The sequence below is a fragment of the Alkalinema pantanalense CENA528 genome (genome assembly GCF_050753345.1).
GTDB classification, from domain to species: Bacteria; Cyanobacteriota; Cyanobacteriia; order Leptolyngbyales; family Leptolyngbyaceae; genus Alkalinema; species Alkalinema pantanalense.
In genome coordinates this window covers 1-57,671 of sequence record NZ_JBLZFX010000016.1, presented here as the reverse complement: position 1 = coordinate 57,671, position 57,671 = coordinate 1, and the positions used below count along the sequence as shown (strand labels likewise).

The 57,671-nt window shown below is 48.8% G+C and carries 37 protein-coding genes (1 of these 37 running past the window's edge); 18 read left to right on the top strand and 19 right to left on the bottom strand.

All coding sequences use genetic code 11. The features are described 5' to 3' along the window. Window positions 1-1,292 carry the 5' portion of an NAD(P)H-quinone oxidoreductase subunit F gene (locus ACN4EG_RS07655; RefSeq protein WP_431628744.1) on the bottom strand. The gene continues 574 nt to the left of window position 1, outside the view, so the window shows 1,292 of its 1,866 coding nt (coding positions 1-1,292); the start codon lies at window positions 1,290-1,292; its stop codon lies off the left edge, out of view. 810 nt (window positions 1,293-2,102) lie between these two features. On the opposite strand from ACN4EG_RS07655, the gene ACN4EG_RS07650 reads away from it, so the two are divergent. The 6 genes from ACN4EG_RS07650 to ACN4EG_RS07625 all read left to right on the top strand — a co-directional run bounded on the left by ACN4EG_RS07650 (window position 2,103) and on the right by ACN4EG_RS07625 (window position 8,882). After that, window positions 2,103-2,444, top strand: coding sequence for a carbon dioxide-concentrating mechanism protein CcmK (locus tag ACN4EG_RS07650; RefSeq protein WP_017290237.1), 342 nt, complete (start codon window positions 2,103-2,105; stop codon window positions 2,442-2,444). A 7-nt stretch (window positions 2,445-2,451) separates the two neighbouring features. Further along, window positions 2,452-2,751, top strand: coding sequence for a EutN/CcmL family microcompartment protein (locus ACN4EG_RS07645; RefSeq protein WP_431628743.1), 300 nt, complete (start codon window positions 2,452-2,454; stop codon window positions 2,749-2,751). A gap of 102 nt (window positions 2,752-2,853) precedes the next feature. Then, window positions 2,854-4,815, top strand: coding sequence for a ribulose bisphosphate carboxylase small subunit (locus tag ACN4EG_RS07640; protein WP_431628742.1), 1,962 nt, complete (start codon window positions 2,854-2,856; stop codon window positions 4,813-4,815). Between the two features lie 45 nt (window positions 4,816-4,860). Further along, window positions 4,861-6,249, top strand: coding sequence for an LbetaH domain-containing protein (locus tag ACN4EG_RS07635; protein ID WP_431628741.1), 1,389 nt, complete (start codon window positions 4,861-4,863; stop codon window positions 6,247-6,249). 372 nt (window positions 6,250-6,621) lie between these two features. Then, a complete protein-coding gene (locus ACN4EG_RS07630; protein ID WP_431628740.1) occupies window positions 6,622-7,095 on the top strand; it encodes an NUDIX hydrolase in 474 nt (157 codons plus the stop codon). A 158-nt stretch (window positions 7,096-7,253) separates the two neighbouring features. Further along, complete coding sequence (locus ACN4EG_RS07625) at window positions 7,254-8,882, top strand: carbon dioxide-concentrating mechanism protein CcmK (RefSeq protein ID WP_431628739.1); 1,629 nt, start codon at window positions 7,254-7,256, stop codon at window positions 8,880-8,882. 137 nt (window positions 8,883-9,019) lie between these two features. On the opposite strand, the gene ribH is transcribed toward ACN4EG_RS07625, so the two are convergent. Together ribH and psbZ are read right to left on the bottom strand one after the other, a co-directional pair. After that, window positions 9,020-9,580 carry a 6,7-dimethyl-8-ribityllumazine synthase gene (gene ribH, locus ACN4EG_RS07620; RefSeq protein ID WP_431628738.1) on the bottom strand — a complete coding sequence of 187 codons (561 nt, stop codon included), beginning with the start codon at window positions 9,578-9,580 and terminating at the stop codon, window positions 9,020-9,022. Between the two features lie 278 nt (window positions 9,581-9,858). Continuing rightward, window positions 9,859-10,047 carry a photosystem II reaction center protein PsbZ gene (psbZ, locus tag ACN4EG_RS07615; RefSeq protein WP_431628737.1) on the bottom strand — a complete coding sequence of 63 codons (189 nt, stop codon included), beginning with the start codon at window positions 10,045-10,047 and terminating at the stop codon, window positions 9,859-9,861. 114 nt (window positions 10,048-10,161) lie between these two features. On the opposite strand from psbZ, the gene ACN4EG_RS07610 reads away from it, so the two are divergent. Together ACN4EG_RS07610 and ACN4EG_RS07605 are read left to right on the top strand one after the other, a co-directional pair. Further along, window positions 10,162-13,035, top strand: coding sequence for a CBS domain-containing protein (locus tag ACN4EG_RS07610; protein ID WP_431628736.1), 2,874 nt, complete (start codon window positions 10,162-10,164; stop codon window positions 13,033-13,035). Window positions 13,036-13,471: 436 nt separating this feature from the next. Then, window positions 13,472-14,404: an NmrA family NAD(P)-binding protein gene (locus ACN4EG_RS07605; protein WP_431628735.1), complete on the top strand. Its 933-nt coding sequence runs from the start codon at window positions 13,472-13,474 to the stop codon at window positions 14,402-14,404. 167 nt (window positions 14,405-14,571) lie between these two features. On the opposite strand, the gene ACN4EG_RS07600 is transcribed toward ACN4EG_RS07605, so the two are convergent. From ACN4EG_RS07600 to ACN4EG_RS07585, 4 genes are all read right to left on the bottom strand, one after another. Continuing rightward, complete coding sequence (locus ACN4EG_RS07600) at window positions 14,572-20,037, bottom strand: trifunctional serine/threonine-protein kinase/ATP-binding protein/sensor histidine kinase (protein WP_431628734.1); 5,466 nt, start codon at window positions 20,035-20,037, stop codon at window positions 14,572-14,574. A gap of 339 nt (window positions 20,038-20,376) precedes the next feature. Beyond that, window positions 20,377-21,855 carry a glycoside hydrolase 100 family protein gene (locus tag ACN4EG_RS07595; protein WP_431628733.1) on the bottom strand — a complete coding sequence of 493 codons (1,479 nt, stop codon included), beginning with the start codon at window positions 21,853-21,855 and terminating at the stop codon, window positions 20,377-20,379. A 306-nt stretch (window positions 21,856-22,161) separates the two neighbouring features. Then, window positions 22,162-23,670 carry an IctB family putative bicarbonate transporter gene (locus ACN4EG_RS07590; protein WP_431628732.1) on the bottom strand — a complete coding sequence of 503 codons (1,509 nt, stop codon included), beginning with the start codon at window positions 23,668-23,670 and terminating at the stop codon, window positions 22,162-22,164. A gap of 264 nt (window positions 23,671-23,934) precedes the next feature. Beyond that, a complete protein-coding gene (locus ACN4EG_RS07585; RefSeq protein ID WP_431628731.1) occupies window positions 23,935-24,288 on the bottom strand; it encodes a recombinase family protein in 354 nt (117 codons plus the stop codon). Window positions 24,289-24,661: 373 nt separating this feature from the next. On the opposite strand from ACN4EG_RS07585, the gene ACN4EG_RS07580 reads away from it, so the two are divergent. From ACN4EG_RS07580 to ACN4EG_RS07560, 5 genes are all read left to right on the top strand, one after another. Continuing rightward, on the top strand, window positions 24,662-26,092 hold the full coding sequence (locus tag ACN4EG_RS07580) for a hypothetical protein (protein ID WP_431628730.1): 1,431 nt from the start codon (window positions 24,662-24,664) through the stop codon (window positions 26,090-26,092). A gap of 154 nt (window positions 26,093-26,246) precedes the next feature. After that, complete coding sequence (locus tag ACN4EG_RS07575; RefSeq protein ID WP_431628729.1) at window positions 26,247-27,416, top strand: DUF1822 family protein; 1,170 nt, start codon at window positions 26,247-26,249, stop codon at window positions 27,414-27,416. 78 nt (window positions 27,417-27,494) lie between these two features. Next, window positions 27,495-29,906: a CHASE2 domain-containing protein gene (locus ACN4EG_RS07570; protein ID WP_431628728.1), complete on the top strand. Its 2,412-nt coding sequence runs from the start codon at window positions 27,495-27,497 to the stop codon at window positions 29,904-29,906. A 43-nt stretch (window positions 29,907-29,949) separates the two neighbouring features. After that, window positions 29,950-30,591, top strand: a complete 642-nt coding sequence (locus ACN4EG_RS07565) for a hypothetical protein (RefSeq protein WP_431628727.1) — start codon at window positions 29,950-29,952, stop codon at window positions 30,589-30,591. Window positions 30,592-30,675: 84 nt separating this feature from the next. After that, a complete protein-coding gene (locus ACN4EG_RS07560; RefSeq protein WP_431628726.1) occupies window positions 30,676-32,847 on the top strand; it encodes a caspase family protein in 2,172 nt (723 codons plus the stop codon). A gap of 7 nt (window positions 32,848-32,854) precedes the next feature. Here the strand turns inward: ACN4EG_RS07560 and ACN4EG_RS07555 are convergent, their stop codons facing one another. Both ACN4EG_RS07555 and ACN4EG_RS07550 read right to left on the bottom strand, forming a co-directional pair. After that, window positions 32,855-33,142 carry a cupin domain-containing protein gene (locus ACN4EG_RS07555; RefSeq protein WP_431628725.1) on the bottom strand — a complete coding sequence of 96 codons (288 nt, stop codon included), beginning with the start codon at window positions 33,140-33,142 and terminating at the stop codon, window positions 32,855-32,857. A gap of 68 nt (window positions 33,143-33,210) precedes the next feature. Then, window positions 33,211-34,002: a hypothetical protein gene (locus tag ACN4EG_RS07550; protein ID WP_431628724.1), complete on the bottom strand. Its 792-nt coding sequence runs from the start codon at window positions 34,000-34,002 to the stop codon at window positions 33,211-33,213. Window positions 34,003-34,228: 226 nt separating this feature from the next. Between ACN4EG_RS07550 and ACN4EG_RS07545 the strand changes: the two genes are divergently transcribed. After that, the gene (locus ACN4EG_RS07545; protein WP_431628723.1) at window positions 34,229-36,052 is read left to right on the top strand and encodes a M48 family metalloprotease; all 1,824 of its coding nucleotides are present in this window, start codon (window positions 34,229-34,231) and stop codon (window positions 36,050-36,052) included. A gap of 396 nt (window positions 36,053-36,448) precedes the next feature. Here ACN4EG_RS07545 and ACN4EG_RS07540 read toward each other — a convergent pair whose 3' ends face one another. Continuing rightward, window positions 36,449-38,221 (bottom strand): EAL domain-containing response regulator, encoded by a 1,773-nt coding sequence (locus ACN4EG_RS07540; protein ID WP_431628722.1) that lies wholly within the window; start codon window positions 38,219-38,221, stop codon window positions 36,449-36,451. Between the two features lie 1,182 nt (window positions 38,222-39,403). Between ACN4EG_RS07540 and ACN4EG_RS07535 the strand changes: the two genes are divergently transcribed. Both ACN4EG_RS07535 and ACN4EG_RS07530 read left to right on the top strand, forming a co-directional pair. Further along, window positions 39,404-40,357 (top strand): 30S ribosomal protein S1, encoded by a 954-nt coding sequence (locus ACN4EG_RS07535; protein ID WP_431628721.1) that lies wholly within the window; start codon window positions 39,404-39,406, stop codon window positions 40,355-40,357. Window positions 40,358-40,485: 128 nt separating this feature from the next. After that, window positions 40,486-41,262: an HAD family hydrolase gene (locus tag ACN4EG_RS07530; RefSeq protein WP_431628720.1), complete on the top strand. Its 777-nt coding sequence runs from the start codon at window positions 40,486-40,488 to the stop codon at window positions 41,260-41,262. A gap of 123 nt (window positions 41,263-41,385) precedes the next feature. Here ACN4EG_RS07530 and metK read toward each other — a convergent pair whose 3' ends face one another. From metK to ACN4EG_RS07515, 3 genes are all read right to left on the bottom strand, one after another. Continuing rightward, window positions 41,386-42,618 carry a methionine adenosyltransferase gene (metK, locus tag ACN4EG_RS07525; protein WP_431628719.1) on the bottom strand — a complete coding sequence of 411 codons (1,233 nt, stop codon included), beginning with the start codon at window positions 42,616-42,618 and terminating at the stop codon, window positions 41,386-41,388. 270 nt (window positions 42,619-42,888) lie between these two features. Continuing rightward, the gene (locus ACN4EG_RS07520) at window positions 42,889-43,695 is read right to left on the bottom strand and encodes a response regulator (RefSeq protein WP_431628718.1); all 807 of its coding nucleotides are present in this window, start codon (window positions 43,693-43,695) and stop codon (window positions 42,889-42,891) included. 49 nt (window positions 43,696-43,744) lie between these two features. Next, window positions 43,745-44,983: a sensor histidine kinase gene (locus ACN4EG_RS07515; protein WP_431628717.1), complete on the bottom strand. Its 1,239-nt coding sequence runs from the start codon at window positions 44,981-44,983 to the stop codon at window positions 43,745-43,747. 265 nt (window positions 44,984-45,248) lie between these two features. Between ACN4EG_RS07515 and ACN4EG_RS07510 the strand changes: the two genes are divergently transcribed. Further along, window positions 45,249-45,737 (top strand): Spy/CpxP family protein refolding chaperone, encoded by a 489-nt coding sequence (locus ACN4EG_RS07510; RefSeq protein WP_431628716.1) that lies wholly within the window; start codon window positions 45,249-45,251, stop codon window positions 45,735-45,737. Window positions 45,738-45,901: 164 nt separating this feature from the next. On the opposite strand, the gene ACN4EG_RS07505 is transcribed toward ACN4EG_RS07510, so the two are convergent. Continuing rightward, window positions 45,902-47,362, bottom strand: a complete 1,461-nt coding sequence (locus tag ACN4EG_RS07505) for a glycosyltransferase family 2 protein (protein ID WP_431628715.1) — start codon at window positions 47,360-47,362, stop codon at window positions 45,902-45,904. Between the two features lie 592 nt (window positions 47,363-47,954). Here ACN4EG_RS07505 and ACN4EG_RS07500 point away from each other — a divergent pair. Next, complete coding sequence (locus ACN4EG_RS07500; protein WP_431628714.1) at window positions 47,955-48,803, top strand: tetratricopeptide repeat protein; 849 nt, start codon at window positions 47,955-47,957, stop codon at window positions 48,801-48,803. A gap of 56 nt (window positions 48,804-48,859) precedes the next feature. Here the strand turns inward: ACN4EG_RS07500 and ACN4EG_RS07495 are convergent, their stop codons facing one another. The 5 genes from ACN4EG_RS07495 to ACN4EG_RS07475 all read right to left on the bottom strand — a co-directional run. Next, on the bottom strand, window positions 48,860-54,799 hold the full coding sequence (locus ACN4EG_RS07495) for a trifunctional serine/threonine-protein kinase/ATP-binding protein/sensor histidine kinase (RefSeq protein ID WP_431628713.1): 5,940 nt from the start codon (window positions 54,797-54,799) through the stop codon (window positions 48,860-48,862). Between the two features lie 198 nt (window positions 54,800-54,997). Next, the gene (locus ACN4EG_RS07490) at window positions 54,998-55,579 is read right to left on the bottom strand and encodes an SMI1/KNR4 family protein (protein ID WP_431628712.1); all 582 of its coding nucleotides are present in this window, start codon (window positions 55,577-55,579) and stop codon (window positions 54,998-55,000) included. A gap of 43 nt (window positions 55,580-55,622) precedes the next feature. Continuing rightward, complete coding sequence (locus ACN4EG_RS07485) at window positions 55,623-56,555, bottom strand: tetratricopeptide repeat protein (protein WP_431628711.1); 933 nt, start codon at window positions 56,553-56,555, stop codon at window positions 55,623-55,625. Between the two features lie 118 nt (window positions 56,556-56,673). Beyond that, window positions 56,674-57,102 (bottom strand): DUF3574 domain-containing protein, encoded by a 429-nt coding sequence (locus ACN4EG_RS07480; RefSeq protein ID WP_431628710.1) that lies wholly within the window; start codon window positions 57,100-57,102, stop codon window positions 56,674-56,676. 93 nt (window positions 57,103-57,195) lie between these two features. Beyond that, window positions 57,196-57,671, bottom strand: a 476-nt coding sequence (locus tag ACN4EG_RS07475; protein WP_458575108.1) for a WD40 domain-containing protein, incomplete at its 5' end; no start/stop codon positions are given.

The window sequence follows — 57,671 nt, the reverse complement described above, 5'->3', positions numbered from 1 at the left end:
ACCAAGTTAACCGTAGTGAGCACGTTCACGGTCAAAATGACGCCCACAATCCAAACACTGTCATTCCAAAAGGTTTCAATCCCTCGCAACATGGCCCAATACGTTGCCAGCGGAAACAATCCCATCAGCCCCAGGGAACCCACCCCAAATGCAAGGGTCGTTGCGGGCATTTTACGGGCTAGTCCCCCCAGTTCAGTAATATCTTGGCAACTGGTGGTGGCAATAATGGAACCAATACTCATGAAGAGTAAAGCTTTGGCGATCGCATGGGTGAACAGCAGAATCAGTGCGAAGTCCGTCCATTGCATTCCCACTGCAATAAAGACCAAGCCTAGAAAGGCACTGGTAGAGTGGGCAACCGCCCGTTTGATGTCAATTTGCGCCAGGGCAACCAGAGAAGCCCCGATCGCGGTCATGGTTCCTAGGGTTAACAACGCAACTTGAGTCACAGGCGACATCGTGAGCACCGGTTGCAGCTTAACCAACACATAGGCTCCGCAGCCCACCACTACGGAGTTTCGTAGAATTGATGCCGGGTTAGGGCCTTCCATGGCTTCATCCAACCAGAGGTGCAGAGGGAACTGGGCACATTTCCCGGTGGGCCCTGCCATCAGAGCCAGACCTAAGGCTCCAGCGGCGATCGGAGTCAGACCTGAATTCTCAGACCAGCGATAAATATCCTCAAAGTTGAGGCTGCCAGAAAAGACCGCAAGACTGACAACGCCCATCAGCAATAAAACATCACCCACCCGCTTCGTCAAAAAGGCATCTCGAGCAGCGGTCACAACCAAGGGCTGGGCATACCAAAACCCGACCAACAGGTAGGTGGACAGCGTCAACATTTCCAACAAAGCATAGGTCAGGAAAAGCGAATCACTGATTACCAACCCACTCATGGCGGATTCGAAAAAGCCCATTAAACTGTAGAAGCGCCCCAAGGCCCAATCCTTTTCGAGGTAACCCATTCCGTAGATTTGGGCTAAAAGACTCAGCAGGGTGATAGTTTCCATCGCCCCCACACTAATGGAGTCCAAATTGATATTGAACGTTAAATTAAAATCAGCGGCCTGAAACCAGGGCAGCACCAACTGCTGAGGCGGCTGATCCCAAACAGCATTAAAGACCACTAGCCCATGAAAACAGGCAATGAGCGTTGAGACAATGTTAATGTAGGCGGCGGGTCGTTGCCCTGTAGTTCGAATAATCCCCGTAGACCAGGGCAGGGTAAGTAATGCGCCGATCAGTCCATAAATTGGAATCAGCCAGCTGGTCTCAATGAGAAATTGATGCATCTAACTGCCCTTGGCGAGTCGTTATTTCTTCAGTTGGTTAAAAAGCCCTGCCGCAAGCCTTCAAGGTAAACAATCAAGGGAAGCCATGCAGAGAGCAAAAATGAACCGTTCTAACCATTGAACTAACCAAATACGTTCAGTCGTCAGAACGTGATAGATCTAACCATCACCTTACCGCCTGCCCATGCGAAAGTAAAACGTCAAAACGGTTCAGGCAGGCTAGATAGAGGCGGAAAGTTCGCTGGAGATGGCTTTCCTGAAACTTAGACAAAAATCTTATCAAGACTATAACTTTTATTCTATTGATTTACCCCGATCGATTGCTATTTACCTAGGTCACTGAAGAGCTGTCGAGGACGGCTCCGCCATATGCCCTTGGGGAGACAATAGCAGGCTATTTCGGGCAGTTTCAGCGGCAATTAATAGGCAATTTTATAGAGGCTTTTGACAAAGGCATTATATGAAGTGACGTACAGACCTACTCGCGAAACTGGAGCGCAGATCGCTTTGGACAATTGCATGGGTACAGGTTGCTGTCTGGACTTGGGGGCTACTTAACAGATGCCTTACCGTCAACCCAGACGATCGAGTGTGATCCAAGCAAGGAAATTAATCAGCGGATTTAATGCACGAGATTTACAACTATCATCGAACTTTATATTGCCAAGGGGTTCCCACCCATCTATTCTTAATAGGAGCAAGATTGAAACTTAAGACAAAATTCAAAATCGTGGTTCTTCCCGTGGGATTTTGTCACCGCAGTAAGCACCTCGGTGCCGATTACGAACTGATTGGAAGGGAGTTATTACGATGGCTATTGCAGTTGGAATGATTGAAACCTTGGGTTTCCCCGCCGTGGTGGAAGCCGCAGACGCAATGGTGAAAGCGGCTCGCGTGACCCTGGTTGGCTATGAAAAGATTGGTTCTGGCCGTGTAACCGTGATTGTTCGCGGTGATGTCTCTGAAGTGCAAGCTTCGGTTGCTGCTGGGATTGAGAACGTCAAGCGAGTGAACGGCGGTCAAGTACTGTCTACCCACATCATCGCTCGTCCCCACGAAAACCTGGAATACGTTCTACCCATTCGCTACACCGAGGCGGTGGAACCCTTTCGTGAGAGCGTAAGTGGTATCCGTCCCCTGAACCGTCCGTAATGCCGTAATGCAAATCGCCAAAGTTCGCGGCACCGTTGTCAGTACGCAAAAAGAGCCTAACTTAGGGGGCGTTAAGTTTCTCTTAGTGCAGCTTTTAGATGAAGAAGGTAGTCCATTGCCGGTCTACGAAGTTGCGGCTGACAAAGTAGGAGCTGGGGTAGGTGAGTGGGTGCTCATTAGTCGAGGGAGTGGTTCTCGCAACGTTGAAGGTCATCGCGATCGTCCGATCGATGCCGCTGTAGTGGCCATTATTGATACCGTCACCGTTGAGAATCAACGACTCTACGACAAAGGCACCCAGTGGTAATTCACGGGTAATTCACAACGGGAATTCCTGTGTGAAATAGCGCCGGAGCTGACTTACCCTGTCCTTCCGGTGTTTTTGCATTGCAGCAGGGAGAAAAATTTTATGGTAGCCCAAGCTTCTTTTGCGGCTCCGCCGACTCCCTGGTCACGCACCCTAGCGGAACCTAAAATTCATGAATCTGCCTACGTGCATGTCTTTTCGAACTTGATTGGAGATGTACGGGTTGGGGAAAACGTGCTGATTGCACCTGGAACCTCCGTACGGGCAGATGAAGGGACGCCGTTCCACATTGGTCACAATACCAATTTGCAGGATGGGGTGGTCGTTCACGGCCTCGATCAAGGTCGTGTGATGGGAGACGACGGTGAATCCTATTCGGTTTGGATCGGGAGCAACTCATCCATCACCCATATGGCCTTGGTGCATGGACCCGCCTACATTGGCGATCACTGCTTCATTGGCTTTCGGTCTACGGTGTTTAACGCACGGGTAGGCGCGGGTTCGATCGTGATGATGCACTGCCTGATCCAAGATGTGGAGATTCCGCCAGGGAAATATGTTCCCTCTGGGTCAATCATTACCAACCAGCAGCAAGCCGATCGCCTGCCAGATGTGCAGGAGCAGGACAAGCACTTCGCTAAGCATGTGATTGGGATTAACGAAGCGCTGCGATCGGGCTATCACTGCGCCGAAGACACTGCTTGTATCCTTCCGATTAAAAACGACATGGCTACTACCTATCAGTCTAAAAGTCCAGTAGCGGAAGTGGTGGATCACGTGCGTCAACTCTTGGCGCAGGGCTACCGCATCGGCACCGAGCACGCTAACAAGCGTCAGTTCCAGAACGGTGGATGGAAAAGCTGTTCTCCCATTCAGGCGACTGCAGAATCTGCCGTGCTGGGGGAACTGCAATCCTGTTTGGCCGATCATGCCGGAGAATATGTCCGGTTGATCGGGATTGATGCCAAAGCCAAGAAACGGGTGATGGAAAAAATTATCCAACGCCCAGAAGATGCACCCTTGACCTTTAGTGGTGCAGCTTCGAGCAACGGCTATGCAGCAGCCCCTAGCTACGGTTCCAAAGCCCCCAGCTACAGTTCCAATGGTCACAAACCTGCGGCAGCAACGGTGGATGGTTCCCTTGCGGCTCAAGTCCGGCAAGTGTTGGGTCGGGGTGGCAAGTTCTCTGTGGAATACGCGAATAAGCGGCAGTTCCAAACCTCCTCTTGGCAAAGTGCTGGATTTATCCAAGCCTCTGGGGAATCCGGCGTAATGGCAGAACTCAATCGTATGCTCAGTCAGCATGCGGGCAATTATGTTCGCCTAGTTGGGGTTGATCCCGTTGCGAAGAAGCGGCTGATGGAAGCGATCGTCCAACGTCCCAACGGACAGACCACGGTGAGTCCTTCTGCATCTTCTAACGGTTTCTCTAGTGCATCTAGTCTCTCTGCTCCTGCAACCAGTGGGGACCTAACCGGCCAAATTCAGCAATTGCTGAATCAAGGTGCAGTCATTGGTTTGGAATATGCGGATCAGCGCCGCTATCGGGCTTCTTCTTGGACGACGGTTCCCCCTATCCAAGGCCGCAGTGCGGGTGAAATTGCCAATGCGGTGAGTAGCTTTATTGCGCAACACAGCAATGACTACATTCGCCTGATTGGAGTTGATACCCGTGCGAAGAAGCGCTTGGCTGAAGTGGTTGTCCATCGTCCCGGTGCAAAAGCGCCCGCAGCGACTAGCAGCGCCAGCTATGGAGCTAGCTACAGCGCTCCGGCAGCCAGCGCACCTGTTGCCGCTGGGAACTTGAGTGTCCAGGCTGTGGATCAGATTCGCCAATTGGTGCGGGCTGGTCACAAGATTACATTGGAATATGCCGACCAACGTCGTTTCCGGATCAATTCCTGGCAAACGGCAGGGGTTGTCCAAGTGAGCAACGAATCCGGTGCGATCGCGAATGTAGAAGCCTTGTTAGCTGACTATGCTGGCATGTATATCCGCATCGTGGGTACCGATGGTTCCAAGCGCCGAGTCCTGGAAGCTGTTATCCAAAAACCTGGGAAATAGTTCCTTAATCCTAGGAAGTAGTTCCTTCATTTTGAGCCTATCGCGATGTTTCCGCAGTCCCTCCACTTTGAACCGATTAATACGACGCAGTACTGCGTTAGCGGTGATGTAGTGGTTCATCCGGGGGCTGCGATCGCGCCGGGTGTTTTGTTGCAAGCTGATCCAGGGAGTCGGATTATCATCCGCTCTGGGGTTTGTATTGGTCTGGGTTCAGTTATCCATGCCTCCCATGGCACCATCACGATTAACGAAGGTGCAAATTTAGGGGCAGGGGTTTTGCTGATTGGGGACGTGTCCGTTGGGGCACGGGCTTGTCTGGGGTCTGCGGTAACGGTACTCGATTCTACGGTGAATGCAGGCGCGATTCTGGAAGCAGGGACGATCGTCGGCGATCGTAGTCGTCAAACGGATTTAGATGCCTTGCTGAATGGAATCCCCATGAATGACGCTGAGCTGGAAAGTACCTCAGCAAATGTTTACCAGCGTCCCGAAAGCCATTCTTTCAGTCAACAGGATCTCAGTAACGGGTTTTATAGCCCATCTAGTGGCGGGTCAAAATCAACTTCTACAGCATCCCAAAATTTAGACTTTTCCGATCCTTGGGGAACCCCTGAAGCTTCCGCTACACCGACCGCTTCAGCCTCTGGACAAGGTAGTTCTTTACCGCAAGATCCGATCTCCCAAAATCCTCGGGGCGTAACGGATAATTCTGGCCAGCCGTGGCAACCCTGTGACCCGAATCCCTGGGATCCGACGGATAATCCAGCGGGTGAAACCACCTGCCGGGTATCTATGCCGGATCAGAATTTTGAACCCTTTGAAACCAACCCTTGGAGCGATCGGCCCCACTCTGCGCCGTTCCCCCCCTATCCCAGTCAGCCGAATCCCTCGACGGCCAGCCCCTTTGCTGATCCAACGGCTCCTCCCTCGAGCGCTCATCCTCAGCCGAATCATCCCAATTCGACTCAGTTTTTTTCGTCCTATTCCACTCCCCCCGCCACCTCTACGGAAACGAATTCCTGGTTGAATGATGGTGATCCGTCACCGATTAGTGCCCATCCTCAGCCCACCCACGCGACAGGCCAAGTCTGGCAGAACCGTGGTTCGAACGACAATCACAACACTGGCAATTACAACACTGGCAATTACAGCACTGGCAATTACAGTGAGTCTGATCTTTCGGACACGGAAATGCAGGGGGGGTATGGGACTGGAGCTTCGATCGGAGCGCCCAATGGGTTTACACCGCCGGGTACCTATTCGGGACAGCCAAATGTTCAGCCGAATGTTCCACACAACGCCCAGCCTAACGTTCCACCAAATCCGTCCACTAATCCAGAAAATGCTACAGACGCCTTAGTCCCTAAACCCCCTAAGCAGGTTTACGGTCAAGCCTACGTGAACCAAATGCTTGGCAAAATGATGGGACGATAAGCTGATTTTTCGGATAGTCTTCAACCGAGTCTTTAGCAGTTTCCGTTTCTTTGGGTTGTCAGCAATACTCGATCGGAACTCATGGTGCCATTGCCCGAGCATACAATTCCGACTGCCTTAATCCGCCAATATTGTCAAACTGTTGCAGCTATGGAAACAGACGTGACCTCAGCAACGTCCCTTGCAGCGTGTCAGCAGTTTACAAGATCAGTAGTTTACAAGCCTTAGAAGAATTGCAAGCTCAGTTGTGAAGGTCGAGACTCATTTGATATTCGTAGCAAAAGTTGACCTATCTTCCCCAAAAACTCCGAAATTGGGTAGAACTCAACCGAAGTTAAGCAGAGTTTCTCTGAAACACTCTCTTTAAAACCTATGAGAACTTCCCGCATTCGCCCGATCGCTATCTGTCTCTTTCGCAATGGCCAGCGGATTTTAGTATCCGAAGGATTTGATCCAGTTAAACAACGTTATTTTTGCCGCCCGTTGGGGGGTGGGATTGAGTTTGGTGAATCTAGTCAAGAAGCGATCGCTCGAGAAATTTTAGAAGAAACAGGTCAAGCAATCCGGAATATTCAACTCCTAGGCGTGTTGGAAAATCGCTTTCTCTACAACGGCCAACTAGGCCATGAAATCGTATTTGTCTACGATGCAGAATTCGTCGATCGAACCCTCTATGAACAAGGCGAAGTTGCTTGGTGTGAGCATGATGGCCAAGAGACTAGCGAAACCGCGATCGCGCGCTGGAAAACCCTAGTAGAAATGCAACAACAACACATTCAACTCGTTCCAGAAGAACTACAGCAATGGCTATGCGGAACATCTGCAATAGAAGAAGATCCAAAATAGGAGAATGCAAGGTATCAACTTTCAATGTTCTAGGCTCAATTTCCTTTCTCTCCACAATGAGTTTTCCAAAACAGAAGCATTACTGGATTAAACCCTGTGAAGCGGGGTAGCTGGAACTGGAAACGATAGAATAGCAACGAACCCCATTCAAGACTTTTATGTATCGTACTCGTTCTGACGATCCCTATTCCGATCTGGCGCTTGGGCTCATTTCAGCCCAGAGCTTCCCAGCGATCGTGGGCATTGCAGACATGATGCTGAAGTCCTCTGCGGTGACGTTAGTGGGGTACGAGCAAATTGGCAGTGGCTACTGTACGGCAGTCGTACGGGGCAGAACGTCGGATATTCGCTTGGCCATTCAGACGGGGGAAGAGCTGGCGGCGCAGTTTGGCCAAAAAACATCCTCGGCAATTATTCCCCGGCCCATGCCGAATTTGGAGGAAGTCTTGCCGATCGGGAGTCGGTTGGCGGAATTGGTGGAAGGGCGGGAGAATAATCGGTTTCGCGATCAGGCCGTGGGGCTGATCGAAACGCGAGGCTTTCCGGCATTGGTGGCCGCGGCAGATGCCATGCTGAAGTCAGCGGATGTAACCTTTTCGGCCTATCACACCACCGGAGCCGGACTCTGTACCGCGATCGTTCGGGGTTCGATGTCGAATGTGGCCGCCGCGATCGAAATTGGCATGGTCGAGGCCGATCGGGTGGGTGAATTGCACGCCGTGATGGTGATTCCCCGACCGTTGGAAGATTTGGAACGCACCATGCCGATCGCGGCCTGCTGGATCGAAGAACTGCAACCGGTGCGCATGCCGATCAACATTACCGTGGAAGAGCAGGTGCGTGAATTGCAGCCGCTCCAGCCGTTGGAATTGCCACAGGAAATCCCGGCTGTTTTCAATGAGGAAGTGTTTGAGCCACAAAAATTAGAAATAGAGCAGCCGTTAGAGGAAATCCGGATGCCTGATACGGCAGCCCAGGAACCCTTGCAAGCTTTCTCGACTGAGCCATTAGACAGGGAGTTAGATGCGCCATTAGATTCCCTGGAATCCCCCATCGAGCCAACGCAAACCCAGCCCCCCTTCGCAGAACCTGTTTCTGAGTTGCACTCTGAAGCTGAAGTTGCAACTGTCGAAGTCATGCCTGTGGAATCGGCGGAGATGAATCCGGAAAGCATCAATCCGTCAATCGAACCCACAACACCCTCTAGCCCCTCTGTCTCATCCTTGCCAGCGGTAGACGCGATCGCCGTGGAGGTCAGTTCTGGGGAAGCGATCGAATCCGATTTCCCTCAGCTTGCGCCTGAAGCTGTCTCTGAAGTGCCAGTCGTAGAGTCCGTGCCCGTCGAGCTAGCCCCGATCGGAACAGACTCCAGTCCGGCTGCCCAACCCCAAGACTCCGTCGAAATCACCCTGGAAGCCACAGCTGAGACCGCTGCCGACACAACCGTTGAGGTCTTAAGCGAACCTGCAACGATCGTTGAAGTTCAGGTCACAGCGGTGGAGGCTACCGTCGAAGTTGTTGAATCTGGTGCCATCGACCCACCAGCAACTGTCATTGCCTCGATCGAAGCTCCAGTTACAGAAACCGTTTCAGAGCAGAATTCTCCGGTGATCGCAACCAATTCTGCTGAGCCGGTCAATACTGCGCCTGAAGTGACTCCTAGCCAACCCAAGAGCCAACCTGATTCTGAAGTCTCCCGCCCGGGAGAGCCTGATTCTCTCAACAACGAAAAAAGTATATCCCAGCCTGGTGAGGAATCGGCTGAGTCAGCAGAACCTCAGCCATAACAAAAGCTTAGGCTTCAACCATTGAAACGCTGAGCTAGCGCTGATCGCGAGGTATTCTCCCCCCAATCAGCGCTAGCTCAGAGCCAATATTCAAGATGACGAGACGCCATCGATCGACTCCACCATCGGCCCCACCCCTAGCTGTCTGCTACTGACACAGGCAAAGTCTGCATTGTAGGAGAACCCACGATCGCGGCACCTTGACCGTTGGTGCAACCCGCTTCCCGCAGTTGGTGCATGAGACTAGCCATCTCCAGCGCACTCATACCAAACTCCCAGCCCTTGTTGCTCTTAATCCCAGCTCTTTCTAGGGCTTGCTGCATATTATCTGTGGTCAGCACCCCAAAGATAATCGGAACACCCGTTTGGAACGCTGCCGCCGCAACGCCCTTGGACACTTCAGACGCCACGTAATCAAAGTGAGGGGTGCCGCCCCGAATCACTGCACCAATACAGACCACAGCATCATAGCGACCCGAACCTGCCACCTGACGTGCTAATAAAGGCAACTCAAAACAACCGGGAGCCCAGATGTAATCCACTTGAGTACCCTGGGGATCAACATCCACGCCGTGGCGCTTCAGGCAGTCTTGACAGCCCTCCAGCAACTTAATAGTGACTAAATCGTTAAACCGTCCAATAATGATCGCAAAGCGATAAGCCCCTGCATGGGCAAAGGTTCCTTCAAAAGTAGCCATTTGTCAATTCTACCGCGAGTAAGTGGGGAACACATTAAATCCGAACCGTAGCAAATATCTGTAGCTTCCAGCCCCATTGAAAGCTACATTTAGTGATATGGGATGACCACTGAAGTTTTCTCTATCTAAAGTCTTATCTCGATCGAGGAAACGAGGTCTGTGTAATTTTAAGGGGGAATTTCAAAAAATTAAAGGAGCGTGGATTGTGACTGTTTGAGACGATCGCCACCGAACCCAAAACGCTCCCAGAGGATCTTAAAAATTGGATGATAAAGACTTTAGGCAACCAGGAAATTGAGAACACCTACAGCGATGACCAATCCTGCCCAAGCAATAGACCCCAGGAAAATCAGCCGCTTCGACTGATCCCAGTTTTGGGGAGATGCATAGGCAACAGGAACATAAACAGCCATTGCGAAGGAAAATAGAACCAGAATGGTCAGCAGCAGTTGGAACAGAATCGTCATTTTTTTCTCCCAAGACAGCGTTGATTAAAATTTTAGATCCGTTGCGGCACGATCCCATGCACGATCGCAGGGTTGCGCTGCGCGATCTACCCATGACAGTACCGTATCAGAAAAATGGATTTGATTCTATGCCATACGACCGCAGATTTCGACACGCTGGGAGCAGCCGTTGGGTTGGCACGCCTACGACCGGGATCCCGGATTGTGCTGGCAGGGGGCGCACATCCAGCCGTACGGGACTTTTTGGCGCTCTATCGCGACGAATATCCCCTGATTGAACGGCGATCGGTACCAGCGGAGCAAATTCGATCGATCAGCATTGTGGACACCCAAAACCGCGATCGGCTCGGTAAAACGGCGGAATGGTTGGACTTGCCCGTGCCGATCGCAATCTATGACCATCACCCCGATGCGGACTGCGATATTTTTGCTCAGGAGAAATTTGTCGAGGACTTGGGCGCAACTACAACCCTGATCACGGAGCAGTTGCAGCAGGCAGGTTACGTGATCAATACCCTAGATGCCACCGTGTTGGCCCTAGGGATCCATGTTGATACCGGCTCGCTAACCTTTGACCATACCAGCCCACGGGATGCCGCAGCGCTGACCTGGCTGATGACCCAAGGCGCGAACCTATCAGTGATTAGCGAGTATTTAGAACCGGGGCTCTCTCCTCAGTTACAAATCCTTCTAGGGGAGGCACTAGAGCGATTACAGACGGAAATCATCCATGGCCATTCCCTGGCTTGGGTCGTGCTGGAGACGGCGGAATTTGTCCCTGGTCTATCTACGTTAATTTCCCATTTGGTCGATCTGACGGATGTCGATGGAATCCTACTGGCCCACCGTTATGGCTGTGGAGAGGATCCAACCGGGACATCCTGCGGCAAGATGTCCGTAATTGGTCGATCGCGGATTGCCGGAACCGATCTCAACCAGTTATTCAAACCCTGGGGCGGAGGGGGCCATGGCAAAGCAGCAGCCTTGAACCTACGGGAAGGGGACTATCCCAAAATTTTGGCGCAGTTACTGGCTGAGTTTCGGGTGCAGATTCCCCCGGCTCCGACGGCCAGGGAACTGATGTCTTCCCCAGTGCGCACGATTTTGCCAGAAACGACGATAGCTGAAGCCCAACGGATTTTGTTGCGCTATGGTCATTCCGGACTGTCGGTGATGGATGAGGCAGGGAAACTGGTGGGGGTAATTTCCCGACGCGATTTGGACATTGCCTTCCACCATGGGTTCAGCCATGCGAAGGTCAAGGGCTACATGACAACGAACCTACATACGATCGCCCCGGATACTTCCCTGCAAGATATTGAAGATCTGATGGTGACCTATGACATTGGTCGATTGCCGGTGCTGGAGGCGGGGAAACTGGTGGGCATTGTCACGCGGACAGATGTGCTAAGGCAGTTACATCGGCAGGATCATGGTCGCCAAGATCACAGTCGCCAAGATCACAGTCGTCCGGATCCGCTAGCTTCCCGATCGCAGTCTAGTAGTCCAGATCGATCGGAAATATTGCTGCCACCGCGCCATGCTGTAGTGCCCTCTTTGAATCGGTTAATTGACCCGCTCAAGGCGATTTTATCGATCGCGGCCCAGCAGGCGGAGGAACGGGGCTGGCATTTGTATCTCGTTGGTGGTGGGGTGCGGGATCTGATGCTGTCGGAAGCGGGACAGCCGGTGCTGTTGACCGATTTGGATTTAGTGGTGGATGGCTATCACCGATCGGCGGAGGCCGGGGCCGGGGTGGAGCTAGCCAAGGCGTTGCAGCAGTTGTATCCGGAAGCCAAGCTCGAAGTTCATGGCAAATTTCAGACAGCGGCTTTGACGTGGCATAAGGATCCCGTATTGGATTCCCTGTGGATTGACATTGCCACGGCCCGCACGGAGTTTTATCCCTACCCAGCGGCCAATCCCGAGGTGGAAGCCAGTTCGATTCAGCAGGATCTCTATCGCCGGGATTTTACAATGAATGCCTTGGCGTTGCGGCTAACGAATCCTCGGGCCGGGGAAATGCTCGATTTCTTTGGGGGTGTACTGGATTTGCGGGCGAAATGTGTAAGGGTGTTGCATCCCAACAGTTTTATCGAAGATCCAACACGCATCTATCGGGGAGTTCGCTTTGCAGCGCGGTTGGGATTTGAGTTTGATGCCCAAACGGAAAGGTATATTCGCCATGCGATCGCTAGCGGCATTTATGATCAGGTGCGCGAGACCCAAAACGGGAAGGTCATCGCCCCGGCCTTACAAACGCGGCTAAAAGCAGAACTCAAGTATATTCTCCAGGCTAAGTATTGGCGGTTGGCTGTCTGCAAATTAGCGGAATTGGATGCGTTACGCTGCATTTATCCAACACTAGCGTTAACATCAAATCTATGGCAACAGTTACGCTTGATGGAATGGTGGCTACAACAGTTCGATCGAGAAAGTCATCTCCAGCCGTGGCAAATGCTGTTGGAATTACTCATCGCAGCGATTGAGCCAGAGTCCACCCTTGGGGATCAAGCGATCGATGCGGTTGCCAATCCTGAAGCAACTGAGACAATCCACCTCACCACGGCTGTACGGCAGACCGTTGCACAGAACTTGCAATTGGCCATAGATTCCATCGATCGTTTAAAGCAATTGGCCGCTGTGGAAATGCAATTAACCCAACAGTTGCCCCAGTGCGATCGGGCTAGCCAAATTTACCAACGACTAAAGCCCTACGATTTACCGATGCTGTCCTTAGTGGCTGTACGAGGTTCGCGAACACTCCGCCGGACAATTTGGCATTACTTAACCCAACTAGCCGCGATCACCCCCTTCCTCACAGGGCATGATTTGAAAACCTTGGGCTATAAACCTGGAAAACTCTTTAAGGAAATTTTAGAAACGCTACAAGCAGCAACGTTGGATGGCGTGATTACAGATCGAGAGGCTGCGATCGTATATCTACAAGCCCACTACCCGTTAACAGCTTCTTCCAAAACGTCATGAAATCCTTGCAAATGCAGCAGGACTTAACCCGTTGTTGAAGAACTTCATGAAGTTCGATCGACTAATGGCAAGAAAGACTGACAGATTGCGATCCCCGAAAAATTGATTGCACGATAGTACAGGAAAGATGATTGTCCCATCGATCATTCTCACAATGACTCCATGCGAGACATCCGATACTAATCAAGGCTGGACTCATTAGGGCTCGCTTTAGATCTAGACCAGATTTCATCTAGATCAGATCCCATGCAGAGATAACCTCCTGATAGCTCACCATGGGGTGTCAGTAGTATCTTTTGACGGACAAGTCTTAATCGGAAAAGCCTTGATTAGTGTTTCTTGAATGATGGTGGAATGGACGATCGTGGGACTCTTCTATGGGATCTATTTCAATTGATTTGCTGCAATCTGTTCTGTGCAATTGAGGATTATAGCTATGGCTGCGAAGTTACCAGTCCTGTTAGTCGGTGCCACAGGCATGGTGGGCTATGAAATCGGTAAAGCCCTCGCACAAAAAGACAATTTGGCTGTCAAAGCCCTCGTTCGGGAACATACTGCCAGTAACCCCCACAGCCAAGAAAAATTGCTGCACTTACAAAAAATGGGTGTGCAGTTAGTGCATGGGGATCTGCTGGTTCCAGAAAGTTTAGCCACCGTCTGCCATGGGATTGAAACCGTGGTTTCCGTCGTCAACGGAGATGCGGATGTGGTTGTCAACGGGCAGATGAACCTGATTAAAGCCGCAGAGGCCGCAGGGGTCAAGCGATTCATTCCATCTGATTTTTCAGTGGATTATCGCAAGTTAGATTGGGGCGACAACTACAGTTTGAACTTCCGAAAAGCTATCTACCAAGCCCTCCAGGGAAATCGTAAGTTGTCCCACACGCTGATCCTAAATGGGATTCTCACAGAGTCCTTGTTTAGTCCCTTTGGGGTAGTGTTTGATTTACACAAGGGATTGTTTAAGTATTGGGGCGATGGCAACACCGCCTTTGATACGACCACCATCCATGATGTGGCTGCCTACACCGCAGAGGCCGTACTCGATGAAGACTTAGCAAATACAGCTCTGGAAGTCGCTGGTGATACAGTTACGATGAAGGCACTGAAAACGCTATTTGAAGCCAATACGATTCAAGTTTTAGCAGAGCGGAATTTGGGTAGTGTGGCAGAGTTACAACGCTGGATTGAACAGAAACGGGAAATTGCCCGATCGATGCGGGATTATCTCTCTCAACAGTCTCACTATACTTTAGTCTCCGGGAAAGGAAAGCTAGAGCATGTAATGAACGATCGCTATCCCCACATTCAGCCGCAGTCGTTGAAATCCTACATCCGAGAACATTACAACACGATGATTCTCTGGTAAGTAAGGATACAACAACAGTCTGTTAGGATTGCCATCTGAAATTGTGGATCTTGTGTAAGATTGTCTCTCGTTAGCTTGGGAACCTTTGCATAAACAGTCACCCCCTTTCCATCTGGTGAGGGGGTTGATGTTTGCATCCTTCCCACGATCGCACCATGTGCTTACCTTCACGCAATAACCGGCTGCACGCTCTGGGCGATTTCTATCTGGAATTCTGTGCCTACTTCTGGTTGCGATCTCACGGTCAACGTCCCCTGATGTTTCTGGACAATCGCATAACTGACTGAGAGTCCTAATCCTGCTCCCTGACCAATCGGCTTAGTTGTAAAAAAGGGATTAAAAATTTGAGTTTGAATCGCCTCTGGAATGAAACTATGGGTGTTGGCAATTTGAATACTAACTTGCCCAGTTTGAGTAACACGGGTACGAATTCTAATTTCGGGGATGCTATCGAGTGTGGAATTTTCTCGAATTGCATCGATCGCATTATTCAGGAGATGTAGAAACACTTGATTGAGTTGGCTGGGATAGCAGGTCACAGCCGGGAGGGTGCCATAGTCTTTGACTACTTGAATTACAGGCTCTTGGTTAGAACCCTGGCAGCGGTGCTGCACGATCAATAGTGTATTTTCAATCCCCTCGTGAAGATTCACCGTTTTGAGATCCGCTTCGTCTAATCGAGCAAAATTCCGCAGACTTAAAACAATTTGGCGGATGCGATCGCTCCCTATTTTCATCGAATCAAGAATGCTTGAGAGATCTTGCACCAGAAAATCGAGGTCAATCTCTTCGCGCTTGGCTGCGATCGCGGCGGTGGGTTGGGGATATTCCTGCTGATAGAGGTTTAGTAAACTCACTAAGTCTGCCAAATAAGATTGGGTATAGGTAATATTTCCCTTAATGAAGTTGATGGGGTTATTAATTTCATGGGCAATCCCAGCGACCATTTGACCTAAGGATGACATCTTTTCAGCATGAATGAGTTGGGCTTGCATGTGCTGGAGTTGGTGCAAGGTTTGTTCTAAGGCTTGGTTTTGTTCATGGAGTGCGTGGGTTTTGCGATCGACTTCTGCTTCCAATGTGTGAGAATGGGCAGCAACCTGTTGATAGAGTCGAGCATTTTCGAGGGAGATTGCCGCTTGGCTGGTCAAGAGTTGTAGGGTTGCAATACGATCGCGGGTAAAGACGCCACGAGTCAACTGATTCTGAAGATATAAAATGCCAGTTAAATTTCCTTGATTCAGAATTGGCAAGCACAAAATACTCTTTGGAGTATGCTGATTTAGATATTCATCAATGACTGGAAGTTTAGTTTTGCAGTCATCAATAATCACCGTTTCTTGGGTGTTTTTGACATAGTAAATCAGTTTGGTAGGGAGATCAGAATGATTCTGTAGGAGCGCATGGCAAAGCTGCGTTTCTTCCGGTGTGGCGATCGCTTGCACTTCCCACGCTCCTTCTGCATTCGGTAAGATTAAAGCACAGCGATCGGCCCCAGAATGTTGCAGAATAATCTGGCTGAGTTGATGGAGTAACTGATCCAGTTGCATCGTACCCGAAAGACTCTGGGAGGCTTTGAGAATCGTTTCAAAGTCGAGCTTGGTATTCACGCTGCTAGTGGATGAGCGACTGGCGTGCGTGGAGGTATGGATGGAGAAATCAGTTGAGGCGATTGTGGCTAAGGTTTCGATCGAGTTGAAATTCTGAGCGCTGTTGAGAATGGGATGAAGTAAGTCTGGGTAACGTTGCTCTAGATCAGCCACTTTAGCTTGGGCTCCCCAATAAGCATAGCCATAGTAGGCTTCTTGCAGATGAACTGCGGCAAATTTTGCTTTCCCCCAAGCCAGGTAGAATTTAGCCGCGAGTTCCTGAGCTAAGGCAGCTTCCTGGATATACCCATTTTCTGTGGCTCCGGCAATGGCGAGATCGTAGAGATCGATCGCTTCTAACCGCTCACCCTTTAAACCATTGTTTGTTACTCGTAGGCATTCCGCCTCAACTAATTGCCACTTGTGTAAGTAATTCATCGGGGCATGGTGCGCCCACTGCTGGAGCTGAGCTTGATTCTCTCGAACTTGTTGTAATTGCAAATCTCGCTGAGAGGGATCGGTTGAGAGATGAGCCAAAGTAATCAGCGAATCATAGAAATAAAAATTCACTTCACCGAGTGTCCCAATGCCTGCCCTGAAATAGATTCTGGCTTGGATTGCAGCTTGTTCCGCCTGAGTCGTATCTCCTAAGATGAAATTGACGAGGCACCGATCCAAATAGTATGTGTAAACCCAAAGTAAATCATTTTGAGCTTTTTTCTGCTCAATAATTTGCGCATGCTCACTCGCCAAAACCTGAGCCTCCGGCTGTCCAAGTAGGCTCAACAGCATTTCCAAGTAAACGGCACAATAGCTAGCCGTTGCGACTTGACTCAGATTGAGCAGTTGTTGGTGATAGGTGCGGATTTGTGTCTCAAGTTCAGGCAAAGGATAACCACACCACCATGCGTGCCAGCAGAATTTTTCTGCGTTGTATCCCGCATCTTCTAAGGCTCCCGTTTCGATACCAACTTGGTATCCAGTTTGGAACATGGGCAGTGTTCCCTGGATATGGGATGTACGGTGATGAATAAATAAACCGATTGGAATCAAACTGTTAGACAGAAATTTTTTCGCTTCTGGTTCTTGGGCAAGGCGATGGGCAAGGCGACCAAAGCAAGTTGCGAGTTCGATCTCCTGTGCCACCATAATGAGCAAAATACCGTAGGCAGAATAACTCATGCAGGAAAATGCCGCATTGCCAAACTCGATCGATCGCTTGACTGTCAGAGCAATCACAACTGGAAATAGGGGTGAGTTACTCATGTAACAAACTGGAATCAAGCTCGTTGCAAGGCCCAGAATGGCAATTTGATCTGCATCTTGCATTTTGGGCAAATCAAACAAGGTTTCAATGGGACGATCGCCAATCAAGGCCAGTACCGATTGAAATTCCTGCTGAATATAATCGGGAGTGGGTTGTTCGGGTAAATGGATATTGAACTGTTGTAGGGCAACTCTTCCGGTGGCGATCGCGGCGGTAAAGTTGTTTTGAGAAACAAATGCTTGGATTCTAATCCGATAAACCGTGGCTTGCTCGCGCGGGATACGGGTGTTGGTCAAAACCGCTTCGATCCATTGCTCCATCTGCCCAAATTCACCCTCTAAGTAAGCCGCTTCAGCTGCTAATTCATGGAGTGCTAAGGTTTGCTCGTGACGATATTGCCAGCGATCTTGGCCGAGCAGATTGATACCGATTTGGGCATAGCGGTGGGCCGCTTGATAGGCAGTCGCGGCTCTGGCTTTCTGTCCGGCGGCGAGATTGAGGTGAACGATCGTATCCTGCTCAGCGCAATCTCTGAGGTGCAAACTCCCGTAATTGAGGTGGTTGACCAGTTCAAAGAGGCGTTCTTCTTGCTCAGTCGGGGATAGCTGTTTTCGTAACAATTGCCCGATTTGGTAATGAGCCGTTGCCCGTTCAACTTCTGGAATAAAAGAATAGGCTGCTTGTTGGACACGATCGTGCAAAAATCGATAGCTCGGATTGGCACTGGATGTCCCCTCAGCCTGGTCTCCCTGGAAGAACTTGTAAATCTGACTGGTGGGTAGAATTAACCCCTCTTGTAGAGCCTTCCATAAGGCAGTTGCCACATCGGTTGCTGATTGTTCTGAAACGATCGCCAAGGTTTCTAAATCAAACTGGTTACCGATACAAGCAGCTAACTTCAAAACAGTCTGGGTCGATTCTGGCAATTTCTGCAATTGCAATGCCATGAAATCTACCACATCGTCGCTGAGCGATCGTGCATTCACTGCAGCAATATCGCACTTCCAATAGCGGCAATCCCGGTTAAATGTAATCAGTCCATCTTCATGTAAGGCTTTCAGAAATTGGGTGGCAAAAAAAGGATTGCCCTGGGTTTTGCGATCGATGAGTTCAGTCAAGGGTTGTGCCAGTTCCCTGGAACACTTCAAGGTATCCGCAACCAGATGGTTGGTATCCGTCACATCGAGCGGTGCCAGGGTAATCGTGTTGACAATCGCGTTGGCTTTTCTGATTTCGTCTACGGTTAAAATAAACGGATGGACGGGTGAGACTTCGTTATCTCGATAGGCTCCCAACATTAGTAAATAACGATTTTTACTCATCAATAACTTGATTAACTGCAGGGAAGCCGAATCTGTCCACTGCAAGTCATCGAGGAATACCACCAGAGGGTGTGCTGCGGTCGTAAAAACTTCAATAAATTTTTGAAATAATAGATTAAACCGATTTTGAGCAGCACTTCCTGAGAGTTCTGGGGCGATCGGTTGCTGACCAATAATCAGTTCTAATTCTGGAATCACGTCAATCAAAACCTGCCCATTTTCTCCCACAGCTTCGAGAATTTGAGCTTTCCATTGGGCTAATTGGGCATCAGATTCTGACAGTAACTGACCCATCAAATCCCGCAGGGCTTGCACAAAGGCAGAAAGAGGAATGTTGCGATTAAACTGGTCAAACTTACCTTTAATGAAATAACCGCGTTGCCGAACGATGGGTTTGTGGACTTCATTCACCACAGCGGTTTTACCAATCCCCGAAAATCCCGCCACCAGCATCAGTTCTGATGTGCCATCCGTAACTCGCTCAAAGGCTGCTAATAACTGCGCGACTTCTTGTTCTCGACCGTAGAGTTTTTCGGGAATCAAGAAGCGATCGCTTAAGTCATACTGTCCCAACTCAAATTCGACAATTTCGCCATGAGTTTGCCATTGGGTCAAACACTGTTCCAAATCATGCTTGAGACCCAAGGCACTTTGATAGCGATCTTCGGCATTTTTTGCCATGAGTTTATGCACGATCGCCGCAACCATCACAGGCACAGCGGGATTGACCTGATCCACAGGAACCGGGGTTTTAGCAATATGACAATGCATTAACGCCAACGGATCATGCGAAAAAAACGGCAACGTCCCTGTCAACAGTTGATACAGCGTTACGCCCAACGCATAGAAATCAGCCCGATAATCGATACCGCGATTCATTCGTCCAGTTTGCTCTGGAGCCAGATAAGCCAGCGTTCCTTCCAGAATATTAACGCTTTGAATTGCTTGGGTTTCCCTGGGTAGCAGAGAGGCGATGCTAAAATCAATTAACTTAATCTGTTTTGACTGCGGTTGAATCAGAATATTCGCGGGTTTGATATCTTTATGCACGACCCGATGTTGACTCAGATCATGCAGGATATCCGCCAGTCGCAGAGCGATCTCTAGCACCTCTGTCAGTTCCAACGCCTGCTGCTCAATATACTTGCCTAAAGACACGCCACCCCAATCTTCCATCACTAGTCCGTAGCCATTGCCTAGGGGTTCTAGGTTTAAGGGTTGGACAATGCCAGGGATGGGCAGGTTTTTAGCGATCGTATATTGATTGCGAAACTGCACCAACTCACCAAAACTCGGATGTTCCCGCCGCAGCACCTTAATGACCACGGGCTTCTGAGTTGCTGTTTGCACCGCTCGGTAGACTGCTGTACGGCTTCCTAAATAAAGCTGCTCGACGAGCCTGTAACCCGAAACTTTTGGGAATGAGTGGGCCGTAGTGGTGGCTGAGAGTGTCATAGTTTTGGCGGAGAGAATTGATCCGCATCAAACAGGGTTTCCCCTCATAGGGTGCCCGAAAGATGGGCAGTCTAACCACGCATTCTGCCAGTCGCACCAACCTTTGAAGCCGTAGGAAGTGGGGCATGCTTTGGAGAGCAGATGGCATCGGGTATGGAACCCAGTATGAACGTTACCCACGGGATGGAACCCCGGGGCGATATGGTGCTTATATGCTTCCCACCCATCCCTGTCAAACTAAGTTTCGATCCCCTCTCCTGATGAAAAGGAGATCGATTTTGGAATGATTCACACATCGATTGCAATTTCAGCGACTATTCCAGCTGTCATTACATGTCATTACAACTTCGTGTCGTAATGCACATCCAGCAAATGGGCATCTTGGCCGTTCACCCGCAGCAAATGGTGCATCAGTAAAAAGCCCACGATCGTCCAAGTTTGATTGATTCGAGCCTGTTGCCCGATCCAATTCCCGGTTGGGCCATCGAAGTATTCTGCCCACTTCTGTTGGGGTAACTGCCGCAGCATCAGTTGATAACTCACCTCTAATAACTGCCGCACCTCGATCGCCAAATCCTCCGGGTGGTGCCGACGCAACATCGCCATTGCCAAAAACCACATCAAACAAGGCCAATGCCCCGCATTGTGATAGCACCAAGGCAAGTTTTTGCGATCGTAGCCTGTTTTATTGCGCCAATCTTCCTCAACAAGGGGAGGATGACAAATTCGTAGGGGCATGTGGGCGACTAAATCATGTTGGTTTTGCACCACCAAGCGGAAGAGTGCCTGCTGTTGTTTGACCGAAATGACATCGAAAATTGCACCGAGACAATTTCCCAAGGTGAAAAAGCGAAAATCAGGACGCCCCGTCCGAATATTCCCAATCAAATATCCCCCCCGAGGCCCCATCCAATCCTGCAACCAGTGGGGAATCGTTTCAGTGTGAATATTATATTCATTCTGAATTTCCACCCCATATTGCTCTGTGGGTCGGCGTCTGAGAACCTGCACCGTTTTACTCGTGACCCAGTAATGCTTGAGCAGATACTGTCGTAATCGATGGGCATATTCCAAACAGTGGTGAACGGAGTGCGGCGTTTGGAATAAATAGGATTTTGATTTAGCACGCTGATTCGGATCTTGAGTACCAGAGGCTTGGGAGTGGATGGATTCTGAGCCAATTTGCATCAACCCCGCCGCACTGTGCAACGCTCCATAGAGCAACACCTGAATTTCCAAGGGTGCACCCCAAACATCCAACGGACGATCGATCATGAAGGCACCATCCGGAACATACAGCGTAGGCGCTTTGCGAAACGAAGGCCGCAAAATAAGATCCAGAAATTGCTGAATCCCGCTCTGAACACTGGCCTGACTCGCAAAATCCCGATCGCCGCTGGCTCGCACATACATGTAGGCTAAAATCACCCACCACAACGTCGCATCTACAGACACAACCCGACCGATCGCCCGCTGGCCATAATCTGCAACAACGTGGCCATCCTGTTCCAAAAAACTGGTGGGAAAAATACCACGGGTTTGAATTTCTTGGCTCTGCAAGCGCAGACAGGTCAGCAAAAAATGGCGCACCGGCTCATATTTCCCCTGAGTCAGAAAATACGCCATGACCGGCACATTGTCCCGAATAAAAATTTCTCCGTAGTTGAGTTCTGGCTGAACTGGTTGCTTACGAGATTGTTTGGGAATGGCTGCCACCGCACCAATCCATTGGCCATCCAAAGTAATCATCGCTTGCTCATAGAGCAACTTCTGGGCCATTTGGACAATGGCAGCTTCATCCAGGCGAGCACGGGACATAGATAACACCGAACGCTTTTTCCCCAGATTAAAAGATTTCACGGAGACTGGGGCGAACTGTCACTGTGAAAATATGACTAAGGTGCAACCGATATTGACGATTAACCCAACACGATGGGGATCAAAAACTAAAAAACCAGCGATCGTAGGTGTTCTAGCTAACCAAGCAATCCGGCTAACCCAGATACGACCGCTGGGATATTTATAAAGACTGTATAAATTGAATCTCAGTTGAATCCGTAGATATTCCTGGAATTCGTCAGCAAATTATGACGCAGACGGATGTTTGGGGCGATCGGGCTGAGTCTACGATCGGTCATCACCACTGGGTCCCTCGCTAGTCCCTTCAAGGGACAAGTCATCACCAAACATACTGGCCGCAAAAGCACGTTGGCCCGGTTTAATTTCATTCCAGGTTAGATCTGGGGTTGGATCTGGGGTTGAATCTGAAGTGGCGACGGACTGGGCGGTATAAAAGCTGGCAATAATGGCGACCGCCAACCACCACAGCATATTGACCTGGGGACGATACCACACCGTATCCACCAGCCCTTGCCCCAGCAGCCCCACCATGCTGCCCACGGCTCCAATCAACCAGAAGCCATCGGTATTCAAGCTATCCCGCAACCGTCGCAGTTGCACAACACCTTGGGTAAAGGTCACCGACAGAAACCACAGGAAGCTGAACAGACCAATCAAGCCCGTTTCTACGCAAATTTCTAACGGGATGGAATAGGCACTCAGCGCCGTAAACCGCGATCGAGCATAGAGGGGATAGATTTTGTTGAAGGCGTCATTTCCCGGCCCAATGCCCAAAATCGGACGAGCCTTGATCATTTCCACCACTGAAGTCCACACATTCAGCCGGAAGTTATTACTGCTATCGCCCCGACCGATGAACATGCTCATGACCCGCGATCGCACGGGCGGAACAAACAGCACACTCAGCAAAATAAAACCACCCATACCGCCCAGAACCGCAGGCAACACCCACTTTTTGCGGTAGAGATTCAGCCAAAATCCCACAAGCAAACCCATGACAATCAGGGAGAGCACTAGACCGATCCAGCCGCCTCGGCTAAAGGTAAAGACTAGGGACAGGGTATTGACGATCGCCATGACAGCGGCGAGGGCTTTGGGTAATTTACCGCGCCAGACAAAAATAGCCATGAGACTGTAGGCGACTGCTGGGATTAGATAGCTCGCCAGTAGGTTGGGATTGCCCAAAAAACTGTAGACGCGGGTAAAGTTACCCATTTCCGATTCGGGATCCGACCAAGTGGCGAGGGGCGGTGCACCAAAAATCCACTGACGAATGCCGTAGCAACTAACGAGGAGCGCTGTGTGCAGGTAAATCCCAATCAACCACGATCGCAGGCGAGGAATTCGCAGCACCCGCGCCATCACCACAAAGGTCAGTAAATAGAGTGTCAGTTTAGCTAAGCCTTCGATCGCGGCCATGCGGACGGGGGACAACCCTGTCGCAATGACGGAGATCCCCCAATACAGCAGCAACGTCAGGTGAATCGGCGTGAAGCCCCAACCCGTTTTTTCACGCGGGTCAGAAATCGTTAGCAGCGCCCAAAAGCCAATGCAGGCCACTAGGAAAACAGAAATCAGGGTGGTGGAGACATAGGGTGCAAGGCCGAAGAGGACGCCCAACAGCCCCAAGGCGATCAGATCTCCCTGCTGCAAGAGCCAACTCCCCGATCGCCAAGCTTGCAGGAGTCCCACCAGTTGGTAGAGGTAGCTAGAAGACCGCCACTGATAGAGCGGCAGGGTCTGTAGCGTAAAGGATTGCCAAAAGGTGTGCATGGCCAGTCATCCATAAAAGGCTCTGGATATTATCGGCTAAAACCGATCGACTAGACTCGATCGACTGATGCCTACACCTCCGATCACCATCCCCCGTTAGAAATCCTGGATCCTCTAAAACTGTGATTACTCGATCGAGGTCAGTAGTACTTTTATTCTGTAAATGTATGTTCTGTCAACGTCGGCGGTATGTGAGTATTTTGATAGCTGTTATTAATCGCAGCCCTGGCAATTAGGTGAATGCCATCAGATGAATACAATCAATCAGTCTTCATCCAGAGGAGTCTCTTCGCCAGATAGCCGGGGCGTTCTACCGTATAAACGGTCTAAAACTCGCTTCACAGAGACTCGCCGCCACTGTTGTCCACGTTTTGTGGTGTACCCTTTGCTGTTTAACCAATCGGCAATTTGTTGCAGGGACTTACCGGATTTATGGTGACGGCGAATCAGTTCGATAATTTCTTGTTCATTGGGATTTTCGACAAGTTCACCATCGATCGACTGCTGACCAAAGGCGGGCGCACCATACCCTGCATATCCCCCTTTAGCCGCCTTGGCTTGGCGGCCTTGATTGAGTCGCTCCCAAACTGGATGGCGTTGAAACTGGTGAGCGTTCATAGCGCTAAGAGAATTCAATTTAGCTAAAACTATCCTAGTTTAAGTATTGACCAACTTTTGCCAGAAATTTTGTAGTCAGATATTCCTTTTTTGCAAGCTCTACAATTGCAAATTGCTATACCTCAGCCCAATAAGCCTACTGGCTTAGGTGCTGGTAGGCTTCTATGTGCTTGGCAGACTTTCCAAATCATGCCTAATCTAAGAATGAGGCAAGTTAGAATCGACCCATTCAGTCACGACCTTGGTATCCGTCTGCTTCAGACCTTCCAAGTACCCAGTTATTTACAGGTAAGGTTCATTAAAAATAATCAAACTTAATCGAAGTAAACCATTGGCAACAGCACTTCAAACATTGGGACGATCGCACAGAGATATGAGTACTGCTTCTCGTTATTGGAAACTCGTCAAACTGGACAATACGGGTCGCAGCCGTGCCCAAGAATTGCCAGCGGTGAAGGCGTTTATCCTGTCGCACTTTCCTGAGATTACAGATTCCGTGAATAACCTGTCTATCCAACAACAACTGATGGATTGGATGCAGGATGCAGGCTCGACGGGCCAAGCTAGCCAATCTGGGGAATCTGCCCAATCTGGGCAAGGTAGCCAACTGGCAGAACTCAGCCTCCGATCGTTCATCTCCAACCAAATTGAGCAGGTTTGCATTCAACTGGAAATGCAGTTTGGTGAGAACCATGGGTTTCGGCGTACCGATTTGTTTCCCTTTGTGTTGGATGATGATGGCAGCACCCAGCCTCGGGCCTACAAACCGCTGTCCAAACAGATTCTAGAGAGTTTCGATCCGCGTCGGGGCAGCCTCAGCACTTGGACGGTGCGCTTGGTGAAGCACCACCGGGAACTGAATCGCTTCCTATTAGAATGCGGGGTCTATCTCCTGAGCGATTGGGCCATCCTCAACGACACCACGCCCAAAAAGCTAGAACATATTCTGTCGTCCTATCAGCCGTTGACACCGGGGGAAATCCAACAGGCCCAGCGAATCTTGGAAAGCTACCATGCCGTCTATCGCCGCGATCGCCTGCAACAACGGCAAGCGGGGGTGAAGGGCTCCTGTCCCCAACCGACAGATGAGCAATTGCAGGAGATGGCGCAGTGGTTGCAAACCGAACAGCTTGACCTGACCCCGGCGGCGGTGCTGCGACAGTTGCGGATGATTGCCGATCGCATCCGACAATATCGCGTTTGGGCGAAGGGTGGATCCTTGAAAACCAGTTCGCTGGACGAAGGAGAGAATTTCACCCTGGCCGATCGCATTGCTGATAAGCCGCCGGAGGAGGAAAGCGGTGCGCGGCAATTTTTGCAGGTCTATCGCCAAGGCTTTACCACGAGCCTACAGGCGGCCATGCAGCAGGTCGTGGCCGATCGCACCACTCGGCTAAAAGCGCCCAAATCGGCCTATTTTCTGCAAGCCCTGCAATTATTCCACTGCAAGGGGTTATCCATGACGGAGATTGCCAAGCAGGTGGGGCTACAAGCTCAGTACCAAGTGACGCGGTTGCTGAACCTCAAGGCACTGCGGGAGGATATTCGCCATGCTTTACTGAATCGGCTACAGGAGTTTGTGCTGGAGAAGGCGGCGCAATACGTTACCCCGGAGGAAATCCAAGCCCTCGATCGCAAGATTGCGGAGGCGCTGAATGAGCAGATTGACAAGCTGATGGAAGAGGCCGCTGCCCAAGCCCAAACCCCGAAGGACTATGTGCAGGACTATGCCAGCGGGAGTCTCTTTGCGAAAACCCTCTGTCAGCATTTGGATGAATTGCAACCGATCGGGCCGTCCCGCTAATCCTGCTGAAAATTTGGGTCTTAAAATCTGGAAATTGCGATCGGGAATTGAATAAGTCCCCCCAACGCCAAATCTATACAACACCAGTCAGGACAATTTCTAATCTGGCACTTCTACCTTGCATCTTGCAGATCCTCTCACCGCGCTAAAGGCTATGACGAACTTTTTAATCGATACCCCGGATTTGTTTGAACTGGAACCGTTATCCCTGGATGCGATCGAATTGACGGATCAGCAAATCCAGCAGGCATTGCAGGCCAGTCAACAGGCTCCCTTAGCTCAACAATGGGCCGTCTACTTAGAAGCATTGGCCCAGGTCAGCTTGCAAACTTGGCTGAGCGATCGGGGGTTGCAGCCCCGCCCATCGGCCAGCCGCTCCACTAGCAGCTCTACTAACAGCTCTACTACCAGTGCGGTGCAAATCCAGGGTTTTCGGGTGCAGTCGTTACCCATGACCAGCGTGGATGAGGAAACGGTGATGGTACCCGGTGTGCTACTCACGGATCCTGCTCATTTTTACGTCCTCGTGCAAGTCATGGAGGAGCAGAATCAGGCTTGGGTGACGGGGTTTATTGCCCAGGCAGATCTGCAAGCACAACTCGCAGGACAAACAGCGGATACGTCGGGAGCCTATGAGTTGGCCTTGGCGGCCTGCGATCGCGATCCAGGCCACCTGTTGCTCAATCTACGCTGTGCCGATCCCGCGATGTTCCCCGTGACAAGTCAGGCATCGGTGCCGCAGTCGGTCTTGCAGTCAGTACCGCAACGGGTTACTGAAGCAGCCCAAGATCTGTCGCGATCGGCCTCACGATCGGTGATGAATGTGGGCCGTTGGTTGCAGGGGCAGTTGGATCAGGTGGCGGAGGAATTGGCTTGGGTCTTGTTGCCGCCCAATGCCCTAGCAACGGCGGGGGCAATGCGATCGGGGGAAACGTCGGCAATGGAACTGGCACGGCTACTGCAATCCTTGGAGCGGCAGGGTACCCAAATTCCCGTTAACGCGCGGGGTGGCTATCAGGATCTCTCACTTGCCGATGCGCCGCTGCGGCTGTATGCCATTACGGGCACGGTGGAGGGGCCAGAACCGGAATGGTCGTTGCTGGTGGTGTTGGGGGCGCAGGCCGATCGGCTTCCCGCAGGTGTCACGTTACAAATTAGCGATCCGACGGGCATTTTGGTTGAACAAACCTTTGATCCGGCTAGTCAAGATGCCTACCTGTTTGCCCAGGTGATTGGTACCTATGAGGAAGCCTTCACCGTGTCGATCGTCTTGCCCAATGGCCAGGTCGAAATCCTACCGCAATTTGCCTTCCAACCGAACTAGCTAAATTGCAAGTTCCCGAGGGTGCCTCTTAGTTATTGAATAACGGTTTGAATCACTGCTCCCTGGTTACTGCGTCCCATGCGTCTTAAAATCTTTCGCGTTAAAGAAACTTGTATTTTTGAACTGGGCTGGGGTCAGGGTCAGCAATTGATGGTGGAGGTTGACTATCCAGAATCCTTGACAGCGCTCTACCAAACTTGGCACAACGCCTACCTCGACTACTACTCCCATTGGCAAGCCCCGGTTGTCGATCGATCATCCGCTCTGCCGGAATCCGATAAGCCCTCGAGACTGCGGGCACGGGTGCAAAGTAGTGGAAGTCTGGCGGGGGCAGCTAAAGATCGCCGCAAAACGTTAGTCGATGCGGAAGACCAGTGGTTACGCCAGTTTCACCAATGGCTTAACAGTAGTGAACTACTACCCGTTCGATCGACCATTGCCCAAGCGGAAGGCAATGTTGTTGATGTTTTCATCACCTGCAAACCGATCGAACTGGAATATTTACCCTGGGAAACCTGGAACATTGGCACTGAATTTGGCAGTCGCAAAACCATTCGCTTTGCCCGCACACCGACCAATCTGCGCCATGAACCGGGACAGACCCGCCGCAAAGGTCAAGCGCGAATTTTAGCCATTTTGGGAGACAGTACGGGATTAGATTTTCAGGCGGAGGTCGCTGCGCTGAAAAACCTGGCGGTGAGCTTTGTGGGGGGACAGCCCGATCGACCGGTTACCGACTTAAAAACCGAAATTATTCAAGCCATTACCGATCCGCTGGGTTGGGATGTAATTTTTTTCGCAGGGCACAGCGACGAAACCACCTACACTGGCGGCGAACTCGCGATCGCGCCGGGACAGTCGATTTTGGTGCAGGAAATTGCGCCCCACCTGTTGCAAGCGAAAGCTACCGGACTGCAATTTGCTATTTTCAATTCCTGCAAAGGACTGCGCATTGCCAATGCCCTAGTTGATTTGGGATTGAGCCAAGTCGCCATCATGCGGGAACCCATCCATAACCAGGTAGCGCAGTTATTTTTCACGGAATTTATGCGGCAATTGGAACAGTTCGCCAATGTGCACGAAGCGCTTTGTGCGGCCTGCGAATTTCTGAAACGGGAAAACGATCGCACGTTGCATTATCCATCCGCTTACCTGATTCCGTCCCTGTTTCGTCATCCCGAAGTTCCTCTGTTTCGCTTAACACCCACAGGCTGGCGGCATCGCATTGCCCCTTGGCTGCCCAGTCGGAAGCAAGCAGTGGCATTGACCGCGATCGCGGGTTTGAGTGTAATTGTCCCTGTCCAGGATTTGCTGTTGGATAGTCGGTTAGGTCTTCAAGCAATTTACCGCAACGTTACCCAGCAAATTCCCGTAGCGTTACCACCGACGTTGTTAGTGCAAATTGATGAGGCGTCGATCCGCGATCGGGGTTTGGATGCCCGTAAGATTAATCCCATCGATCGCAGCTATTTAGGCGATGTCCTCAATCAAATTCCCAGCTTACAGGCAGCGCGATCGGGTCAAGCTACCCCAACGCCGAAGGTGATTGGCATCGACTTCCTCCTCGATCGCCCCACCCAGGAAGATCTGCCCCTGCAACGGGCAATCGCCCAGGCTACACAGCGGGGAAATTTGCTTGTCTTTGCAGCGATCGTGAAAGGGCAGACTGTCGTTGGCGTGCGACCGAACTTAGCCCAATTGGAGGCCAATTTACAGGGCAATGCCTTTCTCTATCCCTGGACGGTGGAATTGCCCTCGTCCCAGGGCTGCGATCGCATTTGTCCCTTAGGTTATACGTTGGCGTTGGCCAGCCTCACCCAAGCGCAGCAGGCTAGTCAAACGGGAGCACCGGAGCGCTTGCAATTCTTGAGCCAACAGCAGTTTTCGCCGTGGGTCGATCGGGTGCGAAAATTTGGTCAGTCCTGGTTTCAACCGATTTTAGATTTTTCCATTCCCCCCGATCGCGTTTATCGGACCATTAGTGCCCAGCAATTGTTTCACAAGCAATTACAACCGGAGGACAAAGCACCGGCGATCGTGCTTATTGCGCCCGGTGGTTACGATGAGGCGGGACTAAACGGTCGGGGCGAAGATAATTTTCCCGTCCCTGCTGCGATCGCCTATTGGTCAAGCCAAGTGCCCGCAGCCATTGCGAAATCAAGCTTTACGGGGGCAGAAGCCCATGCCTACATGGTGCATCACCTGTTACAGCAACGCTTGGTGATTCCCATTCCCGATTTCCTGATGATTGCACTGGCGGGACTGGGGGGACAGCTTTGGATCAAGGTCGATCGACGGCGAGTTCAACGCAATCAATATCGAACTGTAAAAATCAGGAACTTCGCGATCGTGGCGGGTATCTATGGCTTGGTGAGCCTGCAAACCTTTATTACAGTTTCAGTTCTGCTACCTTATTTTTTACCCATAGCAACGCTGGGGCTGTATGTTATCCCTGCACTCAAAAAAAGTACCTATGATTCATCTTTTTAATCGCCTTAATCGCCTAACTTGCATCGGTTTGAGCATGAGCTTGATGCTACTCCCCCTGGCGGTTCTGCCAGCGCAAGCGACCCAAAAGAAACAACCCACCACTTGGACGGGGGTGTTATCAAAGCTGTTCCAAAAGAAACCCGCAGCAGGGGCGTCTCGCCCGATCGACAGTCTTTGCCCAATCGCGCCGGGGGACTCTGCGGAGGTTTGGAATTTGCAGCCTACTTTGGTTTGGAAAGGCAAAACCGGAGCGATCGCGATTCAAGACAAGCAAACCGAAAAAGTGCTTTGGAAGGCGGATATTCGCAAAAAAGCCGTAGATAAAAACGCTTCAGGCCAATGGGCAAAGAACCTGAACTATGTGCAATATCTAGGAGAGCCACTGCATCCCGGCCAGGAATATGAATGGGTTTTGTTTGATCTCGATGGCAAAACGCAGCTTGTTCGCTATCCCTTTCGCATCATGGCGGGAGAGAGCCGTACGGAAGTGGCCCAGGGCTTGAGTGCGTTGAAAAATGTAGTGGGAGGCCGAGAAACCTGGACAATGCGGCGAACCCAGTTTTTTGCGGAGAAACAACTGCAAGCGGATGCCTTCCAAGAGATCTTTTCCCTGCGGTATCCGTCAGCTGAATTACAACAATTGCTGGAAACCATGCCGAATCCTTGTGCAGAGGGGGAATTTTGAAGTTAGGGATTTACTCAGAAAGCAGATCCCCGGTTCATCCACCCCGCCACCCTCCTACCCCCTCCACACTTTTGCATCAGTCCTATGAAACGTCGCCACTTTTTAGAATTTGCTGCTACTACGTTGGCTACGATCGGCCTCAGTCCCTCCAGCTTCCAGCGATCGGGCGACCAAATGGGACGGGTTCTAGCACAGTCTACGCCGCGCAAGTTGGCGTTATTGGTGGGCATTAATCAATATCCCCAGGGAATTCGATCGTTGCGGGGATGTGCAACGGATGTGCAGTTACAACGGGAATTGCTGATTCATCGCTTTGGGTTTAGGCCACAAGATATTTTGGTTCTGCAACCGGAGACTATGCAACCAACGCGACAAAATATCATTGCAGCCTTTGAAGAACATTTAATCCAACAAGCCAAACCGGGGGATGTGGTTGTCTTTCATTTCTCCGGTCATGGTGCGCGGGTTCGTGATCCTAAACCCATTAGTGAAGATGGCATAAATGGTGCAATTGTTCCGATCGACTATCAAATTGCTAAAAACGATGGCGATAGTAATCTCCAAACTTCGGTAAATAGCATTATGGGTCGCAGTTTATTTTTGTTGACTTCTGCATTGAAAACAGAGAACTTTACTGCGGTGCTAGATTGTTGCCATTCCGGAGGGGCGAGTCGCAATGCGGACATCGATCGAACAGTGCTGCGATCGATTTTTCGAGATAATATGGCGGCTCCCAATCCCAGTGATACAGAATTAGCTGATCAGGATCGCTGGATGCAGGCAATGGGTTGGACGACGGCGGAATTGCAGCAACGGCGACAAAAGGGCATTGCTAAGGGCGTAATTTTAGGGTCGGCCCAGCGCAATCAGTTTTCAGCGGATGTTTCCTTTGGGGATTTCTATGCAGGGGCGTTTACCTATCTGTTGACGCGCTATCTGTGGCAGGCGACGAGTGAACAAAATTTGGGCAATGTTTTTATCGATCTGGGGCGCAATACGAAGGATTTAGCGAAGACATCTCGCATTGTGCAAGATCCCATTTATGAAGTAAAACCGGGGAGCAATTATCAACAACAGCCAATTTATCTGATCAATCCACCCCAACCGGCGGCGGAAGCGATCGTGCAATCGGTGCAGGGCGATCGGGTGGAATTTTGGTTGGGAGGAATTGCGCCGGAAAGTTTGGATGCGTTTTCCAGAAATGCGAAATTTGCGATCGTCAATGCTGCGGGGCAGGACATTGGACAAATTCGCCAACGGGGACGGACGGGATTGGTGGGCTATGGCAGCCTGGAAGGAGCACTGAAACAAGCGATCGCGCCGGGAATGCTGTTGCGGGAGTTGGTGCGGGGGATTCCGATCGAAACGGCGCTGCGGTTAGGCGTCACTGAGGCAGTAACGAAAAATTTACAGCAATTCAAAGATCGCTTAGTCAGTACGCGACGCATCCCAGCCCAGCGGTTAGAACTAGTTGCGAATAGTGCAGATCAGGTGGCAGATTATATTCTGCATCGCAACGCCCAGGGACAGTTAGAGTTACGCAGTTCCGATCAGAAAATTTTACCCAATGCGTTGCCTGCGAGTGGATCGGAAGTGGAAATGTTGGCAAGACGTTTGCAAAGTTTACTAGCCGTTAAGGTGTTGAAAACGCTATCGAATGGGAATAGTTCAACGCTAAAGGTAACAGTGGAAATTCTCGATCGTAAACGGGAAGCGTTAGTCAGTGCAACGGAAAGTCGGGGAGGGAGCAAGCGGCTCCGCCAGCGATCTACACTTGTCCAGGCGGTGAAGGCGGGGTCAGAAATTGCTTTAAAACTGATCAATCAGGATACTCAGCCGTTGCATGTGGCGGTGTTGGCGATCGCGAGTAGTGGCGATTTAACGATTCTGCATCCGTTGCTCTGGGACAGTAGCCGCAAACCGTTACCCCTTGCGCCTCAGAAACATCGTATGATTCCCGCTAGCGACGATCGCTTTCAATTTATGATTGAACCGCCTGCGGGTTTTTTGGAATTGATGACCTTAGCCAGTACGGAACCGCTAAATGACGTGCTGCGGGGTTTGCAAAAGATTGCTCAACAGCGCGGCACCCGATCGGGCAATCCCTTGGATTTACAAAACGGGGAACCCTTGGCGATCGTGGCTGATTTATTAACCACCCTCGATCGAGATTCCCAACGCAATCAACAATCCGTTGCCCAAATTGCCGTCGATCGATTCGCAATGCTGTCTACGATTTTGGAAGTTCAGGAATAACGGAACGTTACCCGAAGGCGTAATGCTTTTTCACGTCACTGTGAATGGTCCAGACGCAGATCATGCCAGCGGGAAATGTGACCAAGTCCCCCTGCCCAAACCGCACAGGTTCTCCATTGGCGAGCGTGACAGTAACATCCCCTTCCAGTAGGTAGCAAGTTTCCGACTCGTCATAGAACCAGTCAAATTGCGAAGCTTCCTTCGTCCAAATCGGCCATTGTTTGACGCCTAGTTGTGCTAATTTTTCTTCGCTGGGTTGATGTTCGATCGTAATTTGCATCTGCTCTTCTTTCACCTTGTTTTACAACTCTTCATATGCAACAGCTTATATGATAGGAAAAATTTCTCTATTTCTCCATTTCTCTATTTCTTAACATATTTATCCCAAATCTTTTCGAGATTAATATTTTGCCAGTTATCGAAATCCTGAAATAATTCTTGATAATCTACATCTAAACTGCAAGATGGAAGACTTTTACCCTCATTGAGTGTTACCAAAATTGAACGCCAAATATTTAGATCTAAGTTGATAGCGTTAAATTCACTATCAGGCATCGAGAAATCTTCACAGCGAAGAGCATCAATAGCAATATACGAGGTTCCATGTACTTCTGGCGTTCGATGTCTTTGATTAAACTCATAAACTATAACCAAGTAGAAAATCAGCCAGCCAAATCTATTTTGGGAAGAGCATAACCATTTACGGAAGTTACCTAATTTCGATTTTTTGCTAGAAATTAGTCTTTTATTCTCTACAAAGTAGACAAATTCCATTAAACATTCAAAACCAATTCTTGAAGAGATAATACTTGCTTGACGAGTTGAGGCAAAGATTACTTGCATCTTTGAATTAAGACAGAGAGGATTGTTCGAATCCGAACCATCAAGAAAATGGTTTTGAAAGCCGTAGTATTGTAGAGATAAAGCTCTTTGGAAGCGAGAACGATAAAATAAGCAAAGTGCCGTTTTCCTCTTGCAATCATCTAAGTCTTGTATCAGTACTGAATTATATATTTCAATTGCAGAAACATCATTTAACATAGGTTTTGGGTGTCCATATCGATTTTTGTAATCCTCTTCGAAAAATGCATCTATGCGTAAAGCTAGAGAATAAGAATCTAACTTTTTGAAATCATTGTGATCTAACGAATGCATAACCTACCCAACTGTAATTGACTGGAAAATTCTTAAACTTCTATCTACCTAGTATATAGGTTGAAAACGATAACTTTGTACTTGGTCTATACATAAGCGGAGTGCTGAACAATATCACAAGATAAATATAATTTATCTTGCTTCCCCCAAATCCCCCTAAAAAATTGCTAGATTGGCAGTCTAGGAACTGACTTCTAGGCCAGCGATCGAGGAGAGGGCAACAGCCATGATGCAACGGGGCAAGCAGGACGGGCAGCAGATGTTTGGGCAATTGCGACGACTGCCACTACAACGGCTGCAACGAATGATTCAGCGGCAGGTGTTACCCTTTGTCCTCGGTTTACTGCTAGCCCTTCTGCCCGGATTACACACGATCGCGGCCCAAGAAGTCATCCCTACGCCTACACCCACGCCGATCGCCACCCCGACTCCCACGCCCACACCTGCGCCCAGCCCTACGCCTATATCCACACCCACGCCGATCGTTCCCCCTACCGTTACCCCCACTCCTACTACCAGTCCGACCGCATCTCCAAAAGCCGATACCATCACTCCCGATCCCGTCTCCCAGCCGCAACCCAACCCCGACGCACCGCCGAAGCTAGAACTGCCCAAAGATCCCCTCGATCCTGAACCGACACCGGAGGAAAAACAGGCGGAAACGGAACGGTATCAGAAATTACTGGAGGCCGATCGGCATTACCAAGCGGGGGATATTGAAGCAGCGGTGGCGATGTATAAGGTGGTGAAGCCCGCCTTTGAAAATGTACCAGAACGTCCGCCCCAGCCACCGTTGATGACGAATCCTGAGGAATTGCCGCCAGCGGGGAAGGTCTATTGGCGGGAGGCGAACCAGGGCTGGGAGGCAGGGCTAGAAAGCCGTTCGATCGTGGCGATCGAACTCCTAGTGAAGAATTACCCGCAATTTTTGCCGGGGCAACTGTTGGCGCTGAAAATCTATGACAAGTATGGCAAGTCTGACCAAGCCCTGAAAGCGTTGGATGCGATGGCCGCTAGCTATCCCAAGGAGCCGGAGGTGATTCAGGCGCGGGTGGCAGCACTGGCGAAGGCAGAACGCTGGATTGATGCATCGATCGCGGCGCGGCAGTTCGCCTTGATGAATCCTGACCATGCTGAAGTGAATACGTTTGTGCAGTTGGCAGATGAAAATTTGGAACGCTATCGCAAAGCGTTACGCAAGAAAGTGACTGGAAACGTAATTGGGAATATCATCACAGGCGCGATCGGGTATGCAGTGACAGGCGGATTGCTGGGGCCGTTTACGGCAGCACAAAGTGCGATTTCGTTATTGCGAGGGGAATCGGGATTAGGTAAAAGCATTTCTAAGTCAGTGAAGCGACAAGTTCCCATGGTGGAAGATGAGGAAGTGCTAGCCTATGTGAATGAACTAGGGCAGAAGATGGCGGCAATCGCGGGGCGCAGGGATTTTGAGTATGAGTTTAATGTGATTTTGGATGACAAGCTCAATGCCTTTGCTTTACCGGGAGGGAAGATTTTTATTAATGCGGGGGCGATCGCGAAGAGTCGATCGACGGCGGAGTTGGCGGGGTTGCTGGGCCATGAGATTTCCCATGCGGCGCTGACCCATGGCTTTCAACTGATGTCGCAGGGAAATTTGATTGCGAGTGTGGTGGGGTATGTGCCCTATGTGGGGGGAATTGCCAGTGATTTGATTGTGTTTAATTACAGTCGGGATATGGAGCGGCAGGCGGATGACGTGGGAACGCGATTGCTGGCGGCTTCGGGGTATGCGGCGGATGGATTACTCAATTTGATGGTGACGATGCAACAGGAAGAGAAACGCAAGGGCGATCGACGGCCTCCGGAGTGGGCTTCGACGCACCCTGGCTCAGGGGAACGGGTGAAGAATTTGGAGACGATTATTACCCAGTCGGGCTACAACCGTTATGCTTTTGAAGGCGTAGAACGTCACGAAACTCTACGCCAGAAGGTGTTGCAGTTGATCAAAGAGGAGCAGGAACGGCAGAAAAAATCGGGAGAATCCGATCGAATGCTTCCCCAGCGCTAGTTGATACCGTGTGTTTAAGTCAGGGTTGGGCAATGGTTCCGCAGGATGGGAATAGTTTGATACAGACAGTGTATAAGCTTAGGAAGATTATAGAAGAGAAGTTATTTAACAAGAACAGATCTGGGATGAAACTGTTCTCCAATTTATTGCCCAGATTGCAATAGTGCTCAGATCAAAATTCATACCCACTATCAACCTCGACATCATGGGGATAGTCCCATAGCTTAAAGGATGGAGAATAATCAGGCCGCATCGAAAGCTTTGTAGCAGGAGCCTACCAGCTTCAGATAATTTTTCTCTGTCCTTGACGTAAGGGCACTCCTCCAATTGTTAATGCATGTCAATAACTGGAATGGCTAAGACTAGAAAACTCAAGGTAGGAAATCCAAGGTGTGACTAATTCGAGGAATAGTTACAGGACACAGGATCATAGGGCAGGAAACCATTTGACACTAAGGTCGGGGAGGAAGCCTCTTGAAGTCGTATCTGGAAGGCTTCTAACGATAATGGGGGTGCATAGAGAAAGCCTTGCCCCGCATGACATCTCTGATGGCGTAGGAATGATAATTGACTGCTATTTTCAATCCCTTCAGCAATAATTTTCAGATTTAAACTACGGGACATTGCAATAATCGCTTTACAAATCATCGTTGCATTACGATCGCGGTTGATTTTATGGGTAAACGATTGATCGATTTTAATTTCGTCAATTGGCAACTGACTTAAATAACTCAGTGATGAATAGCCTGTACCAAAATCATCAATAGCAATGTTGATTCCTAAATTTTTTAACTGTTGCAGCTTCTGAATCGTTAATTCAACTTGATCCATCAAGCAACTTTCGGTCAATTCTAAAACCAATAGATGGGGAGACAAACCACTTTCCTGCAAAATACTAGCTACAAGCTCCGGCAAGCTAGCCTGTTGAAACTGTGCCATAGAAAGGTTAACCGAAACTTGGACGGGCTGTCCTCCTTGTCTTTGCCATTGGGCCGCATGGTGACAAGCTTGCCGCAAAACCCATTCCCCCAATTCTAAAATCAGTCCTTGCTCCTCGGCGATCGTAATAAACTGGTTGGGCGGAATCATCCCTCGCTCCGGATGCTGCCAACGCACCAAGGCTTCCGCTCCAATGATGCACCCCTTAGCTAGATCCACTTGGGGTTGGTAGTACAGCCGAAGTTCCGATCGCTCGATCGCCTTGGCGAGTTCATTGGCAATTAAATGATGCTCAGACTCTACTGCGGCAAGTCTTGGACTATAAAATCGATAGGAGCTATGTCGCTTTTTTGCCCACCGCATTGCCGCACTACTTTGAGTTAAAAGATCCTCAGAAGACAAGCTGTGTTGAGGATATAGCGAAATACCGACACTTAGTTGAATCCGAATTTCTTGTCCGTCAACATGATACGGAACAGTGAGAATGTTGATTAATAATTGAATAAATTCTTCAATTTCTTCGGGATCCCCTGCATCAGGCAACGCTAAACCAAACTCATCTTCATGGAGCCGTGCCGTAATCCCTGGGCGACCACTAGTTTGCAACCGCTCACCAATAGCATGGAGAAGACGATTACTGATCAAACCTCCATAGGTCAATTGAATCACTCGATAGGAAGTAATTTTCAGCGACAGAACCGCGATCGACTCAGTGTGCTGTAGCGCCACATCACAAAGTTGGGCTAAATGGCGTTGAAACAGATTAATGTTGGGGAGATTGGTCACACTATCCCAATTGGCCACTTTTTCAAAAGCTGCATTGGCTTGGGCAACCTGTTCGAGATACCCCTGGGCAAAGACTGATTTTTTGCGAAAGCAGGAATGAATCGCAGCCAACAAATCCTGACTGCTACAGGGCTTGGTGAGATAATCATCTGCTCCCTGGTTCATCCCATACCTCACCTCGGCATGGCTAGTACGGGCACTGAGGAAGATAAAAGGAATGGCAGCCGTTACAGGATGGCTCCGCAGTGTATTTAGAACTTCATAACCATCACAGTCCGGCATCGAAATATCACATAAAATGAGATCAGGCTGGACAACTAGGGCTTGCTGAATGCCGTCCCGACCATGGCTGGCTCCGATCGCCCGGAAGCCATTAATTTCTAAGATTCTCACCCAGTTGTCCCGGATAGCATCCTCATCCTCAATCAATAAAATTGTTTTCATTACATCAATATCTAGTCAAACGGTAGTGCAGAGCCTTGCATACTTGTGAGAAAAATGTAGAACAGACTCACATTGCAGAGAGCAGCTAACCTGACACAATGCTTTCCCAGTCGGCAAGACAGCCTTCTGGCTTAAGTAATTCTTTGGGGCATAGCGACTACTTGGGGCATACTAAGCTGTCTGGGACATACCATAAGCATAGACACAAAATTTCCCCTATCAACACGTAGACGGGATTTTAAAGCACAGATGAGTCAGAAGAGTTTCTTCGATATTACGTCTGTCACAAGACATTATCCGCCTGTGGATTCAGGCCGATTATATCAAGGGGAAAGCGGAAATGTCGATCCGCAGAATTAAGCAAAACATTGGCTAAGGCAGCTGCCAAATTGAACATTTGTCCGCTCACCCACCAAACTTCCCCTCATTTTTATGCCACCAGACGTATTGACACCACCAAACACAAGTGGCATGGATTTTTATGAACTAATTATTCTACTATACATATTAAAAACCGTTAAGATACTCAGTAATGATTCAGGTATTTTTATGAATGCTTGGTTTAAAGACTGCTGCGTTTGAACATGTTTGAACATTGGTCATACTGAAATAAGTCAAATGAACTCAGTCATTAGCGCAGTCATCAGAGATGATTTACGAGTTAAAAAAGTCGCAAATCCGTGATTCACGATGTAAAAAACTTGTTATGGTGTAGCCAAGGCAACTTCATGCTAATTCTGCTAGTAGTCTCCCATATTAAACTTTTCTAAAATTTTAAAAAATCTTAATCTTTAGATCCCTGCTCAGATTTAAGGATAAGAGTGCAAATTTCCAGGAACCTAGCAAATATTTGCAACGATTGCCATCAGCAGAAACGTTCTTCCAGGTATGCAAAGGCAAGTGGACAAACCGTAACCCTAGCGAATGATGGACGAGACATGGGGACGATCGAACTCCCTCCAGATCCCCATGAGGAATTCTGGAAAATCTGTTCTTGGGGGCCCCACTTGAGCTATGATATGACTTCTGAACTCTTGAAACGTCTAGTTGAATCTCCTGCAACTATCTTATAAGCGGGGGATGAAGGTGTAGGCTGCATGTTCTCAGGGTAGTTCTGGGGGCTGCATATGCATCGACAGGAGGCGAATCTTAACTAGAGATACGAACTAGGAAATCATTAGCATGGTCAATCAGAAAGCAGGAACGGTGGATGTGGGCTTTACCCACGAAGATTTTGCAGCGTTATTGGATAAGTATGACTACCATTTCAGCCCTGGAGATGTTGTGGCTGGAACCGTGTTTAGTCTTGAGCCTCGGGGCGCACTAATTGATATCGGTGCTAAAACCGCAGCCTACATCCCCATTCAGGAAATGTCGATCAACCGCATCGATGCTCCTGAAGAAGTTCTGCAATCCAACGAAACCCGCGAGTTCTTCATTCTGGCTGACGAAAACGAAGATGGTCAGTTAACGCTTTCAATCCGGCGTATTGAATATATGCGGGCTTGGGAACGGGTTCGTCAGTTGCAAGCAGAAGATGCAACGGTTCGTTCTCTCGTCTTCGCGACCAACCGTGGTGGGGCCTTGGTGCGGATTGAAGGTCTGCGTGGATTTATTCCTGGGTCACATATCAGCACCCGCAAGCCGAAGGAAGAACTGGTGGGTGAAGAATTGCCCCTGAAGTTTTTGGAAGTGGATGAAGAGCGCAACCGCCTAGTATTGAGCCACCGCCGTGCACTGGTTGAACGCAAGATGAATCGCCTGGAAGTGGGCGAAGTGGTGGTGGGGACCGTTCGCGGTATCAAGCCCTACGGTGCGTTTATCGACATCGGTGGCGTCAGCGGTCTGCTGCACATCTCTGAGATCTCCCACGATCACATTGACATGCCCCACAGCGTGTTTAATGTAAACGATGAAGTCAAAGTCATGATCATTGATTTGGATGCAGAACGGGGTCGGATCTCGCTGTCTACGAAGCAGCTTGAGCCGGAACCGGGCGACATGGTGAAGAATCGCCAAGCGGTTTACGAGCAAGCGGAGGAAATGGCTGCGAAGTACCGTGAAAAACTGAAAGAGCAAGGTGCTCCAGTGCCTTCCATGGAAATTACAACAGAAGAAGCCGTAGTCGCAGAATAGTGTTGTAAATTCTCATTCCAGTGTTTTTACACCCTTAGGGGACGTTCGATCGAGCGTCCCTTTTTGATTGGATATTCGGACTGGATTTAGACAGGGAATCGGGCGTAAACCTTGAGGGAGGGGATTGGATGGCAGTCATACGATGTGGCGATCGCGTTTTTGAGCAGATCCAAGCGATCATTTTTGACAAGGATGGAACCCTGGCAGATTCGCGGGATTATTTGGTAACCCAAGCCGAAAAACGGCTGACCTGTTTGGACAACCACCTCAAAGAGATTCTTTCACCCAATGCCATGGCGCAATTGACCGATCGCCTATTCCAAGCTTGGGGCATGTCCAAAAGCCAAATTCATCCAGCAGGGCTGATGGCGGTGGGATCGCGGCGGGATAACGAAATTGCGACAGCGGGCTACATAGCCGCACTGGGATTTCCTTGGGTCGAAGCTTTGACGATCGTTCAAACAGCTTTTCAGGAAGCGAGTCAACTTTTTCCGCGCAAAGACTTACTCACCCCGATCGTGCCCCAAGGACGACCTTGTTTAGACAACCTGCACAGCCATGGGTTACACCTCGGGCTCCTTTCAGCGGACACCACACCCAATGTCAAGGCTTTTGTCCAGACCTATGGGTTGACCCCCTATATCTCCCTTGCAATGGGGGCCCAAGTTGGGCTAAGCAAGCCTGATCCACAGCTTCTTCAGCAAGCCTGTACAGAGATCGGGGTTCCTCCGTCGCAAACCTTAGTCGTAGGAGACTCCGCTGCCGATATTGAATTGGCTAAACGCGCTGGAGCAGCCGGCGCGATCGGGGTTTGGGGCGCTTGGGATCAACCTTTTACCATCCCCAATGCCCATGTCATGGTCGAAAGTTTGGCTGAGATTACGGTTTTGTCGGCAATGGGTTGAGTCAGGCATCCCGATCAGGTAGACAAAAAGATCAGGCAGACAAAAAAGGACGATCTCATCGATCGCCCAATTTCCTAAAGGAATGCTCTCTATTCGGCCTCCAGCCGCTATTGGCTGAGATTTTTAAGCCGTTGCTAAAAGGCTAGCAGCCGCTTGTTTCAGAGCCTCAGCCTTATCCGTCTGCTCCCAAGGCAGTTCCAAGTCGGGACGACCAAAGTGGCCATAGGAGGCTACATCTTGGAAGAATCGACCGCCCCGCTCTCCGGGTAACGTTTGGAGATTGAAGGTTTGGATAATGCCAGCGGGGCGTAATTCAAAGTGCTGATTGACGAGTTCGGTCAGCTTATCAGTGTCAATTTTGCCCGTGCCGAAGGTTTCCACCAGCAAACTCACGGGCCGAGCCACCCCGATCGCATAGCTCAATTGCACTTCGCACTTATCCGCCAAACCTGCTGCCACAATATTCTTAGCCACGTGGCGAGCGGCATAGGCTGCACTGCGATCGACCTTCGTAGGATCCTTACCGGAGAATGCGCCACCCCCGTGCCGGGAATAGCCACCGTAGGTATCCACAATAATTTTGCGGCCTGTGAGCCCAGCATCCCCTTGGGGCCCACCAATCACAAACTTTCCAGTGGGATTGACTAAATACTTCGTATTCTCATCGGGCTTGATCACAATATCTGCGAAACAAGGTTCCACCACATGCTTCCACAGATCCGCCTTGATTTGATCTTGGCTGACCCCTTCATCATGTTGGGTCGAAACCAGAATCGTATCGATGCCGATCGGTTGGTTATCTTCGTAGAGAATCGTCACCTGCGTTTTGCCATCGGGACGCAGATAGTTCAAAACCCCCAGTTTACGGACTTCCGCCAACTTCCGGGAAATCCGGTGCGCCAAGCTAATGGGGAGGGGCATCAGTTCCGGCGTTTCGTTGCAGGCAAAGCCAAACATGATGCCTTGGTCACCCGCCCCAATTTTGTCCAGTTCTTCGGAGCTGAGTTGCTCCCGGGTTTCCTGGGCAGTATCTACCCCTTGGGCAATGTCCGGAGATTGCTCGTCCAACGCCACTAACACTGCACAGCTATTGGAGGCAAAGCCGTTCTCAGAGAGCGTGTAGCCAATTTCAGCAATCTTTTGGCGTGCTAACTCAATAAAATTGACCTGCGCTTTGGTCGTAATTTCACCCGTAATCAGCACTAAGCCTGTATTGACAACAACTTCAGCTGCAACCCGACTTTTGGGATCCTGAGTCAGCACCGCATCCAGAATTGTGTCAGAAATTTGATCACAAATCTTGTCAGGATGCCCCTCAGTAACAGACTCGGAAGTAAAGAAATATCGGCGTGACAAGGCAATACCCTCTCTTTCGCTCGTTAGGGACAATCGAAAAACATAGCACTTCATCCTAGCAGGTTCAGTGGGTACAATTGCTGAGGGATCCTAAACAAGCTCACTCTCTCGCCCCACTTCAGCCGGATCAATTCAAAACAGGTTAGAAATTACGGCTCATGATTTGAATTGGCAATTATTGAATCAGCAATATTGAATGAGAATAATGGAATTGACAGGTATCCTAGCAATTCTACGGAGAGGGATGCTAGAGAAAACAGTAAACTTCATTTACTCTTTGAATTCACCCTTGGATAATGAATGGACAAAAATGGCTGCTTGCGTCCGATCGCGCAGTCCCAGACGGCTCAGAATATTGGTTACGTGGTTTTTGACGGTTTTTTCAGAAATATAAAGTTGTTGAGCAATTTCGCGATTACTGGCTCCCTGGGCGATCCATTGCAGAATTTCTCGTTCCCGCGGCGTCAGGGATTCTAGCAGTTGTGCCCCTTCAGAGACAGGATTCGTTGGCTGGGGGATTGTAGATTGTGCAGAATTGCAATTGTCAAGTTCAGAGAGCACAGTCTCCTGGGAAATTATCTTGAGAGAACTGTCATTGAGAGAACTGTTATTGAGAGCGGGGCTTGGGAGCAGGTTAGAAGCACCGGCCATGCCGCTAGACAGGCCGCTAGAGGTTAATAGTTTTTGTGCAAGTCCCGGTGCTAATTGAGTGTACCCTTTGGCTACGAGGTGAATGGCCTGTACCAATTCTTCTACTGGGGTATCTTTGAGCAGATAGCCAGATGCACCGTATTGCAACGCTTGGGTGACGTAATCGGTATCGTCAAAGGTGGTGAGAATGAGAACCTTAACCTGGGGAAAATGCTGGCAAATTTCCCGCGTCGCTGCGACGCCATCCATCACGGGCATCCGCACATCCATCAACACCACATCTGGCTGGAGGTTGGCTAGCTGGGCGATCGCGGCTTCCCCGTTGTCTGCTTCACCGATGACTTCTAAATCGGGTTCAGGCTTAAGCAGGGCACGCAATCCCCGTCTAATGAGCATTTGGTCATCTACCAGGAGTAGGCGAATCATGGGTGACGTCTCCAATGGCAAACCTAGGGAGCAGGAAGGAAGCAAGGGGCTAAGTCAGCAGCAAAGGGAAGGTGGCTATGATGGAGCAGCCATGGCCGGGGGCTGTCTGGATATCTAAGGTTCCACCTAAGGCGGAGACTCGTTCCTCCATGCCCTTGAGTCCAAAGCCACTGGTCGTTTGCGATCGCACAAACCCTTTCCCATTATCCTGAATCTTCACAATAAGCTGTTTGTGCAGTGCAACCTCAATTTTGACATTGGTGGCGCTGGCATATTTTTGAATATTCGTCAGGGCTTCCTGGATAATGCGATAGGTGGCGGTTTTCAGCGGGTAGGGTAGATCTGTGCCTAAGGTGATTTGCATATCAGGCTGTATCTGAGTCGATCGTTGAAAGCCTTGAATTAATTCCTGCAACAGAGTTTCTAAGGATTGATTTTTCAAGGGATCACTGCGCAGGGTAGATACAGAACTGCGCACATCCTGAAGCGTCTTGGCACTCAGTTGTTTCGCTTCTAGCAGGAGATCCTTAGCTTCCTGCGGGTCGCTGTCAAGTAACCGTAGAGCCGCTTCTAAATGCAGATTAAAGGCTGTTAAGGTATGCCCCAGGGAATCATGGATTTCGCGAGCAATACGGTTGCGTTCCTGTAAGGTCGCAATGTCTTCGATCTTTAGGGTATATTTCCGCAGTTGTTCGTGGGCGATCGCTAGTTCTTCGCGGCTTTTGCGTTCTGCTAGCACTGCACTAATCATTGGAGATAGGAAGACTAGTGCCAGTCCCAGCAAAACAATTCCGCTCATGGAAATGAGCCAAAGACGAGAGATGGCAAACTCAGGAATACGCGCAGCTAAGGGTCTTGGGCGAGCCACGATCGAGAAAGTGGTGTGACGGAAAGGTAGAAAAATCAACAATCGATAGATTTGGATTGAAAATGCTGTCAAAAAGGTCGTGCCAACGATAACGAGATGATACTTCGACTCAAAAATCAGACAGCACCGGATCACAAAAATCACAAATAGCAGGGGGAAAAACTGCAGGCCACTCAGCAAACTACTCAGAATAATCAAACCTGCATTGAGTAGTATGTAGCTCAACTTTGCGCCTAACTGTTGGGTCGGAATGCGCAGCCCCAAAATCCCCACCATGGCAATGCACAGCATATTTAGAAAGGGCTCTCGTGGTACCCACCGCCCTCCCCCGATCGAGAGTTCTGCAATTAGGGCGATCGTGAGTAAAATCCATTCAAAATACAGCAGAAACTTCAGGGGATGATTACGAGGGGTGAGCATGATGACGCTGGGTGAAACGTGAGATGGAGAAGAACGATCGAGTTCGGTAAGACTCCCGATGACTCCTTCATTGCGGATTTTCTATGCTCCTGTCAATGGGTCTTAAGTCCTAGGCTAGGGATATTGGCAAGTTAGGACAAACGCCTCAGGTCAGAACCAATGCCACTGATTAGGATAGAAGCATCGAGGCAAGCAGCAGATAAAGCCTGTGCCACGAGATAGGTTGAACAATATTTCTTCAATGATTTTTTTCAAGGAGATAGGCATGAATTTCCAAGTCAATCGTAAATGGGTTGCTCTAGCTGCCGGTCTGGCTGTGTTAGCTAGTCCTTTGGTTGCATCTAACGCTTTTGCTCGCCCTGCGTGGAATGGTGATTCTGGGATGCAAATTGCCCAACTGGGTGAAGGAAAGGGCGATCGCATCGAGAAACTTAAGCAGGAACTGAACCTATCGCAGCAACAAGTAGATCAGATTAAGCAGATTCATCAATCCACCCGTAGCAAAATTGAAGCCCTATTGACTCCAGAGCAGAAGGCTCAGATCAAAGCTGCCGTTGGAGATCGGAAGGGCCGCCGGGGCGGGATGAAAGCAGCTAACTTGACCGATGCTCAGAAGGCTCAGATCAAGGAAATCATGAAAGCATCCCGTGAGCAGATGAAGCAAGTTCTCACTCCTGAACAGCAAGCCAAACTGCAACAGAAAATGCAAGAGCGTCGTGGTAACAAGGCGAGAAAAAGTCAGGGAGCTGGCTAAGTTTTTGGCCGGAACGCAGAATTGATTAGCAGCCTTTCCATCCCACCCTTTCAACCACACCACGGATTGACACCACTTGAATGACAGAAAAAAAGGGTATTCCTAGGGAATACCCTCTTTTCTTGATTCACTCAGTAACTCCAGGCAAATCCCACCTGCGATCGCTAAGACCCGGTATGCACCGTTTTCACCCACTTCAGCCGTTTGGGAACGATCGCCATCCGCGTCGTCACGCTACTGACTACGACAAACCAATGCATCATGTAGAGGAATCCTTGGAGCGACTGAAGAATCGGCTCTCCCCACGCTTCCCAGGGGCCTTTGAAGTGCTGACCATTGGTTAACCGTTTGCGGCGCAACCCCCGCACCGTACTGGCAACAAAAAATAGGAACGTTAGCATAGAAAGCGGTGTCAACATCATGCTGTGATGACGGGCAAGCGCTAAGGCGAAGTCTGGGATAGCTGCCGTCGGCATGAAGTATTGCATCACCCAAAAAGTTGAGAGATCGAGGGTTTTACGAGTTCCCATGCGATTTCTCAAGATTAATCGCCAATAATCCAAATACCGTTGATATCCCCCTTCTGCCCAGCGATTGCGTTGATGCCAGAGCGCTTTAACGGTCGTCACCCCTTCTTCGTAAACAGGTGGCAGCGTAAAGCAATGAATATTCCACTGATTGAGATGCAGACGGAAAGTCAAGTCAAGGTCGTCGGTAATGGTTTCTTCATTCCAACCGCCGCAGTCCATCAAGGCTTGGCGGCGCACTAATTGGCCATTCCCCCTTAGTTCACCCAGTCCTCCGATCGCGATCCGTTGCTGCTGCATGAAGGCATCTAACAACATTTCCGCATGCTGCCCTCGGATCCAAAAGTTCTCAGCATCCGGCGTATCAAGGTGCTCTGCCTGAACGATCGCCTTACGCAGCTGAACTGCTCCGACTCGATCGTCCGCCAGGAAAATCGGCAAGGTTTGCTGGAGGAAATCGGGCTGAATTTGGGCATCTGCATCGAAGACCACCAGAAATTCACCCTGGGTCTTGGGCAAAACCTGATTCAATGCCCCAGACTTGCCTCCCGTGGCCCCGAGGGAGCGACGGAAAACCTGAAGATTGGCAAATTCTGGTTGCAGGGTTTGGAGAATCTGAGCAGTCCGATCGCTGCTGGCATCGTCAATGATCCAAACGTCATAGCGATCGCCGGGATAATCCAAAGCGCAGAGATTGCGCACGAGCTTTTCAATCACAGCCTCTTCATTTTTGGCAGAGACCAAAATTGACACCGTGGGCCAATCTTCCGTAGTGGTATCCGGTGTAGGGGCATGAACCATCGGCTTGGCAAAAAAAGCCCGAACCAAGTGAAGCGTCATCAGACCCGTCACAGCCCACACAACCCACAGTCCCCAAGCCAGTGAATGGAGCAAATACATTAAGCTCCAAGTCCCCGTCAGTACAAAAGCAGCCTTGACCCGACGTCCTTCAAACCCTTGATCCAAGGGAGACGGATCAAAATCTTCATCTTCAGCGGTTAAGGGAAGCGCGATCGCTTCCGACAGCCCAGAGGGGCCTGATTCAGCCAACTCTAGCGACTGATAGGAATCGTTTTCTGGCCAGGAATTCTCCGACATAGGTGACCTGATTCAAAACACCCGATACTACCGATTGCGTGCACTAGCCAATCCTGGTTAAGCACACAACAGGTAACCATCAAATGGCTACCCATTTGGGCAAAATCATAGCAGGACAATGGCACGTTCTTTGAGAGTGAGGCTCAATCCCACGCATCCATTGCCTAGCAGCAAGATAAAATGCGTCCCTCTCGCTCAGACTCCATGACAAAACAGCCTTTATTGTAGCCGAGGTTTCTCCTGTTCTTGACCAAGGGCGTTATCCCTCTCCCATCTACAAAAAGCATGCCATCTGCGAAAACTATTTATTTCCAGCAATTCATGAGGGAGGTGTTATGGTTGTTGAGTTTTGCGGTGAGACTTACACGAAGAGCTAGAGGCGTATGAAGGTTTTGTGAACCCGATCTCAAATCGTTGAAGGCGCAGAGAGGATTGGGCAACTTAAAAAAAGACTTTTTCGTTGATGGGACTCTTAATCGAGCATCTCGACTCACTGAAGAGTCTCGCGCAGGAAGATTCTTGCGCGTCAACCAATGACTGGCCTAATCCTTAGGCTCCTTCGTTCAATTACCGGATATATACCTCACATCCTATGAATTTGGGTGCAGACAATTTACCCACGGCCACTTTAACACAGTTGCTCCCAGTCTTTGGACGACATGGTGGAGCGGTGACAAAGTATGAGAAGGTTTTGATGCAGCAACCTAATCATCAACAAGCATGGCTCGCGCGGGGCTATTTGCTGCAAAAGTGGGGCATTCATGAAGAAGCGATCGTGAGCTTTCAACAAGTTTTAGCTCTGGATCCAAATAATATTTTAGCTTGGCAAGGTAAAGGCATTTCCCTGGGAGAACTTGGCAAGTATGAGGCCGCTCTTCAGATGTTTGAAAAGGTGATTCAGATCAACCCGCAAGACTATCGAGGACGGTACAACCAAGGGAAAGTCTTGATGAATTTGTGCCGCTATGCAGAGGCCATTAGAAGCTTTGAACAAGTTTTAAAATTGAAACCCGAGAATTACAAATCTTGGTACAACCGAGGAATGTGCCAAGATGCCCTGAATCAAACTAAACGGGCATTGTTTAGTCTAGAAACGGCGTTACAAGTCAAACCCGACTGCTACTATGCTTGGAGTGCACGGGGAACGGTCTTGATCAAGTTGGGAAAATATCAACAGGCAATGGATAGTTTTGACCGATCGCTCTCGATTTGCCCGGACAATTTTGCAGCTTGGTATGGCAAAGCCAGTTGCTATGTTTGCCAAGGGCAGGCTAAATCAGCCATTCAGGCGCTTGAGGAAGCTTGTTCCTATGCGCCCAATTTGTGCCGGGTGATGCTCAGCAGTGACCCCATCTTTGATTCCATCCGCAACTTTGCAGCATTTAACGCGATCGTGGGAGAAGAAGATCCAACGCAAGAACTCATGGAAAGTCTGCTATAGCCCCCAATCGCTGGTCATTCTTTTCCCAGAAAACTTTTAGCTCGGAGCAGAGAGGGCTATTTTGTCGAGATCGGTAATTGAATCAAAAATTCAGTTCCCTTACCGATTTCAGACTGAACCTCAATCCGTCCCTGGTGTTTTTCTACAATAATTTGTTGCGCGATCGCTAAACCTAAACCTGTTCCCTTACCCACACTTTTCGTGGTAAACAAATGGTCAAAAATCCTGGCCTTGACCACCTCGGTCATGCCCCAACCATTATCACGGATTCCAATCTGGATACAGTGATCTATCACTTCAGTCCGAATCGTAATCTGCTGAGGATTAGCGACTAATTTCTCAAACGTTTGGGTTTGTGCCATCTCATCAAACAGATCGATCGCGTTCGCCAAGATATTCATAAAGACCTGGTTGAGCTGACCAGGAAAGCATTCGACCGGGGGCAAGTTACCGTAATCATGGATCACTTGAATCGCTGGTCTACGCTCATTTGCTTTGAGTCGATATTTCAGAATTAGTAGCGTACTATCAATCCCCTCATGAAGATTAGCGCTGACTTTATATTCAGTGTCTGCGCGGGAGAAGGTACGAAGGCTGGTACTGATCGACTTAATGCGATCGTTAGCCCCCTGCATCGAGTTCAGCAATTTTTGCAAATCTTCCTGTATAAATTCCAGATCAATGTCCTCTGCATGCTCTTGAATGGCACGGTCAGCATTGGTGTAGTGCTGCTGATAGAGATGCACATGGTCTAATAGATCCTTGACATAGTCCTTTGCATTATTGATACTTCCGTTGAGGAATCCGATCGGGTTATTAATTTCATGGGCAATCCCAGCGACTAAATTACCCAGCGATGCCATTTTCTCATTTTGTACCATTTGCAACTGGGTATCTTGTAAGTCAGTCAACACCTGTTGCAGTTCTTGGGATTTCTGAATCACCGCCGCTTCTGCCTGCTGACGATCGGTAATATCGATGAGAATCCCGTCCCAGATAATTTCCCCTTGTTCCCCTCGCTCGGGTTGAGAGGCTGCTTTAATCCACTTCACAGTACCTTTGGGAGTGATAATGCGCCACTCATGGCGAAAAGGCGTAAGATTTTGCGCAGACTCAACCATGGCTTGCAATATACCCGCTTGATCCTCCGGATGTTCAAAATCCCGAAGGGTAACCTTCCCGGTCATGAGGTCTTCAGCAGCGACTTCGTAAAGAGCATGGCAACCAGAACTAACATAGGGAACAGACACTGTACCATCTGCTTGAACTTGAATTTGATAAATCAATCCAGGGACGTTATTGGCAAGTTTCTGGAAGCGCCCTTCGTTAACCCGTAATTTTTTTAGCGAGTCTTCCAACTGTTGTGCGTAAGTTTGAGATGCTTGATAAAGATTGGCATTGGCCAAGGAAATTGCTGCTTGGGTACAAAGAAAATTGAGAAGGACAATGCGATTGCTGGTAAAGACACCACTCGTCGATCGATTCTTTAAGTACAAAATACCAATTAACTGGCCTTGATTTAAAATAGGTAGACAAAGCAGACTCTTCGGCTGTCGTTCTTGTAAGTAATCATCAATGACAGGTAAATTAGTTTTAAGATCATTAATAACAACCATTTCTTGTGTATTTTGAACGTACTGAATCAATTTAACTGGTACATTCAAATTGCCTTCTAAGGGTTGAGAACAAAGTTCGGTTGTTTCAGGGGTAGCGATCGCTGCAATATGCCATTCATTAATATGATTTGGCAAAATCAAGGCGCAGCGCTCACCGCCGGAGTTTTGCAAAATAATCTGAGTTAGCTGATGAAGTAAATCATCTATTTGCAGGCTTTCAGAAAGACTTTGAGAAGCTTTTATAATTGCAGCAAAGTCTAGAACGGTATTAATATCTGTGTTAGAAGAACGATGGGGATTTGTTGAGGAATGGAGAGTTAAGTTAGGACTATTGATAGTGGCAAAGGTCTCAGAAATATTGAACGGTTGAGGTGTAGTTTGCAGAATGGGCCGCAAGAGGTGGGGATAGTTCTTTTCGAGCTGATCTGTTTTAGCTGTAGCTCCCCAACGAGCATAGCAATAATAAGCTTCTTGTAAGTAAACAGCTGCAATTTTGTCCTTACCCCAGTTGAGATAGAACTTTGAAGCTAATTCATTAGCAAGTGCTTCATCCTGGGTAAATCCATGCTCTTTAGCTCCCGCGATCGCCCGATCGAAAAGGTCAAGGGCATCTGATTGAATTCCTAGAACATCACAACGTACTGCTTCTACCAAATGATATTTATGTTGATAATTCATCGGTGCAGCATTCGCATACAGGAGTAAATTTTCCTGATTGGACTCAACCTGGGACAAAAACTGTGCTTGCTGTACTGAATCACAATGGGAAGACAGCATTAAGCGAGTCAAGGAGTCATAGTAGTAATAGGTAGGTGCAGAAGGCATACCGACTCCTGCCTTGAGGTATTTGCTGCACTGTTCTGCACTGTGAATTGCATTATCAAAATTGCCAAATAAACAACTGAGAATCAATTTGCTTAAATAGAATAAGTGCAAAGATAGCTCATCATTCTCTTGCAGTAAAATCGATAGTTGTTGTTGTTCAGAATCACTACTAAGATAATTATAATTTCCACTAGAGCAAGTAAGATGATGAATAGAGGAGCAGAGAATTTGCACCCACGTGAGAAAATGCTGACTAGTCGAAAATCTTGATTGATAAGTATGAATTTCTTCTAAAATTAAATCTAGATCTTCTGTTCCGCTTAAGTATGTATAGAAAAGTCTAAACGACGTAGAAACTAGAGCATGGACTGAATCTCCGGTTTCGATTGCCACATTGTAGGATTCTTTTAATAGCGCGATCGCCTGATGGATGCTTTGTTGATTAGAGTGATTAAATGCAGCAACTTTAAACTGAACCATACTTTGGACAGATTTCTCTGCGAACCTCTCTATCAAATTAAGCGCAAGTTGTCCAAAGCGATATCCGGTCTCTAGTTGATTTGAAATAGAGCTGATAATAATCCCAAAGTCAGCATAACCCGGTGCAGAGAAAAGTGAATTTCCGTACTTCAAAGCAAGATTAACTTCTTCACAGGCAAGAATAGGAAATAGGGCCGGATTAGCTTGGTGAACAGAGGGTACCAAACTCGTCATAATGCGCGCAGCGGCAATCACGGCCTCATCCTGAGTGATGGGCAGATCTACTAGAGTCTCAATTTCGTAATTGGATACAGTATCTAGGGTGCGTTGAATCTGTTGTTGAATATCTAAAGGAGTCACAAATTCTGGAAGGTTCACGCCTAGCTTTTTCAGAATTTCGCGTCCAATGGTGATAGCTTGAAGCTGTTGGTTTTGAACTTGATGAGCCTGCAGCTTGACTTCATAAACTTTGACTTGATCCAGTAAAGTACACGTATTTTGTAATACGATCTGAATCCACAAATCCATCTGTTCAAAATTACAGTTGAGTAAAGCGACTTCGGCTGCTAGTTCGTATATATTGCGGGTCAACTCGTAATCCACCTGCCAGCTATCTGGGGATAAAAGCTGCATTCCATAATCGAGATAATGCAGGGCTGCATTATAGGCAGTGGATTCTTTAGCCTTATGGGCGGCTCGAAAATTTAATTGGGCATATTGCTGCCGTTGGCTGGTTGAAGTAATGAGTGAAATACCACAATTCAGATGATTCAGAATTTCAAAGAAATACTCATCTTGATGATCTGCATCAAAATGTTGTAATAGGAGTTGTCCAATCGTGAGATGGGTCAGTTGTTTCTGAGTATCTGGAATGAGGGAGTAGGCTGCCTGCTGAATACGATCGTGCAAAAATCGATATCTCGCATTGTTGCCACTATGATTCGTTGCTTCAGTGACTTGATGATTTAAGTACAACTTATATAATTCATTTTTCGGTAGAATTAGACCTTCCTGCAAAGCTGGCCACAATACTGCAGCGACCTCTGTGGCTGACTGTTCTGCAACAATAGACAACGTTTGCAAGTCAAATTGGTTGCCAATACAAGCTGCTAAGGTGAGCACCGTTTGTGTTTCAGCAGGAAGCTTTTGGATTTGTTGCGCCATAAGCTCAACAACATTGTTAGTTAATGCTGCTGTTCTTATCTGCGTCAGATCACATTCCCAGTGGCCTGCTTGAGTATTTAAGGTAATCAAGCTATCTTGATGTAATCTTTTAAGAAACTGCGTTGCAAAAAAGGGGTTGCCCTCCGTTTTTTGATACACTAACTCCGCTAAAGGCTGTGCTGTAACGATCGGACAATCTAGAGTATCAGCAACTAACTGATTCAAGCTCAATGCAGTCAATGGCTTTAACGTAATGGTATTAATGGTTGCTCCCGTTTTTTGCACTTCATCTAAGGTCAGCATTAATGGATGGGCAGGGAAAACCTCATTATCACGATAGGCTCCAATCATTAATAGATAGCCCGATCGAGATTCTTCTATGAGCAATTGTATTAACTTGAAGGATGCGAAGTCTACCCATTGCAAATCATCTAAAAAGATGACTAAGGGATGGTCGGGTGTTGTAAAAACTTGAACAAATTTCTGAAACAGTAAATTAAATCGATGTTGGGCGGCAGATCCTGACAGTTCAGGAGCTGGAAGTTGCGGGCCAAGGATGCGATCGAGTTCGGGAATCAACTCAATGATAACTTGAGCACTATCCCCCAGTGCCCTAAGAAGCAATTTTTTCCAGTGCTCCAGTTGTGTCCTAGATTCAGAGAGTAACTGGTTAATTAAATCGCGAAAGGCTTGCACAAAAGCAGAAAATGGTACGTTGCGATTGAATTGATCAAACTTACCCTTGATGAAGTAACCTCGTTGGCGCACGATCGGTTTTTGAACTTCATTCACAACTGCAGTTTTGCCAATCCCTGAAAAGCCAGCAACTAAAATTAGTTCAGGAGTATTGTTAAATGGGCGATTATCAACAGGAGACGCTACGCGATCGAAAGCATCTAATAAAACTTGGACTTCAGCTTCTCGACCATAGAGTTTTTCAGGAATCAGAAAATGATCACATAGATCGTGAGTAGCCAGCTTGAAAGGTTGAATTGTTCCTGATTCCTGAAGGCAATCTAAGCAAATCTGCAAATCATATTTCAAACCGATCGCACTTTGATAGCGGTCTTCAGCATTTTTCGCCATCAGTTTGAGAACAATATCTGCAAGTGCCTGAGGGACTTTACAATCTTGACCTGGGAGACTGAGTTTCTCTAACTTTGGGGGAGACTTAGTAAGGTGACAGTGAATCAGCTCCATGGGATCGTTAGATTGAAAGGGTAGCTGCCCTACAAGTAACTCAAAGAACGTTACACCCAATGCATAAAAATCAGTCCGGAAGTCCACTCCACGATTCATGCGCCCAGTTTGTTCAGGCGCTAAGTATGCCAATGTACCTTCTAATCCCCGAGAATTTTTAATTTCCTGATTTTCTTTAGGCAAAAGTGAGGCAATGCTGAAGTCAATCAATTTCACCTGCTGCGTAACAGGATGAATCAGAATATTGGCAGGCTTAATATCTTTATGAATAATCTGGGCTTGGTGAAGATCATGCAGAATGTCTGCTATTTGCAGTACGATTTCCACAATCCCGTCTAACGAAAGCGTATGTTTTTGAATAAACTGCCGTAGAGAATTGCCCCCCCAGTCATCCATAACAAGAGCATAGCTATTGCCATAGGGTTCCAAGCTTAGGGGCCGGACAATACCAGGAATAGTGAGATTTTTGGTTATGGTAAACTGGTTACGAAATTGAACTAAATCCTGACAGGAGGGGTAATCCTGTTGAAGGATTTTAATAATCACTGGCTGCTGACTGACTTGGGCTATGGCGCGGTAGACTCCTGTCCGAGAACCCACGTAGAGTTGCTCAAGAACTGTATAGCCAGCAATGTGAGGCAAAGCAGTCAAGTCAGTACAGGAATGGGGAATCATAATCCAAGTCTGGGCAAGGGAAGCTTCTCCTAGCATTCCCTTGGGAGTATCAAAGCTAACACAATTTGGCAGTCCTATTGCATGGGGTATTCGTATTTTTAAACTGATAGAAAATAATTGTCTATGTCAGGATACTTTGTGTTATTGACATGCGGTGACAAGCAATTTTTCTTAATTTTTTCTTGATTCTTGATGTAAAAGTACTCTCCTTGATCGGGCACTTATCTTGCTTGTTTAAATTTCATCTAAAGCTAAAATCGAATCATATTCTTTAGAATAGGCATATTCTCCAGTCTCCAATGCATGGGCGAACTGTTCAAGGAACTCCGTAAAACTGTTCGCCAGCAACGGTCGATCGCTATCGTCATGCCACATTGTAATGATTTGTCCAACATTCCCTTTGGGGCCAGGAGCTAAATCCAAGCAGTGATGATTGCCGCCGCCCGAATCGGATGTCAACGGAATCCATTGGGGATGCCACCAATCCTTGCGGAAAATCTGACCATCCCCATCGTTTTCAATATCGTCGATCGCACCATCTTCCAAAATTTCATTCCAATCATTCCATGTCTCAAGAATTCGATCGAGCGAGTGCCATTCCCAACCCCATAGAATCCACGTCGATCGAATATCTTGGCCATTGTGCCGTAAATAGCTAGACCTCACATCTTCGGGAAATCGAATATTCAGTTGCTCTTCTACGGCAGCAATCTCTTCTTCAGTTGCTGGTGGGTTGAGCCCCCCAATCCCAGAGGGAAGATTCATCTTTAACCAATTCTCGATGCGTTGCCAAATATGATTTACAGATTGATCCATGGGAATTTCTAGCTAAGTTAAACTTTTAAAGTATTCGTGCAAGTTATTGAGCAGCGGCTTCCAATGCAGGTAGCGATTCTTCCAGCCAAGACTGGGGATTGCCCTGTTGTCGATAGAGTTCGATCGCTTTGTGATAATCATTCAGCGCAGGTTGTTTTTTCCCAAGTGCTAAGGTGCTGTAGAGAACATTTCCTCGATCAATGTAAGCTTCGGGATAATTTGGTTTCAGTTGAATGGCTTGGTTCAAATCTGCCAGGGCTTTTTGGACGTGATCTTTTTCATGACTTGGGGGCAGGGAATGCTCAAAAAAGGCCATCCCTCGAACCTTATAGGCTTCAGCATCCTTGGGATCGAGAGTGATCGCTTGATTGAGATCCGCTGCCGCCTTTTGAAGGTCGCCCAGCAATAGTTGAGTCATACCTCGATATTTGTAGGCTGCGGCATTGTTAGGATTTAGCTTGATAGCCTGATTAAAGTCTGCGATCGCACGTTTGGCATAGAATCCATCGTCTTTATTCCCGTCGCTGGTTTTCTGATAAATCTCTGAGTCATAAAAGGGGCGACGGATACGATCGAAGAAGGTGAGATAAACTTGCCCTCGATCGTTATAAGTTTCAGCGTCTTTAGGTTGGTATTGGATAACTTGATTGAAGTCTTTTAGAGCAGCTTGCAGATGCTGGAGATCGGCTTGGGCTTCCTGTGGGTCGGCAGTGTTGGCTAACAGCCGTTCACCCAGGGCAAAATGATGACGTCCTCGATCTCGGTAAGCTGTAACATCCTTAGGATTCTGCTTCAGGGTTGAGTCGAGCTGAGCGATCGTGGTGGTGTGGCGGGTACGTGAAGTGTTCGGTGAGTTGCTTGGTGGAGTGGCGGCGGTAGAGGGGGATGCAGTCGTTTCTTGTTTTTGGCAGGCGATCGGGCTGAGGACGAGGCTGAGGAGAACTAGACGAATGAATAATTTGCCGACCGATACCATGGCGTTTGCTCCTATGTTTGCGTCCACTGGGGGCATTCCCCGCTAGAGTACCCCAAGGAGGCCAGTCGATCGCTAGCGTATGGACTGGTTACACTGACTCGAAGTTAATGGCTTGAATTTAATCAAATGAAAGGTAGACGCAACTGGTCAGGCGTAAAACGGATTCTTGCTGGAAGTTGCGCTTATACGTTTGAGTAATTTCTACGATCGCTTGTTGTTTTTCAATGCTATTGTCGTGCAGGAGCAGCACGATTTTGCTCGGTTCGATGATCAGCTTGCCCGATTGATCGAGATATTGCCCAAAGCCATCTACCACAGTTAGTCCTTCACGAAATCGAGGGGTGACTATGGTTTGTAGAAACTGGTGCCAATCAATCAGTGAGACGCGATCACCCTTCGGTTTAGACAGTCCAAAAAATAGTTCTGTTTTGGTCATTTGACCGGCTGAGCAGACGATCGATGGGGTGGGTGGTGTGGATTCAGCGAGGCCGCGATCGCTCACAAAAATCAGGCCACTAGCAACGCCAATTGTACAGCCTAGAGTCATCCAGCAGAAATAATTAAACTGTTGGCAAAAGTGTAAATTCTTCAATCTCAATCGAACTAATTCAAATATCATAGAAGCTTTACCAAGATGAGATTACAAGATATTGTTGATCGCCCCCAACGCTTTGAAGATCGTTTTCTGCGCTTCTGTTAAACCTGTAGCCCCTGCAATAAGTGTTCCTTCATAGGGGCGAGGATAATGGAAAGTGCGTAGACATTTTCCTGTATCAAGATCCCAGAGATTAATCGTTTCATCTTGGCTACTACTAAGCATCAAGTGATTGCTGATGGGTTGCGTCAGTGCCCAAACCCAATGCTGATGTTGCTGGAGAGTGGCGGTACAATCGCCCGTAGCAAGATCCCAAACTCTAATACTGGTATCAGCACTACTGCTAATGAGTTGAGTGCCATCAGAGCTAAATTGCAGTGCTAAAATCTGACTATTATGACCTTTTAGGGTTTGAATACAATTTTCTGTAGAGATATGCCAAATCTTAATTGTATAATAGACGTGTTGGGAAATAATGGATAATGTGAAGCAGTAGCCCAGAGCCTTCTCATGCTGAATCT

Coding starts and splice junctions, on each gene's coding strand:
- ACN4EG_RS07495 (WP_431628713.1), bottom strand. CDS start 54,799: ATGCTAGGAGAAGCTTCCCTTGCCCAGACTTGGATTATGATTCCCCAT.
- ACN4EG_RS07510 (WP_431628716.1), top strand. CDS start 45,249: ATGAATTTCCAAGTCAATCGTAAATGGGTTGCTCTAGCTGCCGGTCTG.
- ACN4EG_RS07490 (WP_431628712.1), bottom strand. CDS start 55,579: ATGGATCAATCTGTAAATCATATTTGGCAACGCATCGAGAATTGGTTA.
- ribH (WP_431628738.1), bottom strand. CDS start 9,580: ATGGCTACTTTTGAAGGAACCTTTGCCCATGCAGGGGCTTATCGCTTT.
- ACN4EG_RS07635 (WP_431628741.1), top strand. CDS start 4,861: ATGTTTCCGCAGTCCCTCCACTTTGAACCGATTAATACGACGCAGTAC.
- ACN4EG_RS07550 (WP_431628724.1), bottom strand. CDS start 34,002: ATGCATTCGTTAGATCACAATGATTTCAAAAAGTTAGATTCTTATTCT.
- ACN4EG_RS07630 (WP_431628740.1), top strand. CDS start 6,622: ATGAGAACTTCCCGCATTCGCCCGATCGCTATCTGTCTCTTTCGCAAT.
- ACN4EG_RS07600 (WP_431628734.1), bottom strand. CDS start 20,037: ATGACACTCTCAGCCACCACTACGGCCCACTCATTCCCAAAAGTTTCG.
- ACN4EG_RS07515 (WP_431628717.1), bottom strand. CDS start 44,983: ATGCTCACCCCTCGTAATCATCCCCTGAAGTTTCTGCTGTATTTTGAA.
- ACN4EG_RS07580 (WP_431628730.1), top strand. CDS start 24,662: ATGAGTACTGCTTCTCGTTATTGGAAACTCGTCAAACTGGACAATACG.
- ACN4EG_RS07625 (WP_431628739.1), top strand. CDS start 7,254: ATGTATCGTACTCGTTCTGACGATCCCTATTCCGATCTGGCGCTTGGG.
- ACN4EG_RS07500 (WP_431628714.1), top strand. CDS start 47,955: ATGAATTTGGGTGCAGACAATTTACCCACGGCCACTTTAACACAGTTG.
- ACN4EG_RS07590 (WP_431628732.1), bottom strand. CDS start 23,670: ATGCACACCTTTTGGCAATCCTTTACGCTACAGACCCTGCCGCTCTAT.
- ACN4EG_RS07605 (WP_431628735.1), top strand. CDS start 13,472: ATGGCTGCGAAGTTACCAGTCCTGTTAGTCGGTGCCACAGGCATGGTG.
- ACN4EG_RS07560 (WP_431628726.1), top strand. CDS start 30,676: ATGAAACGTCGCCACTTTTTAGAATTTGCTGCTACTACGTTGGCTACG.
- ACN4EG_RS07595 (WP_431628733.1), bottom strand. CDS start 21,855: ATGTCCCGTGCTCGCCTGGATGAAGCTGCCATTGTCCAAATGGCCCAG.
- ACN4EG_RS07565 (WP_431628727.1), top strand. CDS start 29,950: ATGCTACTCCCCCTGGCGGTTCTGCCAGCGCAAGCGACCCAAAAGAAA.
- ACN4EG_RS07540 (WP_431628722.1), bottom strand. CDS start 38,221: ATGAAAACAATTTTATTGATTGAGGATGAGGATGCTATCCGGGACAAC.
- ACN4EG_RS07535 (WP_431628721.1), top strand. CDS start 39,404: ATGGTCAATCAGAAAGCAGGAACGGTGGATGTGGGCTTTACCCACGAA.
- ACN4EG_RS07505 (WP_431628715.1), bottom strand. CDS start 47,362: ATGTCGGAGAATTCCTGGCCAGAAAACGATTCCTATCAGTCGCTAGAG.
- ACN4EG_RS07640 (WP_431628742.1), top strand. CDS start 2,854: ATGGTAGCCCAAGCTTCTTTTGCGGCTCCGCCGACTCCCTGGTCACGC.
- psbZ (WP_431628737.1), bottom strand. CDS start 10,047: ATGACGATTCTGTTCCAACTGCTGCTGACCATTCTGGTTCTATTTTCC.
- ACN4EG_RS07645 (WP_431628743.1), top strand. CDS start 2,452: ATGCAAATCGCCAAAGTTCGCGGCACCGTTGTCAGTACGCAAAAAGAG.
- ACN4EG_RS07530 (WP_431628720.1), top strand. CDS start 40,486: ATGGCAGTCATACGATGTGGCGATCGCGTTTTTGAGCAGATCCAAGCG.
- ACN4EG_RS07545 (WP_431628723.1), top strand. CDS start 34,229: ATGATGCAACGGGGCAAGCAGGACGGGCAGCAGATGTTTGGGCAATTG.
- ACN4EG_RS07610 (WP_431628736.1), top strand. CDS start 10,162: ATGGATTTGATTCTATGCCATACGACCGCAGATTTCGACACGCTGGGA.
- ACN4EG_RS07485 (WP_431628711.1), bottom strand. CDS start 56,555: ATGGTATCGGTCGGCAAATTATTCATTCGTCTAGTTCTCCTCAGCCTC.
- ACN4EG_RS07520 (WP_431628718.1), bottom strand. CDS start 43,695: ATGATTCGCCTACTCCTGGTAGATGACCAAATGCTCATTAGACGGGGA.
- ACN4EG_RS07480 (WP_431628710.1), bottom strand. CDS start 57,102: ATGACTCTAGGCTGTACAATTGGCGTTGCTAGTGGCCTGATTTTTGTG.
- ACN4EG_RS07650 (WP_017290237.1), top strand. CDS start 2,103: ATGGCTATTGCAGTTGGAATGATTGAAACCTTGGGTTTCCCCGCCGTG.
- ACN4EG_RS07575 (WP_431628729.1), top strand. CDS start 26,247: ATGACGAACTTTTTAATCGATACCCCGGATTTGTTTGAACTGGAACCG.
- ACN4EG_RS07570 (WP_431628728.1), top strand. CDS start 27,495: ATGCGTCTTAAAATCTTTCGCGTTAAAGAAACTTGTATTTTTGAACTG.
- ACN4EG_RS07585 (WP_431628731.1), bottom strand. CDS start 24,288: ATGAACGCTCACCAGTTTCAACGCCATCCAGTTTGGGAGCGACTCAAT.